This is a genomic window from Rhodococcus sp. NPDC059968 (assembly GCF_042738615.1).
Lineage (GTDB): Bacteria > Actinomycetota > Actinomycetes > Mycobacteriales > Mycobacteriaceae > Rhodococcus_F.
On the sequence record NZ_JBHWUE010000066.1, the window covers coordinates 1 to 54,661 of the forward strand.

The 54,661-nt window shown below is 66.3% G+C and carries 55 protein-coding genes and 3 pseudogenes; 34 read left to right on the top strand and 24 right to left on the bottom strand.

The window, feature by feature from the left end; all coding sequences use genetic code 11:
• Positions 1–156 precede the first annotated feature (156 nt).
• On the top strand, positions 157–552 hold the full coding sequence (locus tag ACFWAY_RS37050; RefSeq protein WP_378514035.1) for a hypothetical protein: 396 nt from the start codon (positions 157–159) through the stop codon (positions 550–552).
• 289 nt (positions 553–841) lie between these two features.
• Here the strand turns inward: ACFWAY_RS37050 and ACFWAY_RS37055 are convergent, their stop codons facing one another.
• Positions 842–1,138 carry a hypothetical protein gene (locus tag ACFWAY_RS37055; RefSeq protein WP_378514036.1) on the bottom strand — a complete coding sequence of 99 codons (297 nt, stop codon included), beginning with the start codon at positions 1,136–1,138 and terminating at the stop codon, positions 842–844.
• Positions 1,139–1,638: 500 nt separating this feature from the next.
• On the opposite strand from ACFWAY_RS37055, the gene ACFWAY_RS37060 reads away from it, so the two are divergent.
• From ACFWAY_RS37060 to ACFWAY_RS37070, 3 genes are all read left to right on the top strand, one after another.
• Complete coding sequence (locus ACFWAY_RS37060; RefSeq protein WP_378514037.1) at positions 1,639–2,253, top strand: hypothetical protein; 615 nt, start codon at positions 1,639–1,641, stop codon at positions 2,251–2,253.
• A 19-nt stretch (positions 2,254–2,272) separates the two neighbouring features.
• Positions 2,273–2,887: an RES family NAD+ phosphorylase gene (locus ACFWAY_RS37065; protein ID WP_378514038.1), complete on the top strand. Its 615-nt coding sequence runs from the start codon at positions 2,273–2,275 to the stop codon at positions 2,885–2,887.
• Positions 2,888–3,023: 136 nt separating this feature from the next.
• Complete coding sequence (locus tag ACFWAY_RS37070; RefSeq protein WP_378514039.1) at positions 3,024–3,587, top strand: hypothetical protein; 564 nt, start codon at positions 3,024–3,026, stop codon at positions 3,585–3,587.
• 134 nt (positions 3,588–3,721) lie between these two features.
• On the opposite strand, the gene ACFWAY_RS37075 is transcribed toward ACFWAY_RS37070, so the two are convergent.
• Both ACFWAY_RS37075 and ACFWAY_RS37080 read right to left on the bottom strand, forming a co-directional pair.
• The gene (locus ACFWAY_RS37075; RefSeq protein WP_378514083.1) at positions 3,722–4,069 is read right to left on the bottom strand and encodes an Lsr2 family protein; all 348 of its coding nucleotides are present in this window, start codon (positions 4,067–4,069) and stop codon (positions 3,722–3,724) included.
• A gap of 734 nt (positions 4,070–4,803) precedes the next feature.
• The gene (locus ACFWAY_RS37080; RefSeq protein WP_378514040.1) at positions 4,804–5,067 is read right to left on the bottom strand and encodes a hypothetical protein; all 264 of its coding nucleotides are present in this window, start codon (positions 5,065–5,067) and stop codon (positions 4,804–4,806) included.
• A gap of 525 nt (positions 5,068–5,592) precedes the next feature.
• Here ACFWAY_RS37080 and ACFWAY_RS37085 point away from each other — a divergent pair.
• Positions 5,593–6,201, top strand: a complete 609-nt coding sequence (locus ACFWAY_RS37085; protein WP_378514041.1) for a Clp protease N-terminal domain-containing protein — start codon at positions 5,593–5,595, stop codon at positions 6,199–6,201.
• Between the two features lie 198 nt (positions 6,202–6,399).
• Positions 6,400–7,047, top strand: coding sequence for a phosphate signaling complex protein PhoU (gene phoU / locus ACFWAY_RS37090; RefSeq protein WP_378514042.1), 648 nt, complete (start codon positions 6,400–6,402; stop codon positions 7,045–7,047).
• Positions 7,048–7,190: 143 nt separating this feature from the next.
• Here phoU and ACFWAY_RS37095 read toward each other — a convergent pair whose 3' ends face one another.
• A complete protein-coding gene (locus ACFWAY_RS37095; RefSeq protein WP_378514043.1) occupies positions 7,191–8,237 on the bottom strand; it encodes a YncE family protein in 1,047 nt (348 codons plus the stop codon).
• A gap of 124 nt (positions 8,238–8,361) precedes the next feature.
• Between ACFWAY_RS37095 and ACFWAY_RS37100 the strand changes: the two genes are divergently transcribed.
• The 7 genes from ACFWAY_RS37100 to ACFWAY_RS37130 all read left to right on the top strand — a co-directional run bounded on the left by ACFWAY_RS37100 (position 8,362) and on the right by ACFWAY_RS37130 (position 14,559).
• The gene (locus ACFWAY_RS37100) at positions 8,362–8,871 is read left to right on the top strand and encodes a Chromate resistance protein ChrB (RefSeq protein ID WP_378514044.1); all 510 of its coding nucleotides are present in this window, start codon (positions 8,362–8,364) and stop codon (positions 8,869–8,871) included.
• The gene (locus tag ACFWAY_RS37105) at positions 8,868–9,299 is read left to right on the top strand and encodes a chromate resistance protein ChrB domain-containing protein (RefSeq protein ID WP_378514045.1); all 432 of its coding nucleotides are present in this window, start codon (positions 8,868–8,870) and stop codon (positions 9,297–9,299) included. Before ACFWAY_RS37100 ends, ACFWAY_RS37105 begins: the two co-directional genes overlap by 4 nt.
• Before the next feature lie 58 nt (positions 9,300–9,357).
• Positions 9,358–10,758, top strand: a complete 1,401-nt coding sequence (gene chrA / locus ACFWAY_RS37110; protein ID WP_378514046.1) for a chromate efflux transporter — start codon at positions 9,358–9,360, stop codon at positions 10,756–10,758.
• A gap of 45 nt (positions 10,759–10,803) precedes the next feature.
• Positions 10,804–10,962: a hypothetical protein gene (locus ACFWAY_RS37115; RefSeq protein WP_378514047.1), complete on the top strand. Its 159-nt coding sequence runs from the start codon at positions 10,804–10,806 to the stop codon at positions 10,960–10,962.
• A 34-nt stretch (positions 10,963–10,996) separates the two neighbouring features.
• A complete protein-coding gene (locus tag ACFWAY_RS37120) occupies positions 10,997–11,260 on the top strand; it encodes a hypothetical protein (protein ID WP_378514048.1) in 264 nt (87 codons plus the stop codon).
• A 475-nt stretch (positions 11,261–11,735) separates the two neighbouring features.
• Complete coding sequence (locus tag ACFWAY_RS37125; protein WP_378514049.1) at positions 11,736–12,668, top strand: family 2A encapsulin nanocompartment shell protein; 933 nt, start codon at positions 11,736–11,738, stop codon at positions 12,666–12,668.
• Positions 12,640–14,559: a family 2A encapsulin nanocompartment cargo protein cysteine desulfurase gene (locus tag ACFWAY_RS37130; protein ID WP_378514050.1), complete on the top strand. Its 1,920-nt coding sequence runs from the start codon at positions 12,640–12,642 to the stop codon at positions 14,557–14,559. The genes ACFWAY_RS37125 and ACFWAY_RS37130 overlap by 29 nt, the downstream gene beginning before the upstream one ends.
• A 261-nt stretch (positions 14,560–14,820) precedes the next feature.
• Here the strand turns inward: ACFWAY_RS37130 and ACFWAY_RS37135 are convergent, their stop codons facing one another.
• Positions 14,821–15,024: a hypothetical protein gene (locus ACFWAY_RS37135; protein WP_378514051.1), complete on the bottom strand. Its 204-nt coding sequence runs from the start codon at positions 15,022–15,024 to the stop codon at positions 14,821–14,823.
• A gap of 46 nt (positions 15,025–15,070) precedes the next feature.
• Here ACFWAY_RS37135 and ACFWAY_RS37140 point away from each other — a divergent pair.
• Both ACFWAY_RS37140 and ACFWAY_RS37145 read left to right on the top strand, forming a co-directional pair.
• Positions 15,071–15,514 (top strand): annotated as a pseudogene (locus ACFWAY_RS37140) (DUF4395 domain-containing protein); the annotation flags it as partial.
• 87 nt (positions 15,515–15,601) lie between these two features.
• Positions 15,602–16,435, top strand: coding sequence for a sulfurtransferase (locus ACFWAY_RS37145; protein ID WP_378514084.1), 834 nt, complete (start codon positions 15,602–15,604; stop codon positions 16,433–16,435).
• Here the strand turns inward: ACFWAY_RS37145 and ACFWAY_RS37150 are convergent, their stop codons facing one another.
• The 4 genes from ACFWAY_RS37150 to ACFWAY_RS37165 form a co-directional block, all read right to left on the bottom strand.
• Positions 16,436–16,852 carry a hypothetical protein gene (locus tag ACFWAY_RS37150; RefSeq protein ID WP_378514052.1) on the bottom strand — a complete coding sequence of 139 codons (417 nt, stop codon included), beginning with the start codon at positions 16,850–16,852 and terminating at the stop codon, positions 16,436–16,438. It abuts the gene before it with no gap.
• Between the two features lie 88 nt (positions 16,853–16,940).
• Positions 16,941–17,309, bottom strand: a complete 369-nt coding sequence (locus ACFWAY_RS37155) for a hypothetical protein (RefSeq protein ID WP_378514053.1) — start codon at positions 17,307–17,309, stop codon at positions 16,941–16,943.
• A gap of 99 nt (positions 17,310–17,408) precedes the next feature.
• The gene (locus ACFWAY_RS37160; RefSeq protein WP_378514054.1) at positions 17,409–17,630 is read right to left on the bottom strand and encodes a hypothetical protein; all 222 of its coding nucleotides are present in this window, start codon (positions 17,628–17,630) and stop codon (positions 17,409–17,411) included.
• Between the two features lie 465 nt (positions 17,631–18,095).
• Complete coding sequence (locus tag ACFWAY_RS37165; RefSeq protein ID WP_378514055.1) at positions 18,096–18,926, bottom strand: ribbon-helix-helix protein, CopG family; 831 nt, start codon at positions 18,924–18,926, stop codon at positions 18,096–18,098.
• Between the two features lie 536 nt (positions 18,927–19,462).
• On the opposite strand from ACFWAY_RS37165, the gene ACFWAY_RS37170 reads away from it, so the two are divergent.
• Positions 19,463–19,621 carry a hypothetical protein gene (locus ACFWAY_RS37170; protein ID WP_378514088.1) on the top strand — a complete coding sequence of 53 codons (159 nt, stop codon included), beginning with the start codon at positions 19,463–19,465 and terminating at the stop codon, positions 19,619–19,621.
• 115 nt (positions 19,622–19,736) lie between these two features.
• Here the strand turns inward: ACFWAY_RS37170 and ACFWAY_RS37175 are convergent, their stop codons facing one another.
• Positions 19,737–20,063, bottom strand: a complete 327-nt coding sequence (locus ACFWAY_RS37175; protein WP_378514056.1) for a hypothetical protein — start codon at positions 20,061–20,063, stop codon at positions 19,737–19,739.
• A complete protein-coding gene (locus ACFWAY_RS37180) occupies positions 20,060–20,350 on the bottom strand; it encodes a hypothetical protein (RefSeq protein ID WP_378514057.1) in 291 nt (96 codons plus the stop codon). Before ACFWAY_RS37180 ends, ACFWAY_RS37175 begins: the two co-directional genes overlap by 4 nt.
• A 442-nt stretch (positions 20,351–20,792) precedes the next feature.
• Between ACFWAY_RS37180 and ACFWAY_RS37185 the strand changes: the two genes are divergently transcribed.
• Positions 20,793–21,476, top strand: coding sequence for a DUF3800 domain-containing protein (locus tag ACFWAY_RS37185; RefSeq protein WP_257226455.1), 684 nt, complete (start codon positions 20,793–20,795; stop codon positions 21,474–21,476).
• A gap of 657 nt (positions 21,477–22,133) precedes the next feature.
• Here the strand turns inward: ACFWAY_RS37185 and ACFWAY_RS37190 are convergent.
• The 4 genes from ACFWAY_RS37190 to ACFWAY_RS37205 form a co-directional block, all read right to left on the bottom strand.
• Complete coding sequence (locus tag ACFWAY_RS37190; protein WP_378514058.1) at positions 22,134–23,090, bottom strand: hypothetical protein; 957 nt, start codon at positions 23,088–23,090, stop codon at positions 22,134–22,136.
• Between the two features lie 456 nt (positions 23,091–23,546).
• Positions 23,547–24,731: an NADP-dependent malic enzyme gene (locus tag ACFWAY_RS37195; RefSeq protein WP_378514085.1), complete on the bottom strand. Its 1,185-nt coding sequence runs from the start codon at positions 24,729–24,731 to the stop codon at positions 23,547–23,549.
• Positions 24,732–24,923: 192 nt separating this feature from the next.
• Positions 24,924–25,193, bottom strand: coding sequence for a WhiB family transcriptional regulator (locus ACFWAY_RS37200; protein WP_378514086.1), 270 nt, complete (start codon positions 25,191–25,193; stop codon positions 24,924–24,926).
• Between the two features lie 330 nt (positions 25,194–25,523).
• A complete protein-coding gene (locus ACFWAY_RS37205; protein ID WP_378514059.1) occupies positions 25,524–26,624 on the bottom strand; it encodes an AraC family transcriptional regulator in 1,101 nt (366 codons plus the stop codon).
• Between the two features lie 159 nt (positions 26,625–26,783).
• On the opposite strand from ACFWAY_RS37205, the gene ACFWAY_RS37210 reads away from it, so the two are divergent.
• From ACFWAY_RS37210 to ACFWAY_RS37255, 10 genes are all read left to right on the top strand, one after another.
• Positions 26,784–28,007, top strand: a complete 1,224-nt coding sequence (locus ACFWAY_RS37210; protein ID WP_378514060.1) for an acyl-CoA dehydrogenase family protein — start codon at positions 26,784–26,786, stop codon at positions 28,005–28,007.
• Positions 28,008–28,069: 62 nt separating this feature from the next.
• Positions 28,070–28,525, top strand: coding sequence for a flavin reductase family protein (locus ACFWAY_RS37215; RefSeq protein WP_378514061.1), 456 nt, complete (start codon positions 28,070–28,072; stop codon positions 28,523–28,525).
• Positions 28,526–28,568: 43 nt separating this feature from the next.
• Positions 28,569–28,862, top strand: coding sequence for an antibiotic biosynthesis monooxygenase family protein (locus ACFWAY_RS37220; RefSeq protein WP_378514062.1), 294 nt, complete (start codon positions 28,569–28,571; stop codon positions 28,860–28,862).
• A complete protein-coding gene (locus ACFWAY_RS37225) occupies positions 28,859–29,758 on the top strand; it encodes a dioxygenase (RefSeq protein WP_378514063.1) in 900 nt (299 codons plus the stop codon). The genes ACFWAY_RS37220 and ACFWAY_RS37225 overlap by 4 nt, the downstream gene beginning before the upstream one ends.
• Positions 29,748–30,860, top strand: a complete 1,113-nt coding sequence (locus tag ACFWAY_RS37230) for a maleylacetate reductase (protein ID WP_378514064.1) — start codon at positions 29,748–29,750, stop codon at positions 30,858–30,860. Before ACFWAY_RS37225 ends, ACFWAY_RS37230 begins: the two co-directional genes overlap by 11 nt.
• Positions 30,857–31,189 (top strand): Dabb family protein, encoded by a 333-nt coding sequence (locus tag ACFWAY_RS37235; RefSeq protein ID WP_378514065.1) that lies wholly within the window; start codon positions 30,857–30,859, stop codon positions 31,187–31,189. Before ACFWAY_RS37230 ends, ACFWAY_RS37235 begins: the two co-directional genes overlap by 4 nt.
• A 53-nt stretch (positions 31,190–31,242) precedes the next feature.
• The gene (locus ACFWAY_RS37240; RefSeq protein ID WP_378514066.1) at positions 31,243–32,010 is read left to right on the top strand and encodes a 3,4-dihydroxy-2-butanone-4-phosphate synthase; all 768 of its coding nucleotides are present in this window, start codon (positions 31,243–31,245) and stop codon (positions 32,008–32,010) included.
• Entirely contained in the window at positions 32,003–32,959 is a 957-nt protein-coding gene (locus ACFWAY_RS37245; RefSeq protein ID WP_378514067.1) for an amidohydrolase family protein, read from the top strand. Before ACFWAY_RS37240 ends, ACFWAY_RS37245 begins: the two co-directional genes overlap by 8 nt.
• Before the next feature lie 577 nt (positions 32,960–33,536).
• Positions 33,537–34,916, top strand: coding sequence for an MFS transporter (locus ACFWAY_RS37250; protein ID WP_378514068.1), 1,380 nt, complete (start codon positions 33,537–33,539; stop codon positions 34,914–34,916).
• Positions 34,917–34,946: 30 nt separating this feature from the next.
• Positions 34,947–36,551 (top strand): sigma-54-dependent Fis family transcriptional regulator, encoded by a 1,605-nt coding sequence (locus tag ACFWAY_RS37255; RefSeq protein ID WP_378514069.1) that lies wholly within the window; start codon positions 34,947–34,949, stop codon positions 36,549–36,551.
• Between the two features lie 305 nt (positions 36,552–36,856).
• On the opposite strand, the gene ACFWAY_RS37260 is transcribed toward ACFWAY_RS37255, so the two are convergent.
• Together ACFWAY_RS37260 and ACFWAY_RS37265 are read right to left on the bottom strand one after the other, a co-directional pair.
• Positions 36,857–37,207 carry a response regulator transcription factor gene (locus ACFWAY_RS37260; protein ID WP_378514070.1) on the bottom strand — a complete coding sequence of 117 codons (351 nt, stop codon included), beginning with the start codon at positions 37,205–37,207 and terminating at the stop codon, positions 36,857–36,859.
• Between the two features lie 167 nt (positions 37,208–37,374).
• Positions 37,375–37,659: pseudogene (locus ACFWAY_RS37265) on the bottom strand (MFS transporter); the annotation flags it as partial.
• A gap of 302 nt (positions 37,660–37,961) precedes the next feature.
• Here ACFWAY_RS37265 and ACFWAY_RS37270 point away from each other — a divergent pair.
• The 6 genes and pseudogenes from ACFWAY_RS37270 to ACFWAY_RS37295 all read left to right on the top strand — a co-directional run bounded on the left by ACFWAY_RS37270 (position 37,962) and on the right by ACFWAY_RS37295 (position 45,403).
• A complete protein-coding gene (locus ACFWAY_RS37270; RefSeq protein WP_378514087.1) occupies positions 37,962–39,071 on the top strand; it encodes an NDMA-dependent alcohol dehydrogenase in 1,110 nt (369 codons plus the stop codon).
• A gap of 31 nt (positions 39,072–39,102) precedes the next feature.
• Entirely contained in the window at positions 39,103–40,551 is a 1,449-nt protein-coding gene (locus tag ACFWAY_RS37275; RefSeq protein ID WP_378514071.1) for an aldehyde dehydrogenase, read from the top strand.
• A gap of 82 nt (positions 40,552–40,633) precedes the next feature.
• On the top strand, positions 40,634–41,482 hold the full coding sequence (locus tag ACFWAY_RS37280; RefSeq protein ID WP_378514072.1) for an alpha/beta fold hydrolase: 849 nt from the start codon (positions 40,634–40,636) through the stop codon (positions 41,480–41,482).
• Positions 41,483–41,769: 287 nt separating this feature from the next.
• Positions 41,770–43,266 (top strand): annotated as a pseudogene (locus tag ACFWAY_RS37285) (Mu transposase C-terminal domain-containing protein).
• Positions 43,263–44,045 (top strand): AAA family ATPase, encoded by a 783-nt coding sequence (locus ACFWAY_RS37290; RefSeq protein ID WP_378514073.1) that lies wholly within the window; start codon positions 43,263–43,265, stop codon positions 44,043–44,045. Before ACFWAY_RS37285 ends, ACFWAY_RS37290 begins: the two are co-directional and overlap by 4 nt.
• On the top strand, positions 44,042–45,403 hold the full coding sequence (locus ACFWAY_RS37295; RefSeq protein ID WP_378514074.1) for a hypothetical protein: 1,362 nt from the start codon (positions 44,042–44,044) through the stop codon (positions 45,401–45,403). Before ACFWAY_RS37290 ends, ACFWAY_RS37295 begins: the two co-directional genes overlap by 4 nt.
• Before the next feature lie 19 nt (positions 45,404–45,422).
• Here ACFWAY_RS37295 and leuD read toward each other — a convergent pair whose 3' ends face one another.
• The 7 genes from leuD to ACFWAY_RS37330 all read right to left on the bottom strand — a co-directional run bounded on the left by leuD (position 45,423) and on the right by ACFWAY_RS37330 (position 53,203).
• Complete coding sequence (gene leuD, locus ACFWAY_RS37300) at positions 45,423–46,046, bottom strand: 3-isopropylmalate dehydratase small subunit (protein WP_378514075.1); 624 nt, start codon at positions 46,044–46,046, stop codon at positions 45,423–45,425.
• 96 nt (positions 46,047–46,142) lie between these two features.
• The gene (locus tag ACFWAY_RS37305; RefSeq protein ID WP_378514076.1) at positions 46,143–47,006 is read right to left on the bottom strand and encodes a dioxygenase; all 864 of its coding nucleotides are present in this window, start codon (positions 47,004–47,006) and stop codon (positions 46,143–46,145) included.
• Between the two features lie 38 nt (positions 47,007–47,044).
• Positions 47,045–47,869: a citryl-CoA lyase gene (locus ACFWAY_RS37310; RefSeq protein WP_378514077.1), complete on the bottom strand. Its 825-nt coding sequence runs from the start codon at positions 47,867–47,869 to the stop codon at positions 47,045–47,047.
• Complete coding sequence (locus ACFWAY_RS37315) at positions 47,866–49,062, bottom strand: CaiB/BaiF CoA transferase family protein (protein ID WP_378514078.1); 1,197 nt, start codon at positions 49,060–49,062, stop codon at positions 47,866–47,868. Before ACFWAY_RS37315 ends, ACFWAY_RS37310 begins: the two co-directional genes overlap by 4 nt.
• A gap of 47 nt (positions 49,063–49,109) precedes the next feature.
• Entirely contained in the window at positions 49,110–50,477 is a 1,368-nt protein-coding gene (locus tag ACFWAY_RS37320; RefSeq protein ID WP_378514079.1) for an amidohydrolase family protein, read from the bottom strand.
• Positions 50,474–51,604 (bottom strand): alpha/beta hydrolase family protein, encoded by a 1,131-nt coding sequence (locus ACFWAY_RS37325; RefSeq protein WP_378514080.1) that lies wholly within the window; start codon positions 51,602–51,604, stop codon positions 50,474–50,476. The genes ACFWAY_RS37320 and ACFWAY_RS37325 overlap by 4 nt, the downstream gene beginning before the upstream one ends.
• 3 nt (positions 51,605–51,607) lie before the next feature.
• Positions 51,608–53,203, bottom strand: a complete 1,596-nt coding sequence (locus ACFWAY_RS37330) for a bifunctional 3-(3-hydroxy-phenyl)propionate/3-hydroxycinnamic acid hydroxylase (RefSeq protein WP_378514081.1) — start codon at positions 53,201–53,203, stop codon at positions 51,608–51,610.
• Positions 53,204–53,602: 399 nt separating this feature from the next.
• On the opposite strand from ACFWAY_RS37330, the gene ACFWAY_RS37335 reads away from it, so the two are divergent.
• The gene (locus ACFWAY_RS37335) at positions 53,603–54,424 is read left to right on the top strand and encodes an IclR family transcriptional regulator C-terminal domain-containing protein (RefSeq protein WP_378514082.1); all 822 of its coding nucleotides are present in this window, start codon (positions 53,603–53,605) and stop codon (positions 54,422–54,424) included.
• The last annotated feature ends 237 nt before the right edge of the window (positions 54,425–54,661 follow it).

Here is a 54,661-nt window from a genome sequence, read left to right on the forward strand (position 1 = left end):
CATACCTCTATCGTGTTTTTTTTGGGGGGTTTTTTTTTTTTTAAAACTCCCCCCCCGCGGGGGGGGGGGGCCCCCCCCCCCCCGCCGCGATCAGTACCGAGGAAATCAAGGCCCGGATCGAGGCCATGTTCGCCGACGACCGCCCCCATCAGCAGCGTGAGGCGCGCTGACACCGTCCCCGCGGTCGATCGAACGGAGATCGTCGCCAATACTGCCCTGCTGCTGGTGCTCGCGGGAGTCGGCACCATCGCCGCCCCGCACATCCGTGTGGGGCGAACCGGCAACCGCGGTGCATCGTCGCACGGGGGCGCCGGTGATACGTCCAGATCTGCCGGTCGGAACACCCACCATGTTGTTCGGCCGATAATCGGGTACAAAGTGCTGGTGTCGGATCGGGGGCGCAACGCCGCGATATTCGGTGAGGTCATGGCGAAGTTCGAGGTGGAGCACGACGACCCCGACTCCATCCGCCGTACGCGCCCACGACGCCGAGGACTGCCGAACCCTGCTCTCCATCCTGGGAATCCTGCCCGGGCCCGACACCCCGGCTGATCCGTAGCATCTCGTACCCCCGGTGTGCGGTGCCGCGTCCGGCGGAGAACCGGCACCGTGCCACAGCCCGTCTCACGGGCTGCTCCCCGACCGACCTTCTGTGGCTTCCCCACGATCATCGTCGCCCTCGAGCAGGGACCCACGTCGGCCGCGCGATGTCGGCCCAGCGCGTTCACGGTGACCCCCCACCATGTCCTCGTCGACCGGATCGCCGTCGCGCGCCCGAGTCCGTCACCGCCGTGCGGCCGCGCCCGCGGCTGTACGGCTCGTGGTGCCGGTTAGTTCTCGGCTAGTTCGGGTCGGGGACGCGGTCGCGGCCGACGAGCTCGTTTTCGATGTCGGTGAGCCGGTCGAGGGCGAGGTCGCGGTCGGGGGCGCCGGTCGGGGTTTCGCCGGTGGCGATCGAGGTGAGCCAGTCGCCGTCGAGGGTGAGTGTGTAGACGGGCCGGTGTGCGGCGGCGGCCTCGATGATGGATGCCCTGGCGGCGTCGATGAGTTCGGTGACTGCGGTGCGGAGGTCGAGGGCGGCACCGGTCTGGGTGGTCGCGTCGTCTTCGGCGGCGATGGTGAGGGTCCAACTGATCATGGCGGTGCCGTCTCTCGGTGTGTGGTTGGGGTTGTGGTGTGAGTATGCCGGGGAGCTCGGACGTGTTGCCGGGACCGGGCTGGCGGGTCCTGTAGAGGATCCGGGCCCGCGGATTGTCAGCGGCAGGGCACCCCGGCCGTCGCTCGGCGGTTCATGCGGGCGTTGACCTGTTGAGATCGCCGAGACGTCGATCAGCGAGGCGCCGGCCCCAGTGTGTGGGACCCGCCCCAATACTCGATGTCCTCGTCGAAGCTGCTGTCCGATGATTCGTCTCTCACCGTGGCGCATCGTTTCCCCTGGTCGCATATCTGTCGCGCGGACCGCGGCAAGGCTCCGCAGCTGCGCACGAGCGCATGTGCCGGGAGCGGCCCGGGTGCGGGTCAGTTCGGCGGGCTATACACCCGGGCCACTCTTCGCGGCTCTGCCCTTGCGCAAATCTACGGTAGACTTCTATATAGAGGTGAGGTCGAGGGTACGTGCCCGGGTACCGAGGAGGGGACATGACGCCAAAGACCGCAGGCTCGAGCTCCGAGTCCGATCCGCAACCACAGCACAACAGCATGAGTGACCACGAGTTCATCGCCCGCATGCGAGCCGAGCTGCACAAAAGGCCGAGCATGCGGCTGGTCGCCGACAGGGTCACCCACATCATGCTGGCCGGACGAATCGATCGAGACGACCCGATCCTCGAGCTCATCGAATCGGACGACATCCTCGACGAGAAGACGGTGCTCAGTGACGCCGTCGAACACATCCTGTCGTTCCCGCACCTCTCCGCCAAAGAGGTCGCAAACACCTACGGCAAGAACTGGGCCAACCCCAGCGATGCGCTGCGCAAACTCAGCGCCAAAGGCGAGGTCATCGGCCTCAAGCGGGCCGGGAAGTTCCGGTATCCGCAGTTCCAGTTCTCCCCGTCCGACGAGGCGAATCAGGTAGTGCGGGAAGGCAACGTGGCTCTCGGTGCCCGGGACGATCCGTGGGGTGTCGCGTCGTGGTGGCTCTCGCCCAACCCGTCGACCGACGACCGCAAGTCCCCGGTCCAACTGCTCGGCGAGGGGTCCCTCGACTCCGTGCGCGCGTTGCTGCGAGCCGAGATCGCCGACGACCTTGCCTAACCGCCCACCCCCGGCATCGGTGACCGCGCACGTCGGGTCGCTCACCGCGGGAACCAAGCTCTGGCGCATCCACTCCGGCGACCCGAGCCGGGGCGCCCTGACCCTGAATCCGACCCCGGCGGGAGCGGGAGGCGGACGGTTCGACTCCTCCGACGGGTCGTACCACTACAGCTATTTCGGGGAGGACATCTCCACCTGCATAGCGGAGACCTACTGCCGGTCGCTGCCACCCGATGATCTCGTTCCGAGAATCCTGCGGAAGGCCAAGCTGGCCGGTCGAGTCCTGTCCCAGGTCACCGTGACCGACGATGTCCCGGTCGCACTGGTGCACGGCTCACATCTGGCGGCGATCGGTCAGGACACCTGGCTGACGAAATGCGGCCCCGTCGACTATCGGACCACCCGGGACTGGGCGGCAGCCATCCTGCACGGGACCGACGGGGTTCTCGGTATCAAATACCGGGCACGCAACGACGAGGACAAATTTTCCGTCGTCATGACGATCAAGCCCAATGCCGCTGTGGGACTGCATGATCTGATGGCCGTGTCTCGGGGACCGATCAAGCTCGATGACCGAGCCGGGTTGGAGCTGGTCAGATCCCATCTCTCGACGTACAACGCAACACTCATCTGAGCGTCTGCGTCGATCTCCCACTGCCTGTCACCGGTGTTGGGTGTGGGAGATAAACCCATGAAAAGCCAACCGTCCGTACAGTATTGTTCCCTGCCTATCAACGACGCCGTGACAGACCACCTAACAAAGGACATCCATGGGACGCTCGAAGAAAGCAACGCAGGACACGCAGGCCGCGAAGAAGAGGCGGAACAAGGCCAAACGACAGACCCGCGGCACAAACCCGATCGCGAACGCGAGTGTCCCCGACTCCAGGGCAATGGTCCTCAGCAACCCATTCGACGCGACCGCAGAGAGGGCGCTCATCGAACTGGCACCGGAGCTGACCGTCGACGGTTACCACAAACTCCGCGACACTGGCGACAACCCGAAGCCCGATGAGTACGACCTTGTCGATCCCACCCTCACGCGGATGCTCGAGGGTCGCCGCGAGTGGGAGAGCTACGAAGACGGGACGTGGGATCACGTTCCGAACCGGGAACACGTCGCGACGGCGTGGGGTGAGTTCGCCCAACCATTACACATCGCGGTCGGCTATACCGCCGCCGATGGACCCCGGTGGGAGGTCCACCATCCCGCCCCGGACGAGGATTTTCGCGCCCCCGCCGAGACCTACACCAGCCGAGACGCCCTCCTCGCCGAACTCGACCGACTCGAACACCTGGGCCACCAACCGATAGATACCCGATCAATTCCCTAAACCAGCAGGCAGCACGTCGGGGGTGTGTCGCCCTCGACCTTGTGGACGACACCTTCAGGGTTGTCGACGCAGACTTGTCCACCTGGGGTCCCATACGCCGTAGTCGGCATCACCCTCGGACGGGCGATGCGGCGTCAGTGGGCGTCGTGGAAGGCTTGGACGATCTCGGCACGGATCCGGCCCCGGGAGGGCATCTCGTAGCCCTGTTCCGTCGCCCACTCCCGGATCTTCTTGACCTCGCCCGTCCTCGGAGTCGATCCGATCGGGTCCGTTACCCGATTCGAGCGGTGCTTCCTGCCTCCGACCCTCCTGGAATGCGCAATGTAGTAGTCGAGAGCGTCGCGGAACTCCTTGGCGTGCTCAGCCTTGAGATCGATCTCGTACTCGACCCCATCAACCGCGTAGTGGATGCTCTCCCCCGCGTCGCCGAACACTGTCCCGTCGATATCGTCCACCAACTCCACCACAGCCCTACGCGCCACGGATTCCACTCCCACCGTCATCGATACGAACGAAACAACAGTCCTTGGGCCGGACAACGCATCACTGCTAGCTACGCTAGCTAGGATTGCATCGCACCAAAGAGCCGGCGCCGAGTCCCGTCGTCGCACAGCACCCTGCCATCGTTGTGCGAGCCGCCGCCGCAATCCTTCGAAAATCCTCATCAACGGCTCCAACCGGCGTTTCACCCGACGATCCCAACACACGCGACACCCCTCGTCGCTTTCGTCACCGTGATGCACTTCGAGCGCCGGTCGCCCCGTACCGCCCCTCCGATCACCCCGTCTGAAGACCGAACATGAAGCTGTAGAAGCACTCTCAGGCCTACGTGCGCGGCATCATCGGCATCCGCCGGGCCGGATACACGTAGGGCTGCCGCAACCCCCTGTGTCCACCGCCGCCTGTGCCCACCGCCACTCCCCCGCGCAGGGGTTCCGCTGGCGTAGTGGCGGCCCAGCCCCATCCAAGGCGCTCGGGCGTCCGACCAGCAGACGAATCGGACGACCCGGCACCGTCAGCAGTCGCCGGAACGTTCGGGCCCGGGGACTGCGGAAAAGCTCAGTGGGTTTCGCGAAGGGAAACGCGACCGTCGTCTGCTTCGGCGGCACGGCACCGTTCTTCGTCATCGGCAGCGTGGCGGTGACGTAACCCCAGCTTGGTTCGGTCCCCCGGGGGCACGGTCTCTGGCTGGTTCTTTCCGCCGGCCGGGGTCGGTCTACCCGGTGGATCCTGGCGTGCTCGGGTCGGCGGTGAGGTCGTCGGTGTCGGCGAAGACCAGGCGCCCGTCGTCGAGGGCGACAGCCCACCGGTGCACCGGCGCCCAGGCATGCCCGCGCTCCTCGGTGTCGGTCAGCTCGGCGTAGTCCTCGATGATCCGACCGGTCTGCGCCGGTTCGGACGGCCGGCGCACCAGCACCCGCGCGCCCGCGCCGAGTGGACCGGGTTCGGGTGTCGGACTGTGATCCTTCTTCTCGGGCATCGGTCTGCGCCTTCCGCTCGGCTACCCGTCTGGATCGTAAGCACCTCGCCGACGAAACCTCATGCGAGGCGCTGCCAAGGGGCTGAGCGATCGACAACGATCCGACCGGGCTCCGGTGAGTGCGCCTCGGCCAACGGCGGTTCCCATTGCTCACTCGGCGGGTTGCCGGAGTACCCTGCGGCCGCGGCGGGTTGCCGACGAGCACCAGCTCACCGCCATCCCCGGACTCGGCCGCACCGTCCGCGACACCCCTGAACCTGATCCACGACCCGCACCAGCACGGCAAGGAATCCGATTCCGCCCAAGGCTCTCCGGGCGAGATTCCCTCGCTGTGCCGGTCGGCTTTCGCTGTCGCAGAGGAGAATGGTCTGACCCTCGAGGAGTTGGATCAGAGCTTCGGATACCTCTTCTGCAGGCTCCGGCTTCTCCTCGGTGAGGGAGAGACGCCCGCCCGAGCCTGCACATGGTGTAAACAACGGGGAAATGAGGTAACCGCAGGCAGCGGCCGATCCGAGGGGAGCAACGGTGTTCGAGAGGTTTACCGACCAGGCGCGGCGCACCGTCGTCCTGGCCTCCGAAGCGGCCCGGGCCCACCACCACGACTATCTCGGAACCGAGCACCTCCTGCTGGGCCTCATCAGCGAACGTGACGGCGCAGCGGCGCGAGCGCTGGAATCGTTCGGCGTGTCGGCGGCCGTCATCGACAGCCGGCTCACCACCGGTCACGGAGAGCAAGCAGCCCGATCCGGGCACATCCCGTTCACCCGGCACGCCAAACGGATCCTCGAACAGAGCCTGCGTGAAACTTCTCTGCTCGGCCATGAGCGCATCGGCACCGAACAGATCCTCCTCGCTCTCATCGACGACCGCGAATCGACCGGCGCACGGTTGCTCGGCGAGGTTGTACCGGTGGACTTCGAGCAACTGCGGCAGCACATCCTCCGAGAAGTCACCGAGCACCGGCTCACCGCAGAGCTGGGGTTGGGGCCGACACATCTCACCAACCTCAGGTTGACCGACGCCGAACATGCGTTGTGCGTCGCCGCGGCCGCCGAGGCCGGCCAACCCCTCGACGCGTGGATGCGAGACCGGATCCTGGACGCGGCACGTGCCGGCGACTCGAGTACCGACTAGGGCCTGCGCCTCGGGCGGCACCGAGCGACCGGACGTCGCGGCGGGTCCCCGGCACGATTCTCGACAAGTTGGAGGTGGCGAGGTGCCTCCGCGTGGCCTGTTGCGAGGCTAACTGGAATCTCCGCGCTGGATTCTGCGTGCGCTCGTATGAGGCAGCCCGGCGTGCCGAATTCCGGCCGGGTGCACGATGATGATGGGATGCGGACGAAGCTTCACGAGCAACTCGACGACCTGACCGATCGGCTGGCGCTGATGTGTCACTTGGCCGGTGAGGCCATAGGAGTTGCCACAGATGCCCTCGTCCAGGCCGACCTGCCGCTGGCGGAACAGGTGTTCGACCTCAATGAGCAAATCGAGGGGGCGCGGGGTCCGTGCGAGGATCAGGCGATGGCGTTGCTGGCGCTGCAGGCCCCTGTCGCCGGGGACCTGCGCCAGGTCGTCACCGGTGTGCATCTGGTGTCGGATCTGAGCCGGATGGGCGGGCTTGCGCAACATGTGGCCGCGAGTGTGCGCCGCCGGCACCCGAACCACGTCACCTCCGGGGAGGCGGAAGAATTGCTGACCCGGATGGGCCGGGTTGCGACCGAGTTGGCCGGCCTCGCCGAACAGGTGCTGCGCGGGCGTGATCCCGAGCTGGCCGCCGAGCTCGGCAGGCGGGACGACGAGCTCGATGATCTGCACCGCCGACTGCTCACCCTGATCCAGGACCCCACCTGGGAGGGCACCATCCCGACCGCGGTCGACGTGACCTTGTTAGGACGCTTTTACGAACGTTTCGGCGACTACACCGTCGTGGTCGGGCGCCGGGTGATCTTCCTCGTGACCGGTGAACAGTTGACCCCGTAGGTCGCCGAGACAACCGTCGGTGTCACCCGGCCGTTCGTCCGCCCGGTCGCGCAGGCTCCACCGAGCTCGTCCTCTTGCTTCACCCCAGCCGCATGCACTGACCACATCTGCACTGGGCCGGGATCAGCAAGGACCGCAAGGCGTCAGGGTGTCGGTGCGTAGTCGAGGAGTGCAGGTTGGCCGCCGGTTCCGGTGGGCACCGGATAGAACGTGTGGTGGGTGCTCGGGTCGACGACGACCACGTGCGCTCCGTTCGCCAGGTGACCGGAGCCGACCCCGGTGAGGTGTCCGCCGTGTTGGTCGAACACGCTGACGGAGCCGGTCTCGGACGCAACATACAGGCGGTGGGCGCCTTGGTCGTAGGCGAGCACATCGGGTTGCTTGCCAACCGCATTAGTACCGGTGACCTGCCAGGTCACCAGGTCGACGGAGATCAGGGTGGCATTGTCCTCGCAGGCAACGAACGCCAGCCGCGCCGGCGGGTCGAGCGAGAGTCCGTGGCCGCTGTCGCATCCCGGCAACGGAACTCGCCGCGTGACGTCGAATGTCGCAGGATCGATGGCGGCGAGGTCATCGCGGCCCTGAACGGCGACCAGCATCTCGTCGGCGACGGGATCGTAGGCGACGTTACCGACGTCGCCGCCGAGATCGACTGTGCCGCGCACCTGTGCGGTGACCGCGTCGATGACGGTTTCCGATCCACCGGATTCGTTGGTGGTCCACACCGCCCCGCGCTTCGGGTCGTAGGCGATCCCGTCCGGATAGTCACCGGTCGGGGCCTGCACGATCACGGCGCCGGTGTCCTCGTCGAGGATGACCAGGCGGTTGTCTCCGGTGGCGGTGACGTAGACCCGGCGCAGCTCGGGAACGACGAGGACGCCATGCGCCTGGGACAGGTCCGGGATCGTCCGGACCACCTGCCGACTGTGGAGATCGACCTCGATGACCTCACTCGCCCCCAGGTGGGCAAGGAACAGCAAACCCCGCTCGGGGTCCAGACTTCCGTAGTCGAAACGAGAACCGTCCCCGGGAAGGGTGATCTCCCCTACCCGTTGCAGTGGAAGCGCCCCATCATCGGCCGTCGGTGCTCCGCGCGAACATGCCCCGACCAACACAAACCCCACCACCAGCGCGGGCGGCAGCCGCCGTGCTGGTCTGGCGCTGCGATCGGCACCTGTCATCGTTCCCATCCGTTTCCTCGGGACGATCCAAAACCACCGTAACCGTGGTTACAGCGAGCCGTCCAGGGCGGCTCCGCGGACCGCGACGGTCGCAGGTGGACAGGAATGATGCAACCGTGGTTACATCACTCTTGTGGAACCGACACCGACACCCGATGAGCGCCCCGACGAGTGGGTGATGCTGGTATATCGCATCCCCCGCGAGCCCTCGACGCCGCGAATCGCGGTGTGGCGCAAGCTCCGCAAGTACGGCGTCTTCCAGCTCGCCGACGGCGTGGTCGTGTTGCCGGCGTCACCGCGCACCCGTGAGCAGTTCGAGTGGGTGGCCGAGGAAGTCGTCGAGGCGGGCGGCCAGGCGGAGGTGTGGACCGCCGCCCCCACCACCAAGGACCAGCGGGACCGGATGCGGGCGAAGTTGTCGGCGGACCGGGGCGCCGAATACGACGAGATCACCGATGCCGCCGAGGCCACGCGGTTGCTGCCCGACCCCGCCGGGCGGGCCAAGAAGCTCACCCAGCTGCGCCGCCGCCTCCGGGAGATCGACAAGCGCACCTTCTTCCCGACCGCGCAGCGCGACGGGGTGGAGGCGGCACTCACGGAGTTAGCCGCCGGCCACACCGTGGAAGCGCAGGTGCCGCGATGAAGTGGGCGACCCGCGCCGGGATCCACATCGACCGCGCCGCCTGTGCGTGGCTGATCCGCCGCAACATCGACCCGGACGCGCAGTTCCTGTGGGTCACCGACCCCGCCGCCGTCCCCACCGATGCGACCGCATTCGACATGCGCGGCGTCGAACTCTCGCACCATCACGGTGATTGCAGCTTCGAGACAATCCTGCGCCGCTACGAGCTCACCGACCCGGTGCTCTGGGTGCTCGCCGAAATCGTCCACGAGGCCGACATCGACGACGGAAAATTCGACGCCCCCGAGGCCCCCGGCCTGGATTCGGTGCTGCGTGGGCTGTCCCTGACCGGTACCGACGACGACACTCTCGCCGTGGCCACCCGCATCTTCGACGGATTGTACGAGTTTCATCGCCAACGTGTCCTGTCCGGCCGCGAACCGTCCTGACCCCGGGTGCGGCCCGAACTTCCTGCCCCGACCCGACTTTCATATTTCGGAGACCGACGTGAGCAGTAACGAACCCACCACCCACGCCACACCGACCAGCTCCTCCCGGCGCGACCTGATCCCACTGCGCGAGGCGACCTGGGCGTGGTTCCTGATCTCCCTACAGACCTTCGGCGGCCCGGCCGGGCAGATCGCCGTCATGCAACGCACCCTCGTCGACGAAAAACGCTGGATCGGGCAGAAACGGTTCCTGCACGCCCTGAACTACTGCATGCTGCTGCCCGGCCCCGAGGCCCAGCAGCTCGCCATCTACACCGGCTGGCTCCTCAACGGCACCATCGGCGGACTGATCGCCGGGGTGCTGTTCGTCCTGCCCGGCATGATCGCGATGCTCGGCCTGGCCGCGATCTACGTCGCCTTCGGCGCCACCACCATCGTGCTGGCCATTTTCGCCGGCATCGCCCCCGCTGTGCTGGCCGTGGTGGTACAGGCCGTCACCCGGGTCTCCAAGCGGGCGTTGACCCGGCCCGCGCACGTGGTGATCGCGGTCTGCGCGTTCCTTGCGTTGGCGTTGTTCGCGGTGCCGTTCCCGATCGTCATCGCCGTGGCCGGGTTCGCCGGCTGGCTCATCGGCCGCCGCACCGGCGGTGCCGACCGCAGCAGTACAACCGAGAGGGACACCGACGAGACGCCGCCGCTGATCGCCGACGACGCCCTGCACGCCGACTCCCCCAGCCTGCGACGGGCGATCCTCGTCCTCGGTGTCGGCGTCATCGCCTGGGCGATCCCCATGGTCGCGGTCGTCCTGTTCACCGGCCGGCACAGCGTGTTCACCGAACAGGGAGTGTTCTTCTCCGGCACCGCACTGGTCACCTTCGGCGGCGCCTACGCGGTCCTGGCCTACGTTGCCCAGCAGGCGGTGGAAACCTACGGCTGGCTCGCCCCCGGGGAAATGGTCCGCGGCCTCGGCCTGGCCGAAACCACCCCCGGCCCGCTGATCATGGTGGTGCAGTTCGTGGCGTTCCTCGGCGCCTACCGCAACCCCGGCGACCTCGACCCCTGGGTCGCGGCCACCATCGGCGCCCTGCTCACCACGTGGGTGACATTCGTGCCGTGCTTCGTGTTCATCTTCCTCGGCGCCCCCTACGTCGAACGGCTCCGCAACAACACCCACCTGACATCTGCGCTGAACGGGATCACCGCCGCCGTGGTCGGGGTGATCGCGAACTTGGCCCTGTATTTCGCCGTCCACACCCTTTTCACCGACGCCTCCCTGCTGCACTGGGGGCCGATCCACCTGCTGGTACCGGATGTGAGCACGATCCGCCCGGTCGTCGCGGTCATCGCGGTCCTCGCCGGGGTGATGATCTACCGGCTGCGCTGGTCGGTGCTGCGCACCCTCGGGGTGTGCGCACTCCTCGGCCTCGCCGCCGGCCTGGTCGGACTCCCGGTCACCTGACCCGAAGCACACCCATATCGCCACTCTGGAAAGGATGCGATGCGAATGACCTCACTTGCTGCCGGCACCGCGCTGCTCGCCACCGCCGAAATCGGCGATGAGGGTCAGCTGCCGGTCTGGCTCACCCTGGCGATCATCGCGGTGATGGTGATCGCCGCACTTGCGTTGGCGCGCAACAACAATAGTCACAAACGAGGACACTGAACTGGGTAAACTTCAGTGCAAGTGAGGTGCAGTGATGCGGACAGCGGCGAAGCTCCAAACCGAGGATCTGCGGTGGGCATGGGTCGCGATCGCGACCGCCGTCGGTGTCCTCGGCGTGCAGGTTCTGCCCCCGATCTACCTTCTCCTCTTCCTCGCTGCGCTGCTCGGGTTCACCGGATTGCGCATGTTCGGTACCGACAACCACCGCACCACGGGTGCGACACTCGCGTCCATCAGCGTCGGCTTGTTGATTCCGGTCGGAACGGCACTGGTCCTGCAGGGCGTCAACTCCCTGTGACACGAGACATCAGGAGGCCGGTCCGATCGGAACTCCGACAAGCGGCGTGCGTCCCGGCCAGCGCACGAGTGCTGAAGCCAGGGACCGTCGGCACCCGGGAGGTCGTCCCGGGTGCGGTTGTGGCGAGCCACCGCCATCGTCTTCGAAATACGACGCGAGCAGCCCGACCAGGCCGGTCCCGGCCGGTGTTCGACACCCCACGCCCGCAGTCGGAGGATGCCGGTGCCTCACGGACAGGGGTCCGGGCGTGTCACACACCTGCAGAGGTCCACACCCCACGCGAGTGAACCACCGGCGGCGGTCAGCACCTGGCACCCCCGGAAGGGACCCGGCCGCATGCCTCGCGTGTCCGGTTGAACGGCCCGGCTGCAATCGGCCTGCGGCAGGGAAAAGTGTCGATTCCCCCAGGTAAAGGGCCTAGGATTGGGCACTGTCGGGCGGCTGTCCGGCGCTTACGCTCGGGCAGGAGTGGCCGATGACGAATGCAAAACCGCAGCCGATGGCGTTGGGTGATGATGCCGCGCGCACTCTGGCGAATGCGACGAAGTCCGTTCCGCAGATGGAGTCGATCACCCCACGGTGGTTGGTGCACTGCCTGAGCTGGATCCCGGTGGAAGCCGGTATCTACCGGTTGAACAGGGTGGTGCATCCGGAGTCGGTCGATATCAAGTGTGACAACTTCGACGAGTCCCCGCTGCCGGAGACGTTTGTCGATTACGAGAAGGAGCCGCGGGAGTATCGGCTCAAGGCCGTTCACACCATTTTGGACGTGCACACCAGGGTGTCCGATCTCTACTCGAGCCCGCACGACCAGATCGCGCAGCAGCTGCGGCTCACGATCGAGGCGATCAAGGAGCATCAAGAGGGTGAGCTGATCAACAGCCCGGATTATGGGTTGATCGCGAACACGGCGAACAAGCAGAAACTCTCCACGGTCGGTGGGCCCCCGACGCCGGACGATCTGGACAATATGATCGCCAGGGCGTGGAAGGAGCCGGCCTTCTTCCTGACCCATCCCGAGGGGATTGCCGCGTTCGGCAGGGAATGCACGCGCCGCGGTGTACCGCCGCCGACCGTGAGCATGTTCGGTTCCCAGTTCGTGACATGGCGGGGCATCCCGATCATCCCTTCGGACAAGGTCAAGGTCGAGGGCGGTAAGACGAAGTTCCTGCTGATCCGAACCGGCGAGTCCCGCCAGGGCGTGGTCGGTCTGTACCAGCCGGGCCTGGCCGGCGAGCAGGGGATGGGCCTGTCGGTGAAGTTCATGGGAATCGACCGCAGCGCGATCGCGTCGTATCTCGTCTCGCTGTACTGCTCGCTCGCGATCCTGACCGACGACGCGATCGCCTTGCTCGAGGACGCGGAGGTGGACAAGTTCCATGACTACGCCCCCTCATACCGGAAGTGAGCCGGACGACCAGCCAGGTTTCGGCGGATGGGACCTTCCCGACGAAGCGACGTTGAACAGGCTGGCCGGCGAGTACTTCTCGCGCCTACCGGGGTCGGGTGCCGCCGTGTCACCGGTAGCTGCCGCGACAGACGGCGCGAGTCAGCCAGGTCAGGTGCCGGGCGCGTCGCTGGACACGGTCACCGTTCCCCAGGGGTTCGAGGACCAGGTTCCCGCCGGGTCCGTACCGGCCGCAGGTCCGCCGCCTTGGGCGCCGTCGAATGTCACCACGACGTCTCCGTCGTCTGGTGCCGCTCCATCGCACGGCGCCGATATCGCCGTGGCGAAGGAAGGCGATGTCGCCTCGCCGGCTGGTGCGATTGCCGAGCCCTCCGCGGTGTCGAGCGCAGCCCCCACGTCGGCGTTCTACTTCCTCGACCCACCGACCGGTTATCGGCCCGGGTCGGGCGGGGTCGACACGACTTCTGGGTATGCCGTCCCCCGGTCGGCGCAGGAGATTCCCTCGGTGTCCGCCCGGGACCTCGGGTCGATGCCCTCCCTCCCGTCTTCGGCGGCAGCAGTGCCGAGCCTCTATTTTCTCGACCGAAGCACGAGAGTGTCGGACAGTGCGCCGCCGATCGGGCGGGTCCAGCCGCATGAGCCCGCCACTGCGGATGCGCATCCCGGATTCGACGTCAACGCGATCCGGCGCGACTTCCCGATCCTGGGCGAGCGGGTGAACGGTTATCCGTTGGTGTGGTTCGACAATGCCGCCACGACGCAGAAACCGCAGGTGGTGATCGACCGGATCAGTTATTTCTACGAACACGAGAACTCCAATATTCACCGCGCCGCACACGAATTGGCTGCCCGATCGACCGATGCCTACGAGCAGGCACGGCAGACGGTGGCGCGGTTTATCGGTGCCTCTTCGGCGGAGGAGATCATCTTCGTCCGCGGCGCCACCGAGGCGATCAACCTGGTGGCGCAGACGTGGGGACGTAAGAACATTCGCGAGGGCGACGAGATCGTGATCGCGCATCTCGAGCATCACGCGAACATCGTCCCGTGGCAGATGCTGGCGTCGGAGACGGGCGCGGTGATCCGGGTGATCCCGGTGGACGACTCGGGGCAGTTGATGATGGGGGAGTACACCAGGCTGCTGTCGGACCGTACGAAGCTCGTGGCCGTGGCCCAGGTGTCGAATGCGCTGGGCACGATCACCCCGGTGCGCGAGATCGCGGAAGAAGCGCACCGTGCGGGTGCGATCGTCTTGGTCGACGGTGCGCAGTCGGTGCCGCACACCAGGGTCGACATGCAGTCGCTGGATCCGGATTTCTTCGTCTTCTCCGGGCACAAGATCTTCGGCCCGACGGGGATCGGCGTGTTGTACGGCAAATCCGATGTACTGGCGGATACCCCGCCGTGGCACGGCGGGGGGAACATGATCACCGACGTGACCCTCGAGCGGTCCACCTATCAGCTGCCACCAGGGAGGTTCGAGGCCGGTACCGGAAGTATCGCCGACGGAGTGGGGTTGGGTGCTGCCATCGAGTACGTGGAGCGGATCGGGATCGAGAACATCAACCGTTACGAGCATGTCCTGCTCGAATACGCCACCGCAGAACTGAAGAACGTTCCGGGGTTGCGGCTGATCGGTACCGCGGCGGAAAAGGCGAGCGTGATCTCGTTCGTGCTCGCCGGGTACGAGCCGCTCGAGGTGGGTAAGGCGCTCAACTCGAAAGGTATCGCGGTGCGCGCGGGACATCACTGCGCGCAACCGATCATGCGGAGGTTTGGTGTCGAGGGCACGGTGCGGCCGTCGTTGTCGTTCTACAACACATGCGAGGAGGTGGACCGGATGGTCGCCGTCCTCCACCAACTGGCCGCCGATGCCGGTCGGCGACACTGATCCGCCTCCACCACCGTCGGCCATAGACGGCCTGGAAGTAGCGGCGTGGAATTTGGGTCGGCAGGTCCAGGCCCGGAGATTTCTTGGCCGAGTGCAGGGCATGGGCGGGGTCGAGTTCGATCTCGCGGGGCGGGTTTCGGCGTCTGGGCCAGATCGCCCACGACCATTGCCGATCACTCGCCGTACCGCGGCGCACGGTCGGCGCAGTCGGCGGCGAATCTCTGACCGAGCGCGCCCGTACCCATGGGACGACGATCCAGTTCAGCGTGCCGAGGAGCGGGTAAGCTTCGGCACGTGCAGACCCGCCGTGAGCTGCTGCTCACCCGTCGCCGCATAGTCGATCTGTGCCGCGTCGGTGGTTGTTGTTGCCTCTGTCGCTGATCGCCCATCGGCGTGGCCTTCGAATCGTTGCGAAGCAAATAGCTGACTACATCCCGTTTCGGTGATCGACTCGATCGCGGTCATTCGCATTCCTGCCATCCCCTGCCAAATCCTGTGAAGGAGCGTGGCGATGTCCACATCCTCAACCCAACCCGCCACGACGTCGGCCGGCGATCAGGTCGATGTCCGCGGCCCCAGGTTCGCTGCCTGGATCACCACTGCGGTGCTTGTCGCGGTTCTGGTCGCGACCGCGTTCTCGACCGTCGTTGCCGGTGTCATCCTCGCCGTGCAAACTCTCGTGTTCGCAGTCGCTGCGCTGGTCGGGCCCAAGCGCAGCCCGTACGGCCGCATCTACGCGAAGCTGGTAGCGCCGCGCAACGGGCCTCCGCCCGAGCGGGAGCCGATCCCGCCGCTTCGGTTCGCCCAACTGGTCGGCTTCCTCTTCGCCGCCGCCGGTCTGATCGGGTTCGCGCTAGGCGCCCCGGTCGTCGGGGCGATCTTCACCGGCTTCGCGTTGTTCGCAGCGTTCCTGAATGCTGCTTTCGGTATCTGCCTCGGTTGCCAGATCTACCCGCTGGTCGCTCGATTCAGGTCGGCGACGCCGCCGGCGAACAGTTCTCCTCACCGCAGTCCCGTGCCCGTTCCCGACGAAAGGAAAATCATGGCTCGCGCCGACGTCCTGGTCTCCACCGACTGGGCCGAGACGAACCTGAACGCCCCCAAGATCGTCTTCGTCGAGGTCGACGAAGACACCACCGCCTACGACGGCGGCCACATCGAGGGCGCCGTCAAACTCGACTGGAAGAAGGATCTGCAGGACGGGGTACGCCGCGACTTCGTCGGTCGCGAACGGTTCTCCGAGCTCTTGTCGTCCCGGGGAATCGCCAATGACGACGAGGTCGTGCTGTACGGCGGCAACAACAACTGGTTCGCGGCCTACGCCTACTGGTATTTCAAATTGTACGGCCACGCCGACGTCAAATTGATCGACGGTGGACGCAAGAAATGGGAACTCGAAAGGCGCCCGCTGTCCACGGAGGTCGTGCGCCGAGACCGCACTTCTTACGAAGCCGCCGAGCCTGATCTGTCGATTCGCGCGTTCCGCGACGAGGCCCTCGACTCCATCGGTGTCAAGAATCTGGTCGACGTCCGATCGCCCGACGAGTTCTCCGGCAAGATCCTCGCACCGGCTCATCTGCCGCAGGAGCAGAGCCAGCGTCCGGGCCACATCCCGGGCGCGGTCAATGTGCCGTGGAGCAAGGCCGCGAACGAGGACGGCACCTTCAAATCCGACGAAGAGCTCACCGAGATCTACCGCGAGGCCGGCCTGGACGGGTCGAAGGACACCATCGCCTACTGCCGCATCGGTGAGCGTTCCAGCCACACCTGGTTCGTGCTGACGGAACTGCTCGGCCACGACAACGTCAAGAACTATGACGGGAGTTGGACCGAATACGGCTCGCTCGTCGGCGTACCGATCGAACTGGGAGGGTAATCAGGCTGGTATTGGTCGCTGGCTGTGCTGGACACCTGAAAGCCGCGTCCCGTTCCGCATCCGGTTGCGAGGGTGGTCATCAACTCGTCGGGCGGCAAGGTCGGTTCTCCTCCGCTGCTGTTGAAGGGACTCGTCCGCCAACTCACGACGGCGAGGCCGGCAAACGCCGACACAACACAGCCACTCTCTGGGGAAGGTGCGGCATTGGCCGTCGCGGACACGGATGGTGCCGTCTGCGTAGCGGACGGCCTTGATCGCTTGGAGTACGCCGTGTTCGCGGATCGATTCGGTGAGCTCGGCGAGCATGGCCGGGTCGACGGTGTCGCGGGTGTTGGGTTCGATCTCGGCCTCGGCCGGGTTCAGGTAAACCAGTTCCGCGTGTGCGGCGGTAGCGATTTCGGTGGTGTTTGCGGTCATGGTGCTCTCTCTCCTAGGGTGAGAGGAGAACACCGGGCAGGGAACAGCTGTCCGGTGTTTCCCTTTTCTCCGTGGGACTTTGGCGGTGTCAGGCGGTCCTGAGCATCTGCGTCGGCGAGGCTGCGAACAGGTCGTTGTTGATCTGCGCGACCAGCTCGCGGGCGACCAGCTCGAGGATCGGTCGCGGGTCGGTCTCCCATCCGGCGAGGATGACGGCCCGACCCCGGATCGGGATGTCGGTGCCTGCCCCGTAGCGGGCAACGATCGCGCGGGCCGCGTCGTTCTCGGGCTGGCGGGGGTCGAAGCGGTGGTTGGCTCCGGCGAGCAGGCAGGCGATACCGGGTCGGCCGTTGCCGCCGATCGGGTAGGCGGCGAGGCGGTAGTCGTGGACGGCGTCCAGGGCCGCGCCGCGCCCGTCGACGATCCGGCGGCTGGTCCAGAAGTCGTCCACTCGCATGTCGTGACCTGCAAGATTCCGTCGGTGTCGACGGTGATGCCGGAGATGGTGTCGGTGCTGCGGGTCATGGGGGTTCTCCTTCGGTGATGGGGGTTGGGGTCAGGCGGTGAGGCCGAAATCGGCCGGGTTCACCGGCCGGTGTGCGGCGAGGATGCGCGGGTCGTCCCGGTCCAGGTCGAAGACCATGCCGAGGAGGACGGTGCGGGTGTCGGTGTCGGTGTCGGTGTCGGTGTCGGTGTCGGTGTCGGTGTCGGTGTCGGTGTCGAGGTCGAGGTCGTCGAAATCCGGATCACCGGGGACGGCGAGTTCGGCGTAGATCACGCGCGCGACGTTCGAACGGGTCGAAGACGGAAATCGAGAATGATGGTGTTGCTCAACGGAACCTCCCGTGCTCGGATCAGGCCACCTGCTGCGCCCTGATCGTTCTTTTTGCCCTGCTGGCAAGGGAGAGTCGGATCGGCGGTATCAGGACGGGGTGCAACCCCTGGGCCGAAGAAAGTTTTCGCGGGGAGCCTGCGAGTCGCGAAAACTTGTTCGGAGCCGCAGGCCGGCGCAGCCGCCAGGGGTTGTTCCCCGGCCACCCGTCGATCAGGATCGGAAGGCCAGCAGGTCAAAAGAGCGATGTTCTTCTTCCAGGGCGGAGCGCAGCGCAGCGCAGCTCGATTCAGGGGACACCGCAGGTGGCCTGGTGACCGCCGGAGGCGGGTACATCGGGAAGCCGGACACGCCGCGACAAGCCGACCAGTAGGGATCAGTTTCGTGTGAGGCGAGAGAGGTCCAGGGTGATCAGTCGGGCTGTGTGGGGCGTCGCGCCTGGCGGCGGGCGTGCCGGGCCATCAGGTGTGCCTTGTGCTTCTCGCTGCGGATGATCTCGTCGTTCACGGCGTGCTCGATCAGTCCGGGCTGGTCGAGCACACGCCGGGCGGCCAGGCGGACGAGCTCGGTGCGATCGGACTCGACCCGGGCGGCCAGTTCATCGAGCTTGTCGCGCAACGGGTCGTCGAAGTGCACCTTGATCGTGGCGGGATAGCTCTCGGGCCGCAGATCACGCAGTGGGGCGATGGTTTCCAGGTCGGCGGCGAGGTCACCAGGCTCGTCGAGGAGGCGCCGTAGCGCGACCCGAAGAAGTGCGGTGTTGAGCTTGTCGCCGTATCGGCCGGCGAGATACCAGATCCGCTGCCTGCTGGACGGGGTGACCATCACGTCGACCCGGTCGGACAGTCCGGTCCGCTCGGCTTCCCGGAGCATCGGGTGCTTGTAGCGGCCGGGCGCTTCCTGGAACCGGTGCAGCGCGACCCGCATGAGTGCGCTGACCGTGGTGTCGTGTTCGGCGGCCAGGTCCGCGAACTGCTGCATGGTCTCGGGTTCGAGCTTGATTTTGACCATGACCAGCGGAATCGTCCGAAGGACTTCCGAGAGCCGACGGTGTTCCGCAAGAGCCGGACCGACGCTTTGTGGTTTGGTGACAAGTCGTCGGCAGGCCACGCGGATCAGCGCCCCGAATCGGCGCGGGCCGATGGCCTCGGCCATCTCGTCGAGTCTGCGTTTGGTCTCGGAGTCGAAGCGAAGTCCGATCGGATCGCCCACCGGGATCCGGCCTGGCCTCGTATGCGTCATCCCTCGATCTTCTCGTCCGACCCTGCGCATGGTTGTGCCCCGGCATCGGGGGGTGACGCCGGGGCACAGGGGGATGTTCTGAAACAAGATTTGGGGGGATGCTCCAGAACGAACTCGAGTCTACGGATCGTCACCGACAGGCGATCGCGCGGCCACAAATCGAAGTCAGACGGATTTGGGAGGAGTGAACCACCGATCCGCCTGTGGTTGCGCCCCGTCGCAGGGCGGGGTTCGCACTGTCTGCCCGCAAGTCCGGCAGTAATGGGAACGATGCCCGCTCATGCCGGTTGCTACGGCGGCATCACACCCGCAGACCTCCCAGCCGACAAGGCAATTTCCGCCGACCAACAGATGGTTGTTGGGGCATCGAACCGGAGCCTCCTCGGTGAACTTCACCACCCGATTCTATTCGCACATGCGTTCGACTCGAGGTACTGTGGGCAGTGCCCCGGTTCGGAGGGAAGCCGACCGGGGCATACACTCTTCACCACCGTTGACCTGCGTTTTCGGTGGTTTAGGCACGGAGGAATTGGCTCGTGATGATCGGCGAAACGGTGATGTTACATCCGCAGGGGATCTCGAAGTTCAAGATCATCTCCATCGAGGACGGTGATGCCCTCATCGAGTCTTTGGTGGACAGCCCGGGCACCTATCCGTTCCGGGTCCAGCTGAAGTTCCTCGTACCCGCGACCTGATCTACTGTGCCCGCGGTATGACGCCGCAGCGGGCTCTCCACGTGACAGATGCAGAACGGCCCCTGTGGAACTCTCCAGGGGCCGTTCTGGTGTCTCTACGGTTGTGCCCGCCTATCTACATGAGGGCGTGCCGGTCCCGGTCATGGATGATCTGGTCGGCCAGCCGGTAGACCGCGAATTCGTCGGGGATGCCGACCTTGGTGGCGGCATCTCGGGCCGCGATGAACGCCCGGACCTGCTCGTCCCCCGATGCGCGGTCCCGGTTCAGGAACGCCTGGCGTGCGTCTGCGAGGTCCTCGAGCACCCACCACTGGAAACGGTCGAGACCGGCGGCGATCTCGGCGATCCGCGCCCGCTCCAACTGGCGGGTGCGCCAGCGGTCCGCCAGGTCGGAACCCCCGAGCAGGAAACCGAAAACGACGGCGCAGACCGCGGTGATCACTGCGCGTCCCGTCGCGCGGCCGCAGACCTTCCCGGCTCCCGGATGACGGACTTTGCCTGCTCTCGGGTGACGGAGACCAGGGCGACGGTCGCCGTGATCGCGGCCACGAGGATCAGTAGCAGCGGCAGCGAGAACTCGGACGTGAACACCGCAGAGGCGGCCGTGGCCACGAAGGCGAGCACCGCGAGGGCCCAGAGGGCCCGGGCCGCCGCTGCCTGGTCCTTGAGGTGGGCGGCCGAACCGCCGACGACCAGCAGGGCGCCGATCCACAGGGTCCAGGTGGTCATGGCGGTGCGGGTCCTCCCAACGGTCGGCGGGCGTGAAGTCTCGTGACAGGGTGTCATGCCACGCTCCAGCGCATCCCGAGCCCTTCCCTGCGCGGCACCGACCCGGGTGACGAAGGCCCCAGGGCTGGTAGGCGCGGGCAGCCTTCTCCTGCGCGGCGTTATTGGTCATCGCGGCGGTCCCATCACTACTCACGGGCGACGTCCCGCATTCGCCACCACAGTGGGTGAATCGGCTGTCGTATTTCCGGGGAACCTGACCCTCGAATGCCATCGGAATGGATGATGCGGCATCCACGGTGGCTCGGGTCAGCCGTTCGACAACCGGCTCTGACCACGAAGACAACAGCGCCTGATGACACCCAATAGCGGGAACGCGCTCCCGGTAACACGGGATCGGAACGAGTGAGCCATCATCAGGGCCATGCCAGCGCGCCTCGATCGCATGATCTACGTCGATGACTCGGGTCATCCGCAATCCGGACTAGCAGTGTACGGATGGATCGAGTTCAGCCCGGACCGTTGGCGATCGGTTCTTCGTAGCTGGTTGGACACCCGCAAACTCCTCTGGCGCGAGTTCGGCATCCCGATCACCACCGAGCTGCACACCACCGATTACGCGAACGGGCGTGGCCGCATCTCCAAACGTATCCCCGAGCGGCACATCCACGACGGCCGCGAATACTGGAAAGACTTCGGCCGCGAAGTCGCACACCAGTGCTTGGAGACCCTGCGGTGCACCGAGGGATTGACCCTCGGCGCGGTCTACCGATGGGGGAAACCCGATGACCTTGCACGAACCAAGAGGGAGCTGTATGCCGACCTCGTCAGCCGTGTCGAGTGTGAGCTGGCCGCAACCGATTCGCTGGGTCTGATCTTCATGGATGGCGATGGCAGCGACAGCTCGTACCGGACAACCCACCGGGGTCTTGCCTTGGCAGAACGCCGCGTCATCGAGGATGCCATCCACATCGACTCCTCGGGATCGCAACTGGTCCAAATGGCGGATCTCGTTGCGTGGTCAGCCAACGTTGCGGTGGACCACCATCCGAAGAATGAGTTTGCTGCTCAGTGGTACAGCGACTACTTGTCGGAGCGCGATCCCAAGCGGCGACCACAGGAAATGTAGACCCTAGAAACAGCTAGACCCCCTGCTCCACAGGTGTGGGGGGGTCTGCAACAGCTAGATTACGCTGCTGATCCACATGGAGCAAACTGGCGTGACGGCCTGTAGGCGATTCCCGACGCTCCTAGTGACCACCGGTTCCGGGCTGATGCGCTGGCCGGTTCCACTGCCCGCCCCTCGGACGCACCTGATGTAAGCACACGGACCGTGGCGGGGCGGTGCGTCTCACAGAAATCCTCAAAAGCACTGGTGCACACCCACTTCAACAAACTACTTGACGCCACGGAAGCTGACTGAATCCAAGACCGCCAGCAGCCTCACCCGGCCGAATCTGCCCGCCAGGTCCGGGCTCATGAGCGGCTCCGCAGCCGTGAGCCCAGCTGGAAGGCCCCGTCGAGGACGTCGTAGACCTCGTTCAACATCCGTTGCGAGAGCTGCGTGAAGCAACGCACGCTCACGAAAGTTGTTCATCCTTCATCGTGCCGAGCTCCCGCGTGCTGAATTGCTCTGACTGGTCCTCGAGCACCCCACCACTCGAAGCGAAGGTGACACTGTCCGCGATCCCGAGCCCCATGCGAGCTCGCTCCGACCGGTACCTGCGTCACCGGTCCGCCAGGGCCGATCCCGGTAGCCGGCGTTGGTTCAGGTGCCGGCGTTGGTTCAGGTGCCGGCGCCACGGCCACCCGGTTGCCGCCGTAGTTCCTCGATTGTCTGCTCCGCGGCGCGCAGTGCGGTGGTCAGTGCGTCGACACGGTCGGCGGCCGATTGCCGGACCTCGGCCAGTTGTGCGGCGTGATCGGCGCGAACCTGGTCGCGGTCCGTACGTGCCTCGGTGCGTTGGTCGGCGAGTTCCCCGCGAAGGCGGTCCACATTCTCGCGGCTTTCCTGTACGGCGGCTTGCGCTGTGGCGGTCTGCGTTTCGGCTCGGGTCTGGGCGAGCTGAGCCTCGGCCTCGGCGGCCGCGATCCTCTCCTCGGCGTCGGCCTGGATGCGCTCGAGTTCCGCGCGTGCCTCACGTTCACGGTTCGCCACGTCCTCCACGGCGGCAGCGGTCTCGGTCTGGGTCCGCGCCAGTTCCGCGTATGCGTCCTCTGCGGCGGCGTCGGCCTCCTCCCGTGCCTGCTGATGTTCACGCGCCCGGGTCTCGGCGTCACGGCGGCGACGTTCCTCCTCGCCCCGCAACCGTTCCGCTTCGGCTACTTTCGCAAGCGCCTCGACGTGGGCCTGATCGACCTCGGCGGCGACGGCCTCGACATCGGTCACCGAGGCGATCGTCTCGGTCATGGTCTCGAGGAAACCGCGGAGCTCCGCGAGACGACGGGGCAGCTCCTCAAGCTGTACACCGAGGGTGGCCCGTGCCATCGACACCGGCGCCGTCACCCCACCGTCATCCCCGGTGACTGACGGCTCGGCCTGCCCCGCGCCGACGGTCGCGAGCCGTCGGCGCTCCTTCCACGCGTTGCCCTTGTTGTGCACCGGGCCACCGGGATCGGCCTGTCCGCAGTACTTGGACGGCCTTCCCGCCTTCGGATCGTCCAGGCTGGGTCGACTGCACCCGCCGGGGAACTCGCACCGTCCCCGGCGATCGCCCGGGCCGTCGATGTCGTTGGTCGTCACCGCACCCACTCTACTCGTTTAGTCGCTTTCGTATCTATAGTTCCGTTTAGTTGTATCTTAAAGAGACGTAACTAAAGACACTTAACTGAACTACCTCCCGATGAGATCGTGGGTGGTCGTTCTCGGTCGATCTGGCGCGTTTCTCACATAGGTGGTGCGGCGTTGGCGCAGTTTCTCGCCTGGGTGGGCGCATGATCGGGTGTGTAGTTGGCGTACAGAAAGTGCCGCTGAGATTGATCTTGCTGGAGTCCGTCTACTTCGTCGGGGCCTCGATCTGACGGGGCACGGCGCCGGCGCGTAGTTCGCGGAGGTCCGGGATGTGGTTGTAGAGGGTGCCGGGGGAGACGCCCAGCAGCTTGGCAATCGAGGTGATCGAGCGGCCGGGGTCGGGCAGCAGGTCGCGGGCGGCGCGGATGATTGGACAAATCCAGAGAAGAGCGATCGCTGCGAAGTTCGCTACATGGTCTCCAACTCTCTGGCGACCTTCGCGACTGCCTCCGCGACAGCGGGGGCGACGCGAGGATCGAGCGGGCTGGGAACGATCTTGTCTACAGCCAGCTCGTCACCGACGACCGAGAGGATTGCCTCGGCGGCGGCGAGCTTCATACCTTCGGTGATCCGGCGGGCACCGGCATCGAGCGCACCACGGAACACCCCGGGGAAGGCCAGCACATTGTTGATCTGGTTCGGGAAATCACTGCGCCCGGTCGCCACGATCGCCGCATGCTTACGGGCGACGTCCGGGTGGATTTCCGGGTCCGGGTTCGACAACGCGAACACGATCGAATTCTCCGCCATCGTCGCGATCAACTCCTCCGGCACCGTGCCCGCGGACACCCCGAGGAACACATCCGCCCCGTCGAGCGCTTCGACGATGCCGCCGCGGCGGCCGGCCGGGTTGGTGCGCGCGGCCAGATCCACCTTGACCTCGTTCAGATCCTGGCGATCCTTGGAGACGATGCCCTTGGAGTCGAGGACCGTCACGTCGGCGATACCCGCGGCGAGCAGGATGTTCGCGCAGGCGACACCGGCGGCGCCGGCACCGGAGATGACCACCCGCAGCGCGGACAGCTCCCGGTCCTGCACCTTGACCGCACCCTTGAGGGCGGCCAGGACCACGATGGCCGTGCCGTGCTGGTCGTCGTGCATGACCGGGCAGTCCAACGCCTCGATGACCCGCTTCTCGATCTCGAAGCAGCGCGGCGCGGAGATGTCCTCCAAATTGACCGCACCGAAACTCGGGCGCAGCCGGATCAGGGTCTCGACGATCTCGTCGGGGTCCTTGGTGTCGAGGACCAGCGGGATCGAGTTCAGGCCCGCGAAGCTCTTGAACAGGGCGGACTTGCCCTCCATCACGGGAAGCGAGGCGCGGGGGCCGATGTCCCCGAGACCGAGCACCGCGGAACCGTCGGAGACGACGACCACGAGGCGGCTGGTCCAGGTATACCGGTCGGCGAGGGTCTCGTCGGCGGCGATGGCGCGGGACACCCGCGCGACACCGGGGGTGTAGGCGATGGACAGGGCGCGCTGGGTATCGAGGGCGGTCGTGGTCTCGACCGAGAGCTTCCCCCCGATGTGGCCGGCGAAGATCTCCTCGTCGGTCAGCTCGACCTGTTTAAGAGCCTCTGTTGTGATCACCACGTAGTCCTTCTGTTGTCGCGCGAAACCACGCGGAACCAATGATTTGCCGATCCGGAAATGGGTCTTCGGCGGCGGTTCGGTGGGAAATCGGACCGCCATCCCTACCGCTCCGCAGACGAGTCGAGAGCGCGTCAACTAGGACTAGGCGAGCGGTGAGCCCTCCGCCGTAAGAGGGTATGGGCCACGTACCGATCAGACGCTCACGTTAAAGGTCCGATCAGATTCAGAGGGTCTGTGCTGCAGTGCATTCAAACACGTCGACATTCGACGGTCAGTCTCCGAGGTACCACCCCAGACACCATTTTCACCAACCTCGATCGCGTGGTTGCGGCATTCGTGCTGGACGGGACACTGATGGCAGATCTGCTTAGCGGCGTGCTCTCTGCGGGCCCTCGCGCCGCGACCTTCGCCGTCGTAGGAGAAGAAGAACTCGGTATCCATCGATCGACAGCGGGCTTGCATTTGCCACGCCCACGTCTCGGTGATCGGTGAAAGTACTGCTAGGCCTTGCCGTCGTTCCACCGGACCAACTCCGTTGCTCACATAAGATTATTGGGGACGTTCCTGGTGTCGAATCGCGGTCGATGGAAATGTTTGTTGCACAGGCGCGGAGTTCCACTCCCCATTCGCGTTACGCCAGGTCGCGATTGCCAAGTATCCAGATCCCATTCGACCGTAGGCGGCACCGAGAACGAGGGAAATCCGTTCCGCGAAGTGACTTGTCCGTCATGCGAAATCGCCGAGGTGAGTTCGTTTACGATGAGTTGGCCTACATGGCCGGGGTTGATGCAACTATCTGATCGATCGAAACGAGTTGATGTCGGTGGCGTTTGCGGTCCGGGCTGGGGCGGACGACCTCAGCGCCGCTCTCAACGTCTGGGAGGGCGTCTCCCCGAACTTGCGCTCGTAATGGTTGGCGAACCGGCCCAGGTGGTTGAATCCCCAGCTGAACGCCACGTCACTGACCTTGGTGGTGTCATCACCTTGCTGAAGGTCCGTGCGCACTCCCTCGAGACGTATGTGCCGGATGTAGGTGGTCGGGGACATCCCGAACTGCTCCTGGAAGAGGTTCTGCAGCTGGCGTGCTCCGACGCCGGCGATGACGGCGAGGTCACCGATGGTGTATTGAGAACCGGGGAACGACTCGATGTGATTGAGGACCTTCTGTACCGCTCGCGGATTACTTGCCTCCGTGGGCGCGTAGAGCTGTGAGGTCATCGAGTGTGGCTGCTGGACGAGCAGGCCCGAGATCAGTGCCCTCTCGAGGTATTCGATCTGCGGCATCAGCCCCGGGTTGGGTGTGCTGGTCGGATCGTCGAGCGTATCGAGGAGGAGTTTCAGCGTCGAGAGCCAAAGTGTTCCGGCTAGGCTGGTCAAATCCATCTCGAGGTCGAAGCGGATGTGCTTGTCGACCGGCCGGCCGAGTATGTGCGCCAATTCGCCTTCGAGAGCGGCTCGGTCGAGCTTGATGCAGATCTGGGTGGCGTCGGCCTGCCAGAGCGGAAGAATGGTGTGCTGGTTCGGTGTGAAGACCGCCGCGCGCCGGGGTGTTGCGATGGTGTGTTGATCGCCGCACCACGAGACAACCTCGCCGACTAACGGGACGTTGACGTGGTAGGTGCCCAGGTCACCGGGATCAACGCTCGCCTCGTTCCCGAAGCGGGCGCGGCCGATGGTGAGGTGGTTCAGCCGCACCGCGGACAGCTCCGCGGGGGCTGCCCGCACTCGGGCACCGACCAGGTTGACCTCGGCAGGGTAGAAGACGCTGTTCAGGTTGTCCCGGAATTCTTCAATGTCTTCGGTGACACAGCGCAGGGCCGGTTTGGCCCGCGGTGACACCGGGAACTGAGCGCTCGATTCCTCGCCGCCACGGCTTCGCGCGTTGCCTGTCATCGTCAACCTCTTGCGTCGTTGTGCATGTTCTCGGCCATCCCGTTTCCGGTAGCGGACATCCGATCACGTAAAGCGGATTTCGCGGCTCGTCAGTCATTACTACCGTCGACTCATAGTGGCGCCGGTCACATATATGCATCAGTGTAGAGGAGACCCATCATGACTCAGACGCTCGAGTCCACGACCCCCCAGATCACCGACGTCGATGCGTCGCGGCCGAACTGGGATGTCGTCGCCAAGGCGACCGCGCTCATTCCGATGATCCGGGAGTACGCCGAGCAGGGGTCCGCCGAGCGCCGTGCCGCGCCTGAGGTGATTGCCGCACTTGAGGCCGAGGGCCTGTTCAAGCTGTTCGTTCCACGCCGCTACGGCGGTTACGAGGAGAACCTGCGGACCGCGATGGAGACCATCGCCGAGGTCGCGAAGGGGGACGGTTCCACCGCGTGGGCGGTGGCCCTGTTGAATGTGTGCACCTGGTTCGGGACCACGTTCTCCCAGCAGGCGCAGGACGAGGTGTTCGGCGCAAACCCCGATGCCAAGTGCTGCGGCATCTTCACTCCCGGCAGCAAGGCGCAGCGGGTCGAGGGCGGCTACATGGTCAGTGGCCAGTGGCCGTATTCGTCTGGATCGTTCGCCGCGGACTGGGCCACCCTGGGTATCGCACTCGATGTCGAGGAGGGCGAGGATCCGCGGGCGCTCGCGCTCATCCCGAAGGAGGCGTGGACGATCAAGCCGACCTGGTTCGTGGCCGGGATGAAGGGCTCGGGCAGCGACACCATCGTCGTGGAGGACCACTTCGTCCCCGATCACCGGATTCAGCGTTTCGTCGCGATGCGGGAGGCGGAGTTCGCCACCCCGCATCAGAACACCGAGCGGAACTCGAATATGGCGTTCATCCCGGTTGCAGCTTTGATCCTGGTGGGTGCCCAGCTCGGGTTGGCCCGGCACGCGATGGAGCTGACCTTGGAGAAGCTGCCGAACAAGATGGTGGCCTACACCAAATACAAGGCGGCGAAGAACTCGCCGACGCATCAGCTCGGCGTGGCAGCGGCCGCGACGAAGTTCAATCTCGCCGAACTGCTCATGCAGCAGGCCACCGCCGATATCGACAACGCGGCCGCTCGTGGCGAGCTCCCCGACCTGATCACCCGCGGGCGGATCCGCAACAACACCGGCATCATCGCGGAACTGGTCAAGGAGGGAATCGATATTCTGATGACCACCAACGGGGCCGGTTCGTTCGCCGATGCCAACGTCCTCAACCGGATCTGGCGCGACGCGGAGATCGCCGGGAGGCACGCCTACGTCACTCCCGAGGTCGGCAAAGAGGTGTACGGGCGCTTGCTCATCGGCGCCGACGACGCGCTCACGATGGATGTGTAGCCATGAACCGACACGCTGCTCGAACCGCCACAAAGGTCGATCCGACGACGTTTCGTCGGTCCATGCGGCACGTACCCACCCCGGTGGCCATCGTGGCCACGACCGCCGGCGGCCGACCGGTCGGTCTGACGGTCGGATCGTTCGCCTCGGTGTCACTCGAACCCGCGCTCGTCACCTTTTTCGTCGACCAGCAGTCGACCACGTGGCCACTGATGGAGGACTCGGACACCTTTACCATCAACATTCTCGGTCACAGCAAGGCCGACCGGTGCCGGTCCTTCTCCAGCAAGGGCATCGACCGCTTCGCCGGCGTCGACTGGACCGCCTCCGAGGACGGCGACCCCATCCTGGCCGAAGCCTCGGTGGTTCTCGAATGTTCCAAGCATTCCGCCCGTGCGCTCGGTGACCATGTTCAGGTCGTCGGCCAGGTGCAGAAGCTGCATGTTCTGAGTGAAGACCTGCCGTTGGTGTACCACCAGGGCTCCTTCCTCAACCTCGACCACCTCGTTAGCGCCTGAGCGCACCCCTGGGTCTTCATCCCATGATCACTACGGAGCAGCCATGATCTACGAACACGCCCACATCACGATCGATGCCGACAAGCGCACCGAGTTCGAGGACGCCTTTGCCCGGGCGAAGAAATATCTCCTCGACGCCAACGGCGGCAAGACGGTCGAGATCGTGCGCAGCGTCGATGACCCCGGCCTCTATCTTCTGCGGGTGGGTTGGGACTCGGTCGAAGACCACACCGAGGTGTTCGCTACCTCGATCAACGGGAAGCTGCTCGCGGAGGCGATCGGGGGCTTCTTCACCGAGACCCCCTCCGTCGCCCACTTCGAGGACGCTCCGGTATGACGGTGCCCCGAACCGCCGACATCGACGCCCGGAGTCTCACCGATGAGGTCATCCGGTCGTTCGATGGCACACCCGATGTGCGCACCAAGACCATCCTGAGCGCCCTGGTGCGGCACCTGCACGAATTCGTCCGGGAGATCGAACCCTCGCTTCCCGAGTGGGAAGCGGCGATCGAATTCCTCACCGCTGTCGGGCACAAGTGCGACCCGGTCCGGCAGGAGTTCGTCCTGCTCTCCGACGTCCTCGGCGTCTCGATGCTCGTCGAGACCATCAACGATCAGCATGCGCCGGGGGCCACCGACAGCACGGTGCTCGGTCCTTTCCACATGACCGTCTCACCCACCCGGGAACTCGGCGAGACGATCGACGAGGTCGGAAGCCCGCATCACCTGTTGGTCACGGGCACCGTGCGCGGCACGGACGGACGGGTTCTCCCGCACGCCACGGTGGATGTGTGGCAATGCAACGAGGAGGGCTTCTACGACGTCCAGCAGCCGGGGACCCAGCCGGCCGGCAACGGGCGCGGTCTGTTCACCACCGATGAGCAGGGGCGGTTCTGGTTCCGCACCGTGCCGCCGAGCCACTACCCGATTCCGACCGATGGTCCGGTGGGCGCGTTGCTGAACGCGACCGACCGGCATCCGTACCGGCCCGCGCACATCCACTTCATCGCCCAATCCGACCGGTACCGACCGTTGACGACGCATATCTTCCTGCCCGGTAGCCCCTACCTCGATTCGGACGCCGTGTTCGCGGTCAAGCAGTCCCTCGTCGGGGACCTGGGCACCGTCGACACCGACCAGGCACGGCAGTACGGTGTCGACGTCGGGTCAGCCATGGCGACAGTCGATTTGATTCTCGCCCCCGATCAGGCCGGGGCCACTGATGCCCACTGACCCGTTTACCTACACCGCTCTGCCGATGCGCGTGGCGTTCGGACAAGGTCTCGGTCCGCTTCGCGACCAGGTACGGCAGCTGGGGATCAGCCGGGTCGTGGTGATCTGCACTCCCGACCGGGCTCCGTTGGCGCACAGGGTCGCACAGACCGTGGGCGCGGCGGTCGTCGATGTGATGGCGGAAGCGGTGATGCATGTTCCGGCCGGCGTCGTCGAGATGTGTGAGCAGCACAGTCGAAAGCTCGGGTGCGACGGGTATCTCGCGGTCGGAGGTGGATCGGCGATCGGGTTGGCCAAGGCATTGGCACTGAGGACCGGTGCGCCGATCATCGCCGTGCCCACCACCTATGCCGGCTCGGAGATGACCCCGGTCTGGGGTATCACCGAGAATCGGGTCAAGCGCACCGGTCGGGATCAGGCGGTCCTTCCCCGCGCGGTTGTCTACGACCCGGCCCTGACGACCGACCTTCCGGTCTCGGTCTCGGTTACCAGTGGGATGAATGCGATCGCCCACGCGGTGGAAGGCCTGTATGCCCCCGATCGGTCCCCGATCGTGTCGATGATGGCACGGGAAGGAGCCCGGGCACTGGCCGCCGCACTGCCACGCCTGGTCGACCGCCCCGGCGACCTCGGAGCCAGGGGGGACGCGCTCTACGGAGCCTGGCTTTGCGGAGCGGTGTTGGGTGCTACCACTATGTCGTTGCACCACAAGCTGTGTCACGTCCTCGGCGGCAGCTTCAATCTGCCGCACGCGCAAACCCACGCCATCGTGCTCCCCCACGTGTTGGCCTTCAATGCCCCCTTCGCCCCCGACATGGTCACCGCCCTGACCGGTGTCTTCGGTGACGGCGATCCGTGGACAGCGCTGTGGCACCTCCAGCAGTCCTTACCGATGCCCCTCTCCCTGGCCGACATCGGATTCGAGAAGAGCGACATCGCCGAGGTGACACGCCAAGTGACCGCCAACCCCTATCACAATCCTCGACCCATCAACGAGATTGATGTCGACATCCTTCTCGAGCGGGCATGGGCAGGTCGGCAACCACATCCGTCGACCACAGCCACCGCACTCAACACAGTCCTCAGCAAGGAGCCCTCGTGAACGATTTCCCGCCCGCCACCGCTTCCTCGGAGACCGTCCTCCACAGCGTGCACATCACCTGGAATGAGGACGTGGACGGCGATCACGGCAGCCGCGTTGCCGAAGCGCTGAACAAGTACGCAACCACCGTCCCCGGACTGCTGTTCTACCGCGCCGGAACCGATCTCGCGCTTCGGGAGAACACCGCCGATTTCGGGATCGTCGCGCTCTTCGACAACAGGACCAACTACCAGGCGTACGCCGTCGACGAGGGGCACCAGGCCATCATCTCCGAGCTCATCGCACCTGCGGCGCGTACCCGGACCTCGACCCAGATCCCGTTCAGCTGATCCAGCACCCGCTGAGGCGACCATCTTTTCCTACCTTCCCTGTTCGGAGCATCATGACCATTAACATCGACGCACCCATCCACGCCGCGGGTCCCCGAGTGCACCGAACCGCCGCATCGACACCGGTGGAGCAGGCGCTGGCGCTGGGAGAGACGGTCGTCCTCTGGGACGGGGACCGGGCGCGACTGGGTTATGCCGCACAGTCCGCGAGCACCGCGCAGACGGCCTTCGCCATCCGGTATTCATCGGGGTTTCTGCAGCTCGCACTCCCCTCCCCGGTCTGTGACCGCCTGCTCATCCCTGTGACACCCTCGCTGCCCTCACGCCCGTCGATCGAGGGTTATCGGCAATGCATCGGCATCGACGCCGCGCAGGGGGTGACCACCGGGATCTCGGCGGCCGACCGGGCGCGAACAGCGCGTGTGCTGGCCGATGCGCGGACCGTTTCCGAGGATCTGGTTCGGCCCGGTCACCTCGTCGTCACCGCGGTCGACCCCGGATACAGTGGTGAGCGGGCCGTCCCCCGGCTTGCCCTGCAGCTGGCTGCCACCGGCCAGGGCGGCCTGGTCTTCGCCGATCTGGTCAGTGAACAGCATCCCGCCGCGATGGCCGACGAGCAGGAAGCGACGAGTTTCGCTCTCGCTCAACGATTGCCGCTGTATGCCGGCGCGACGTCGACCGGAGTCCCCTCCGACGTCCCGCGCTGGACACGCCCCACCGTGTTCGCCAGCACCGCCGGCTCCACCCGTCCGAACGGTGGGCACCGAACGCTCACTCCGAGCAGTAGATCGCTCCAGAAAGGTCGTAATTCGCATGTCTGACCGCATCGACGTCCACAATCACATCATCCCTCCCCGCTACCGTGCCCGCCTCGACGAGCTGGGATTGACCGCGGGTGGGTTACCGTCCCCGGACTGGAGTGAAGATCTCGCGTTGGCGGCTATGGATCGCCATCAGATCGCGACCGCGATCGTGTCCGTCTCCACTCCCGGTGTCCACTTCGGTGACGATATGCGGGCACGGCATCTCGCCCGGGAAGTCAACGAGTTCGCCGCCGAACTCACCGAGCGCCACCCCGGGCGCTTCGGCTTCTTCGCCACTCTCACGCTTCCCGACGTGGAGGGCAGCATCGCCGAGGCCGCCTACGCGCTCGATGAACTCGGTGCCGACGGTGTCATCTTGCTGGCGAACATCGGCGGCACCTATCTGGGTGATCCTGCCTTCGAGCCGCTGCTGACCGAACTCGATCGCCGAGGCACGACCGTGTTCGTCCATCCGTCGAAGCTCCCGGGGCCATCGGCAGAAGGAATTCCGCCGTACATCGCCGACTTCCTGCTCGATACCACTCGCACGGCTGTGAGCCTCGTTCGCAGCGGGGCCCTCGGTCGTCACCCCAACCTCGACTTCATCCTCTCCCACGGCGGTGGTTTCGTCCCCTTCGCGGCTTACCGGCTGGCGATGACGTCGACCTTCGACGCGGATCGGACAGTGGACGAGTTCCTCGGCGACTTCCGTCGCTTCCACGTCGATATCGCCCAGGCCTCGAGCCCGACTGCTCTGCCCACCGTCCTCGAGTTCTTCGGCTCCGACCACGTGCTGTTCGGAAGCGACTGGCCCCATGCGTCCGACAAGGGCGTGGCCTATTTCCGAACGCTCTACGACGAGCTCGGCCTCGATTCCGCACTGCGCGCCGGGATCGACCACAAGAACGCCAGCCGGCTGCTCCGCAGGAACGCGACGACCGCGCACCCGGCTACCGCCCTGTCCTGAGACCCTTGATCGGGTTTGTGCAATCCGCTGTCCCCGACCTGGCTCCGGTGGCCGGCCGGGAGTTCCGGGAACACGTGCGCGTGCATCTGGGATTCGACAGCGAAGGGGTGCGCACCGAGCTCGACAAACTCTCGCACGCAACTGCGATCCTCGCGCACACCTGTACGTGTGCGGGCCCGGCGGGTTCATGACCACGACCCTGAACTGCTTCCAGAACGTCGGTTTCGACGATCTCGTGCGAACAAGGCATCTGCGGCACCGGTGTGAGTGAAGTGCTCGCGGGCTCGCCCGATCACCGCGACGACTACCTCACCAGACGAGGAGAAAGCTGCCGACTCCCAAATATGTGTCTGCGTCTCACGCAGTAACTCTGATGTGCTCGTGCTCGACCTGTCGACCGACCGTAATAGCGATCGGACTCCTCGTGATCGACCTTTCGTGGCGATCACAACTCGACTGAACTCCCCGGCGTCCACACCGGAGCGCTCCTACAGGAGAAGCGCCGGCAAGCAGCCGTCCCCACCACCCCTGATTTACCCAGGATCTTCCCCCTCCCTCACAGCAACGGAGTCCAGGAATGACACACCCCTCACCCGACACCTGGGAGAGCGCAGGCCATCGCCGTAGCGTTCTCTGGGTCGTCTCGCTGGCCACCCTCGTCATGATGTTCGACGGGTACGATCTGGTCGTCTACGGCACCGTGCTGCCGATCCTCGTCGACGATCCCAGCCAGCTCGGCCCGCTTTCTGCCGGCCACGCCGGTGTCCTCGGCTCCTACGCACTGATCGGTGTCATGATCGGGGCGCTTCTGGCAGGGGCTGTCGGTGACTTCGTCGGCCGGCGTCGGATGATGCTGATCAACATCGCCTGGTTCTCGATCGGCATGGGGCTCGCAGCATTGGCGACCGATCTCACCATGTTCGGTCTCATGCGTCTGTTCACCGGCATCGGTATCGGCGGCCTGGTCGCCACGGCAATAGCCACCGTCGGCGATTTCGCGCCGGCCGGGAAACGCAACCTCTACAACGCCATCGTCTGCAGCGGCGTCCCCATCGGCGGTGTACTCGCCTCCCTCCTGGCGATCGTGCTGCGCGACGCGATCGGCTGGCGCGGAATGTTCTGGATCGGTGCACTGCCGCTCATCACCCTCCTTCCCCTGGCCCTGGTCAAACTCCCCGAATCCCCCCGATGGCTCCTCGCCCGCGGCCGAACCGCACGCGCCGCCGAAGTCTCGGCGCGCACCGGAATCCCACTGCCCACCGCCGACGACACCACCACCGACACCGATACCGGCAAAGTCGGATTCGCCGCATTAGCCACCCACCAATACCGCTGGGGCACCCTACTTTTGGGAATGATGAGTTTCGTCGCACTGTTATTGTCGTATGGGCTGAATACGTGGCTGCCGAAGATCATGGAGAACGCCGGATTCGACGCCAAGGGCTCGCTGTCCTTCCTGCTCGTCCTCAACGGTGGTGCCGTCGTCGGCGGCCTGCTCGCGTCGAAAGTCGCCGACTCCACAGGTCCCCAGCGCGTCATCACGACCACCTTCTTCCTGGCGGCGCTGGCAATGGTGCTGCTCACCCTCGGCGCTCCGCTGCCAGTGCTGCTGATCGCCGTTGCCGTCGCCGGTGTCGGCACCATCGGTACTCAGGTGCTCATCTACGGGTTCGTCTCCGGCTACTACTCGACCGCCGCACGCGGGGCGGGAGTCGCCTGGTGCGCCGGGTTCGGTCGCCTCGGCGGCATCCTCGGTCCGGTGATCGGTGGTGTCCTGCTCGCCGGAGGGGTCAGCAGTCAGAGCGCCTTCTATGTGTTCGCGGTTCTGGCGATGATCGGAGGAATCGTCACCTTCTTTGTGCGCAACCCCAGCCACAGCCGAACCAGCCCATCAGCGTCGGGCCTTTCCGGCGGGGGCGGTGTCGCCCCGTCCACAGCATCACACTCGTTGCAGTAATCACCAGGTTTTGGAAGGGAATGTCGGGACATGACCGAACTCGACAATTCGTCACGCCCGCTCATCGCACAGTCCTGGCAGCGCGTGGCGATGAGCGGGCTGTTCCCCGGTGCGTCCGTCGACGCCGCCGCGATCGAGGAGGTCGACCGTCGCAGCCGGCTCATGGTCGCGGCGACGCCGGTGCTCGACGAGATGGCCGGGGAACTCGAGGGCACGGGCTTCGCCGTCCTTCTCGCCGATCGCAACGCCCGGCTCGTCGACCTTCGCTACGGCGAACGACAGCTGCAACCGAAGCTCGAGAAGGTCGGCACGGTGGCCGGCCGCCGCTTCCTCGAGGAGACCACGGGGACGAATTCGATCGCGACCGCGTTCGAACTCCGTCGCGGGCTCGCCGTGCGCGGGGAGGAACACTACATCGAGGCTCTGAAGAAGTTCAGTTGCTACGGTCAGCCCGTCGTCAACCCGGTGACCCGGCGGGTCGAGGGCGTCCTCGACATCACCTGTCTCAGCGAGGACGACAGCCCGCTGTTGGCGCCGTTCGTGATTCGGGCGGCCCGCCAGATCGGGGAGCGGCTCCTCGAGGAATCACGGCAGGCCGAGCTACGGATCTTCCGCAGCTTCCAGGACGCGACGGTCCGGGCCCGGACCCGGCCGGTGATCGCCATCGGCGACGACATTCTGCTCGCGAACACCGCCGCCGTGCAGATCCTGGAACCGGCGGACCATGCGCTCCTGCGAGCATTGGCCGTCGAGGCACCGTTGGACCGGGAGATCACGCATGACGTGCAGCTGTCGGCGGGACGGCTCCTCACGGCGTCGGTTCTGCGGATCCCCGGTAGCGGCGCGGCGCTGTTCACGTTCGGCGCCGAGCCGACCGCCCGAGCGACGACGCTGCCGCCTGGTCCCTCCGCGCCGATCGGGTCGGTGCTGATCACCGGTGAGCCGGGTACCGGTCGCACGACGACGGCCCGGGCAGCCGCCGCGGACGAGACGAGTGCCTGGTTCGACGCAGCCCAGGTTGCCGAGTGCGGTAGCCGGAGGTGGTCGGAGCAGGTGCGGAGCCGGCTCGCAGAGCCGGGCTGTGTCGTCCTCGAGGCGGTAGATCTCCTTCCGTCGTCGCTTGCTCGGCGTACGGCCGAGGATCTCCGCGCCGCGCGTGCCCGGGTGATCGTGACCAGTGCACCGCTCGACGATCTGCCGCCCGAGCATGCGGCCCTCGTCTCCCACTGCGCCAAGCGGATCGAACTCGCGCCGCTGCGGCATCGTCGGCCCGAGATTCCCGCCCTCGTGAACAAGATGCTCGCCGATCTCGGCGCGGCGACGCAGGTGCGTTTCACACCGGCCGCGCTGGAAGCCCTGGCCGGACAGCAGTGGACCGGAAATCTGCGCGAACTGCACACTGCCGTCAGGGCGGCCGCCGCCGTCCGCAGCGTAGGGGACATCACGGTCGGTGACCTCCCCGAGCAGTGGCGGGGCCGGATGACCCGGCCGCTGACCGCGCTGGAACAGGCCGAGCGCGACGCCATCGTCAAGGCACTCAAGGACGTCGGAGGGAACAAGAAGGCGGCCGCGCTCCAGTTGGGGATCAGCCGCACCACGCTGTACCGTGCCATCCGGTTGTACGGAATCATTTGATTTCACTCCCCCGGTGAGCCTGACAGAGAAGGCGGACCCGACCTCTCGACCTGCCGTGACCCAGGGATGACGTGCGGCCGTGACGCGTGCACCGTCGTAGGCGTTGTAGGCGTCGTAGGCGTCGTATTGCGGCGAACCCGGCACCCGTAGGGCACTACGCTCACACCGGAATCGTCAGGCTTACACCTCGGTATCGTGTTCCCTCACGTGGCCGTGCTTCGATCACTCCTCCGGACACTCTCGGCGAGGGCAGATCCCACCAGCAGCAACTCGCAGCCCTCCCGGAGTGATTGGCCTGCCTCGTTCTAGCCCTCACGAGTCGAGGTGTCTGTGGTCGCGCTCCAGTGGGCGACGGTGGCCGCTGCTGCGGAGCGGTTCTTGACCCGCAGTTTCCGCAGAATGCTGCGAACGTGGAATCTGACGGTGTTCTCCGAGATGAAGAGTTCTTCGGCGATGTTCCTGTTGGACAACCCGGTTCCGAGTGCCTGTGCTACCTCGAGCTCGCGGGGGCTCAGCCCGGTTACCCTCGCGAGCCATTCGGAATCTGTCTGAGCTACTCGTGCCCGAACCAGTTCGATGGCTTCGTCGAGAAGGACGAGGCACCGCTGCCAATCTCGGTTCCCGTCGGGACTTCGCGCGATCAGTGTGCTGACCACGGACAGTCTGCTCAGAGCGGGATCATCCCCGATCGATTGGTTCCGGCCATGAAGCGGGTACGCCGGCGACACCTGTTGAGGCGCTGTGTCCGGTTCCCGCGAGCGACCCGCCGCTTTCGGACGCTGTCGCACCGGCACGCCACGGACCGCGTGCATCTCCCCTGTGCTCACCGAGCGAGGCTTTCATTCTCGGTGACGGAACGATAGATGCCTTCGACCGAGTTCGGCACGAACAACGTCAGGAGGGCACCGATGATGACGATCGCACCGAAAGCGTAAAAGGCGGTGGCGGCACTCATTCCAGCGCTGATCAGCATTCCCCCAATCAGTGGTCCGCCGATACCGCCGAGGCGACCGAACCCGGCGCACCAGGCGACTCCCGCCCAGCGTGCGGCGGTCGAGTAGTAGCCGGAGGCGAACCCGTAGATGAGCACCTGAGTACCGATGGTGCCGTGAACCACCAGGTCGTATCCCGTGAAGATCACCGCGAACAGCGTGAGCGCGGCAACCCAGATGCCCGCTCGACGGTGCCGGGAGCTCACCCAGCTTTGGGTAAGAACGGATGTCATACGCGCCTTTCACTGCGGGATGTCGACTCGCACGGACACCGGATCCGACGGGCACAGCCAGAATTCCATGGGATCACCCCGCGACCGTGTCCAGAATCGGTACACGCACGGCCTCGCCAGGCCTGTGATGCTTCTCGGAACGGACGACGGTGTGTGACGTCCGACACTTCGAGAAGGAGATCATGGTGAAGACTCAAGCGGCGATCTTGTGGGAGCGCGGGGGTTCGTGGACCGTCGAGGAGATCGAGCTGGATCCGCCGAAGCACGGTGAAGTGCTCGTCGAGATGGGTGGCAGCGGGTTGTGTCACTCGGACGAACACGTGCTCACCGGCGACCTGCCGTGGCCGCTGCCGATGATCGGCGGACACGAGGGGGCTGGCACCGTCGTCGAGGTCGGCCCGGGCGTCGAGGGACTGGCTGCGGGCGACCGGGTCATCTTTGGGTTCATTCCCGCCTGTGGACGCTGCGCGGCGTGCTCGGCCGGCATGCAGAACCTCTGCGAACTCGGTCAGTATCTCGGTGACGGCACCCAGATCTCCGACCACACCGCGCGACATCACGCCCGCGGGCAGGACTTGGGTCTGATGTGCCTGCTGGGGACGTTCGCCCAGCACACCGTGGTGAGCGAGGCCAACTGCATCAAGATCGACGACGACATCCCTCTCGACAAGGCGTGCCTGCTCGGCTGCGGCGTCGTCACCGGCTGGGGTTCGGCGGTGTTCGCTGGCGGCGTGCAGCCCGGTGACACATCCGTCGTCGTCGGTGTCGGTGGCATCGGCATCAACGCGGTGCAGGGCGCGGCGCTGAGCGGGTCGCAGTACGTGGTCGCCGTCGACCCGGTGGAGTTCAAGAGGACCAAGGCCCTCGAGTTCGGTGCGACGCATGCGGTCGCCACCAGTGAGGAGGCGCAGGCCCTGGTCACCGATCTCACGTACGGGCGCGGCGCGAACGTGGTGGTCAACACGACCGGGGTCGGCGAGGGCGACCAGATCGGGGCGAGCCTGGCGATGACCGCCAAGCGCGGCACCGTGGTGGTGACCAACCTGCATCGCGCCACGGAGGAGACCGTGACGCTCAGCGCCCTCGACCTGGTGCTGATGGAGAAGCGCGTCGTCGGTTCACTGTTCGGTTCCGCGAACCCGCGCCTGCACATTCCCAAGCTGCTCGGTCTCTACCGCAGCGGCCACCTCAAGCTCGACGAACTGGCCACCCGCAGTTACAAACTCGACGAGATCAACACCGGCTACCAGGACATGCGCGACGGTCGAAACCTCCGCGGCGTCATCACCTTCTGACCTTTCTCAACGACACCCCAGGGGAAATTCCATGGACGTGCACTACGACTCTCTCTTCATCGGCGGCGACTGGGTTGCACCCTCGTCGAGTAAGCGGATCACCGCTGTCTCGGCGAGCACGGAGCAGCCGATCGGTTCGGTACCGGAGGCGCAGGAAGCCGACGTCGACGCCGCGGTTGCCGCCGCCCGCCGTGCGTTCGACGACCCGTCCGGGTGGGCGCAGTGGGCTCCGGCCGACCGCGCCGCCGCCATGGAACGGCTCGCCGATGCGCTCGAGCGCCGCGCCGAGGCCGTCGTGCAGTGCGTGAGCGCGCAGAACGGCATGCCGGTTGCCGTGGCCCGGCAGCTGGAGGGCGCGTTCCCGGTGGTCCTGCTGCGCTACTACGCCGGGCTGGCCCGGGAGTCGGCGTTCGAGGAGACCCGCCCCGGACTGCTCGGGGGCAACACCCTCGTCCTGCGTGAACCGATCGGTGTGGTCGGGGCGATCGTGCCGTGGAACTTCCCGCAGACCCTCGCCGCGTTCAAGTACGCGCCCGCGCTGGCGGCCGGGTGCACGCTGGTGATCAAGCCGTCCCCGGAAACCGTCCTCGACGCCTTCGTGTTCGCCGAGGCCGTGGTCGAGGCCGGGATCCCGGCCGGTGTGGTCAACATCGTGCCCGGTGGCCGCGAAGTGGGCGCTCACCTGGTCGCGCACCCGGGTGTGGACAAGATCAGCTTCACCGGTTCCACCGCGGCCGGCCGGTCCATCGGCGAGGTGTGCGGCAGGTTGCTGCGGCCGGTCACGCTGGAGTTGGGCGGCAAGTCTGCGGCCATCGTCCTCGACGACGCCGGCCTCGATCTGCAGACGGTGGCCGAGAAACTCTTCACCGCAACGCTTCTCAACAACGGGCAGACCTGCTTCCTCGGTACCCGGGTGCTCGCACCCCGGTCGCGGTATTCCGAGATCGTGGATCTGTTCACCGATTTCGCCGGCGCACTGAAGGTCGGTGACGCCCTCGATGACACCACTCAGATCGGTCCGATGGCCACCGCGGCGCAGCGCGAGCGCGTCGAGCGGTACATCGCCAAGGGTCGCGGTGACGGCGCCCGCGTCACCATCGGCGGCGGCAGGCCCGCCGACCGGGACACGGGGTGGTTCGTCGAACCGACGATCTTCGCCGACGTCGACAACAACCACACCATCGCCCAGGAAGAGATCTTCGGCCCAGTGCTGTCGGTGATTCCCTACGCCGACGACGACGAGGCCGTCCGCATCGCGAACGACTCCGACTACGGGCTCGGCGGAACGGTGTGGACCAACGACCCCGACCGCGGCCTCGCGGTGGCGAAGCGGGTGCAGACCGGCACCATCGGCATCAACACCTATCTGCCCGAGCCCACCGCCCCCTTCGGGGGCGTCAAGGCCAGCGGCGTCGGCCGCGAACTCGGCCCCGAAGCCCTCGCCAACTACCAGCAACTGAAGTCCGTGTACCTCGGTTAACCCCCAATTCTCGCCCAGAAGCGAATACTCGATTTATCACCACCGCCCCAACTGCGGCGGATCACCGAAGAAGGTCATCACAATGCTCAACGGAACAGTGCACGTGGACGGCGCGGACCTGTATTACGAAGTGCGCGGGCAGGGTCCAGCCCTGCTCATGATCAGCGGTGCGGGCGGGGACGCCGGCTTCTACTCGGAAGCAGCCGGCCTCCTGGAGAACTCGTTCACCGTCATCAGTTACGACCGGCGAGGCAATTCGCGCAGCACTGGACGCACAGATGCCCAGACCACGATGCGCGAACAAGCTCAGGACACCAAAGCCCTCATCGACGAACTAGCCGATGGCCGTGCACTCGTCTTCGGAAACAGCGGCGGCGCCATCATCGGTCTGGAACTAACCGCCGCCTTCCCCACCGCCGTGCGGGGGCTTATCGCGCACGAGCCGCCCCTCGTCGGTCTCCTGCCCGACGACGACCCCGACCGCGGCTTCTTCGACGAGGTACTCGCAGTCGCCGAAGACGACGGCGTCATGGCCGCCGGCGCGCGCTTCGTGCAGTCCGTGCGTGGAGAGGGCACATACCCCTGGCCCACCGACGTACACGAACGGTTCCTCGGAAACATCACCCACCTGTTCACCAACGAGTTCGCCGCGTTCGGTGACTACACACCCGACTGGGACGCACTGGCCTCCTGCGGTGTGCCGATCGTGATGGCGGCGGGCAGCGAAGACCGGGGCTGCAACTACTTCACCCCCTCGATCGTCATTGCCGAACGGTTGAACCTGCCTTGGGCGGAGTTCCCCGGATACCACCTGCCATTCATGGAGCGACCCCGCGAGTTCGCCGCCGCATTGCGAGCCGTCGCAACCCAACTGGTCAGTACGGCCGACAGCATTGCACCGGCCTGGCGTAACTCCGCAGCCCTCACGTAAGCAAGCCCTCACCGGCAGGTCGGCTGCCGAGCTGGCCGACCTGCCACGGCACTCGATCACAAGTTTCAGCACGACGGATGTCGTTCACCAGCGGTGACAGACGCGGCGGCTCATCTGTCGGATCCCTCAACCGTCTGGGCAGTAGCTGCGAGTCGTAACTGAAATGTCAGTAGTGGTTCGTCACGGCGATGTCAGTAGTCCAGTTCTCGGTCGGGTTGTCCTGATCGACTGGGTGCGTGGTGCTCGATGAGGGTGTGCGTGCGCTTCGTGGCGCTGCAGCTGACCGGTTGGCTCAGCTCGATCGGCAGGGCGAGTTGTCTAGCGAGCATGTTGTGTTGACCGCGTCAGCGCTGGGTGTGGCGGAGCGGACGGTGTGGCGGTGGGTGGCGGCCCGGCGCGCGGCGGCGGTCGAGGTGGGGGAGCGCGACCGCTTCCGGATCGACGATGAGTTGCGGGTGCGGTTGGGGTATTGGCGCGGCAACGCTTCGGCACTACATCGAGAACTCGTGCAGCAGGAAAACGCCGGTGGTCCAACGGCGCCGAGCTTGTCCACGCTGCACCGCGCGATACGAGAGGACGTCACGCCCGGTGATTTGGCGGGCCTGCGCGGAGGTGAACGTGATCGACGGAAGTTCGATGTCTTTCTTCAGCGGCCGGCTTCGTTCCGGAACGCAGCGTGGGAGGCCGATCATGTCGAGGCGCCGGTGCAGGTCGAGGTCGATGGTCGGCTGGTGAAGCCTTGGGTGACGTGGTTCGTGGATGCCTGTCACGATGTGATTCTCGGGACCGCGGTCACTCCGCGCCACCCGAACCGGGAAAGCGTTCTGGCCGCACTGCGGGCGGCCGTGCTGAGGCGTCCACCGTACGGTCCCGCGGGGGGTCTACCCGCCCAGGTGCGACTCGACCGAGGCAAGGACTTCCTTTCTCGGACCGTGACCGAGGCTCTCGGCGTCTTCGCAGTGCGGATGGTTCCTCTGCCCGGATACACCCCACATCTGAAGGGCACGGTGGAGACGATCAACGGTGCTGTGGAGCGGATACTGTTCGCGGGCCTTCCCCGGTACACCCATCGCCAGGAGGAAATCAACGGCGCACCAGTGGATCCCGAGCAGCCGGCATTGACGTTCGAGGCCTTCGTCGCCGAGGTGCTGGCCTGGGTGGACTGGTGGAACTGCGAGCATACGATCGCCGAGTTGGACTAGCGGACCCCTCTGCAGTCGTGGGAGGCCGACCCGACACCGATCACGGAGATCGACGACGCCACGCTGTGGATGTTCACCCTCGAAGACCACCGTCAACAGCGCAAGATCACAAACAAGGGCATCGCGTTCGGCCGTGGCCGCTTCTACGTTGCCGATTGGATGACGGGCTTGGTCGGCACCAGCGTTCGATTGCGATATATGCCCCACCACGACCAGGAGATCGAGGTGTTCGACTGCCGCACCAACGCTCATCTGGGTACCGCGGAGCTGGCCGACCAGGCGTCCGCGCACACTATTGCCGCGGTGCGCCGCACCCGAGCCCGCAAAGCCCGTCAGTTGCGGGCCGATCTGGCGGCCGCGGAGCGGGCTCGGCGCGTGCGGTACGCAGCCACGACGGTCCCGGCGCCGGCACAGCGACTCGAGGCGCTGACTGTCGAGGAAGCGACAGCCGAACTCGCCGACGTCCACGACTCCGACCTTCTCCGGTGGGCCCGGCCAGGCCTGCTCCCCCTCAGCTCACCACCACTGGGATGGGTGCGACCCAGAGACACCGCCGCCGGTGACGAGCCGAAGTCGTCATGACAGGCACCCCGGCGACGCCTGTGGACGCCGATGAGTCGCCCGACCACTTCCTCGGACTGTCCGGTGCACATATCGTGGCGACCGATACCCTGCTCGCCACCCGCGACAACCTCGCCGACGTGATCGACACCAAAGCCATGATGTGTGTGCATGGCGACGCCGGCCTCGGCAAGACACTCTCGGTGAACGCGTCCCTACGGGACCTCGTTCCGGAGGCAGTATGTCGAGTGCAATTCCGTGCGCGTCCGACCCCGCGGGACATCCGCCACACGCTCTTCGACGCCCTCGCGGTCAGCGGGCCGCCGCCGGCGAAACCAATCGAGTTCGATCGGATCCTCAAGGACGTTCTGTCCGAGAAATTTCGGGTGCTGGTCTGTGACGAGGCCCAGTGGATGTCGAGGGAGTGCTTCGAATACTGGCGACACCTATGGGACGACCTGCACACCGACATCGCGATCGTGTTCGTCGGCGGCGGAGACTGCTACCAAGTGCTGCGCCGCGAGCCGATGCTCAGTTCGCGGATCTTCGTCTGGCAAGAATTTCGGCGGATGAGCTCCGAGCAGGTCCTGCGCGTGATTCCCGCTTTCCACCCGATTTGGGAGACGGCGACGCCGGAGGTGATCACGTTCGCCGACACACACGCCGGACACGGCAACTTCCGATCCTGGGCGAAGATCACCGCACACACCCAACGCGCACTACACCGACTCGACCGTGTTGAGGTCGACCAGGAGGTGCTCGGTTGGGTGTTCTCGAAACTGTCCGGCCGCAGTCGATGACTGCACATCCGCCGGCGCCCACAGCCCCCCGCGGCGAGCGGGCAGCGTCGATCACCGTGCTGGAGGATCCGTGGGACGACGTCATGGTGACGCGCGCCCTGCTCGCGGCCCACTGCCCGGCCGGTGGGGTCGTTACCGTGCACCCCACCCCGGCGACCAGGAGCGAGAAATCCTTGGCCGCAGATCTGTTCGTCGCGTTGGGGCACTCACCGGCGCGACTGGCCGCGTACCGGCTCGACAGCGCTGCGCGCGCGTGGCGGGCGGTAACAGCGTGGATGGCTGCAGAACAGATCGCGCACCTGGTGGTGCTGCGCGCTCACCGCCTCACTGCAGCACAACGGCAGCGGCTCCTCACACTTCACCATGCCACCGGTGTGCATCTGGTACTGGTCTGGCATGCCCACACGGTCGGCGTACGCGACGTCATCGGGTATCCGGTGCGGATCACCGGTGACCATGCCGCCGTCGTCGCTGCGATGGCAACACCCGGGACGGCGGCGGTTCCCTCGACGGGCACGGTGATCTCGCCGTTGCCGATCGTGCTCGGCGCGGACGCCGGCGACTTCCGGGCCGCGGCACGTCGGGAACACTCGTCAGAGGACTTCGCGCGCATCGATGCCGTGTACAACTCGGGCATGCGAGCCGGTTGCCGGTGGGCAGCCCACTGTTCGCTCGGCGAGCGCGCCCACACCGAACAAGCTGCTGATGCCGCTTCTGGGGAAGGCCTGTCGCAGGCGGCGACGCCGGGCACGGACCGTGTCGCTCTGCTGCGATTCCTCGGCGCGCTGGCGGCCGAGAGTCCATCCCGTGGCCACACGGTGGCGCGGTTGCGCGGTGCCCAACGCGGTCTGCACATGCACGGAATCCGCGTCGGACTACCTCCGAATCTGGCTTTCAGTGTCGGACCCGGACTGACCACCGTGCCGGTTACCGAGCAGACCACCGACCGTATTCGCTCGGTGATCCCCAGCCCAACACATGCCGCCGCGCTCGCGGCGCTGCTGTGCACCGGCAGTCCCGCACCACACCTTGCATCCATTCCAGTTAGTGCCCTGACCAGCGATGCTAGCGCGCTTGTGCTGAGCGGTGCGGTCGGGCGCCGCCACTATCGTCGTCCGACTGTGCATCCGATCCCTGTCGCGGCGCGTCCACTGTTCGTGGCGGCGCGAACGTACGTTCAACTGCACGAGACCGACGCCGACGACCTGCTGCTGTCCGGAGGTATCGGCACCACCGGCCAACACCTGCGCACCTCAGCGCGCATGTGCGAGGTCCAGGCTCCAGCGCTATATCCCTGGTCGGACGGCTGGCTCAGCCGCGTCGAGGCTCAGGCCCTTTCGCGACCCCCTCAGGTGTAGGTTCCACCGAGACCGACAGTCAGGTTGGGCGAGTGCCTTCGGTGGCCTCGTGGCCTGCTGACGTGGTGGGTTTCCATCGCGGTCGGGAACGCTCGTAGGCGTCGATCACGGCCGCGTGGCGGAGGGTGAGGTCGATGTCGCCGAGGCCTTCGAGTAGGCGCCAGCGGGTGTAGTCGTCGATGTCGAACGGAATGGTGTGGGTTCCGGTGGTGATGGTGCATGTTCGCAGGTCGACGGTGAGGGGCCGGGCCGGTTCGGCCTCGACGCTTTTCCACAGGCGTTCGATGTCGGGTTGGGGGACTTCGGCGCAGAGCAGACCGGCTTTGCCGGCGTTGGTGCGGAAGATGTCGGCGAATCGGGCGGAGAGCACGGCCCGGAATCCGTAGTCCCACAGTGCCCAGACTGCATGTTCGCGGGAGGATCCGGTGCCGAAGTCGGGTCCGGCGATCAGGATGCGGCCCCGATTGAACGGGGCGGTGTTGAGGACGAAGTCGGGCTTGGTGCGCCACTGGGCGAACAGTCCGTCGTCGTAGCCGGTGCGGGTGATGCGTTTCATGAACTTCGACGGGATGATCTGGTCGGTGTCGACGTTGCTGCGCCGCAGCGGCACTGCGATCGCGGTGCAGGTGTGAAACGGCTCCATGGAGGGGCCTTTCCAGGGTGACGGGACAGGGGGGTTGCCGGCCGGGCCCAGGCGCTCCGCGGGGAGAGGCCCGGCCGGCAAGTGCGGGGGACGCCGCTAGCTGGCGGGTTGGAGGGCGAAGTCGAAGTTTGCGATGAGGAACGGCTCCTCCATGACCTGCCCGTCCGGGGCCGGGCCGGGGGCGTGCTCGATGAACGGCACGATCAGCGCGTCCTTGACGCCGAAGACGACATCGCTGTCGAGGTAGTCGGTGTCCTTCTGGAACAGGTGGGTGATCAGTTTCTTGTATCCGGGCTGCTCGAACATGAAGTGCACGTGCGCGGGCCGGTACTCACTGATCTCGGTCCGCTCGATGAGTGTGCCGACCGGGCCGTCCATCGGGATGGTGTAGCCGAGCGGGGCGATGGTGCGCACGCAGTAGGTGCCGTCCTCGCGGGCCTGGTACTTCGCCCGCAGGCGGGCTTCGTCGATCTCGGGCATCTGCGCTTCGTAGGTGCCCGAGGCGTCGGCCTGCCAGACATCGAGGACGGCGCCGGGGATCGGGGTGCCGGAGGTGCCGGTGACCTTGCCGGTGATGAACAGCGGGGTGCCCGCGATGCCCTCGGACATGTCGAAGCCGAACGGGGCCGGCGGGGATCCGTCGATGTGGAACGGTCCGAGGACCGTGGCCGGGGTGGCCTGTTCGGCGAAGCGGTTGTTCATCTGCACCACCAGCATGCTCAGCCCGACCACGTCCGAGGCCAGGATGAACTCCTGGCGTTTGTCGTTGCTGATCTGCCCGGTGGCGGTGAGCCATTCGATGGCCGCCATCCACTCGTCGGAGGTCAGCTCCACTTCGCGGGCGTAGTCGTGGATGTGTCGCACCAACGCCGTCATCAGCTCGGCCACCCGCGGGGACCGGGCGGTGGACCACCGTTTGATGGCGAGGTCGGTGATGTTGTCCTCGTTGACGAAGGCCATCGTCGTCTCCTTGAATGTCAGTTTCGTGAATAGGGTGGTCAGTGGGCCGGATCGGCGGTGGTGTCGGGGTCGACGTAGACCGCGTTGCGGTCGACGCTCATGTAGATGTCGTGGGCGATCGGGTTGCGGCGTTCTTCGGCGATCTGGCCGAGCAACCCGGCGCACCGGGCCAGCAGGGCGAAGCCGCGGAGCAGTTCGACCGGCAGACCCAAATCCGCCAGGGCGGCCCCGCACACCCCGGCACCGTTGAGCGGCAGAGCGCGTCCGACGCCGCGTTCACTCATCCGGCCGATCGCCTCGAACAGTCGCAGGTGCGGGCCGCGTAGCCCTTCCTCGGTGGCGATGCCGATCAGCACGGGGGTGCGGGGGTCGCCGTCCTTGTGGTTGGGATGGCCCAGGCCGGGAACGTGTTTGCCGAGCTTCTTCTGGCGGGCGATGGCATCGAGCGCCATCTGGTCCCACTCCTCCTCGGTTGCCGGCAGCGGTCCTTCGTGGGCGTTCAGGGCGGTGTGCAGGAACTGTCCGCAGTCCTCGGTGACGCCGAGGAAGCGGGAGCCGCCGCCGAGCAGACCGGCGGCGATCGCCCCTTGCAGGGAATCGGGGGCGCTGAGGTAGGTCACCCGGGCGGCGATGGCGGTGGGGGTGAACCCGTGGTCGGCGAGGGCGACGAGGACGGATTCGAAGACCCGCAGTTCCCCGGGGCTGGGTCGGCGCATCGCGACCAGCCAGAAGGCGAGTTCCCCGAAGCCGACCTTGCCCATGAGATCGCCGGCCAGGTCGTGGCCGAGGAGGTTGATTTCGGTGGCGGTGGAGGTGCCCAGGGAGGTGGGGTACCGGGGTGTGGTGGGGTCGGTGGTGGTCATTTCTCTCCGTACGCTGCGGCTGCCGTGGCGGCCAGCCAGGAGCAGATCTCGTCGGTGTCTTGGCCGAGGGTGGGTGGGGCCAGGTCGTAGCGGGGTTCGATTCCCGAGAACGAGATCGGGTTGCGCACCCCGGGCACACTCTGCCCGGCCGGGCCGACCTGCACGATCGGTGCCAGGCCGAGCTTCTCGGCGTACTGCACGCCCTGGGCGATGGTGTTGATCGGCCCGTTGGGGACGCCGACCTCGTTGAGTTTGGCGAACCAGTGCTCCGCCGATTGGGTTTTCAGCCGTTCGACGAGCAACGGGCGCAGTTCCTCCCGCCGCTCGGTGCGGTCGGCGTTGCGGGCGAACCGTTCGTCGTCGGCCAGTTCGGGAACGCCGAGGACCTCGACGAGCTTGCGGAACTGGCCGTCGTTGCCGGCGGTGACGATCAGATCGTTGTCCGCGGTCGGCAGCGGCTCGTAGGGGAACAGGCTCGGGTGGGCGTTGCCCATCCGGTTCGGGGTGACCCCACCGGCGACGTAGGCGGAGGTCTGGTTGACCAGCCCGCTCATCGCCGACGCGAGCAGGCTCGTCTCGATGTTCTGGCCCTTGCCGGTCATCGACCGGTGCCGCAGGGCGGCAAGGATTCCGATCGTCGAATGCAGACCGGCCATCACGTCGAAGACGCTGATCCCGGCGCGGTAGGCGGGCCCGTCCGGGTCGCCGGTCAGGCTCATCAACCCCGACATCGCCTGCACGATCAGGTCGTACCCGGGTAGGGATGCGCCCTCGGCGGAGCCGAATCCGCTGATCGAGCAGTAGATCACCGTCTCGTTGCGTTCCTTGACCGAGTCGTAGTCGAGGTCGAACCGCTTGAGGCCCCCGGGCTTGAAGTTCTCGACCACGATGTCGGCGCGGGCAGAGAGGGCGTGGGCGACGGCGAGGTCGTCGGGGTCCTTGAAGTCGAGGACGATCGACTTCTTGTTCCGGTTGATCGCCGAGTAGTAGGTGGAGACCCCGTCGGGGCGGACCGGGGGCACCCAGGATCGGGTGTCGTCCCCGCCGGGGCTTTCGACCTTGATCACCTCGGCGCCCATGTCGGCGAGCAGCATGGTGGCGTAGGGGCCGGCGAGGACCCGGGAGAAGTCGGCGATGACGATGCCGTCGAGGGGCCGCGGCGGCCGCGGACCGGTCGTGGATTGCGAGCTCACGTGACATTTCCTTTCGAGTGACCCCGGCGGGGTCCGGTGGGAGCGGGTCAGCCCTCGACGAGGTCGAAGGCGAACAGCCGGTCCCGGGAGGCCTCGGCGCGCCGGCGGATGCCGCCGAGGTCGAGGCCGACGAGCCGCCCCTGGTACTTGCGGACCTGCCCGGCCACCAGGACGGTGTCGATGTTGCCGGGGTGCCCGGCACCGACGATGCTCGCGGCAACGTCGTTGGCGGGCAGCAGGTTGGCGTCGTCGAGCCGGAGCACTATCAGGTCGGCGTCCTTGCCAACGGTGATGCTGCCGGTCTTGTGGTCCAGGCCCGAGGCGCGGGCGCCTTCGATGGTGGCCATCGCCAGCAGGTCGGCGGGGGTGAAGGCGGGCAGGGTGTCGTAGGTGGCGGGGTCGATGCTGATGCCCACGTTCTGCGCCGACAAGGCGGCGCGCATGACGTTGAACATGTCCCCGGCGACCGAGGCCTCGGTATCGATGCTCAGGCTGGGCCGAATCCCGTTGGCCAGCAGGCGTCCGGTGGCGGGGGCACCGAGACCGGGCAGGACCGCCTCGACCGCCGCGGAGACCGAGGCGTGGCCGCCGGAATCGGCGAGCATCTTCAGTTCCTCGTCATCGCTCGTGCAGCAGTGGATGAACAGCAGGTCCTCCCCGAGCAGTCCGGCATCGCCCAGGGACCCGATGCCGCGGAACTGCGGCCCCCACGGCCCGTTGCCGACGTGCATGCTCGACCGGATGCCCAGTTCGCGGGCCATCGCGAGGTCTTGGGTGGTGACCTCGAGGGTGGACAGCTCGGGTCCGCGGAGCATGGCCTGGAGGGTGACCAGGGCGTCGTCGTCCGCCAGCACCTCCGATCGCACCCGCCGGATATCCTCGGGGTGGGTGGCCTCGCCGCGCAGCATCCACTTGTTCGAGTCGATCGACGGCCACCCGAAGGCGAAGACGCCGCGGATGCCGGAGTCCCGCAGCGCGGTGATCGCGGAGTCGGTGTGTTCGGGGCTGTTCTGGATGTGCGATTCGTCGCGCAGGGTGGTGATGCCGGCGTCGAGGGCACCGAGCGCACCGACGAGGTTGCCGATGTAGACGTCCTCGGGGGCGAACTGCGGGCCCCAGGTCACCTGGATGTGCTGACGGTATTTCGGGAAGTCCCAGCCGGTGCCGACCTGACGGATCGCGCCCTGCCAGGTGTGCCGGTGGGTGTCGACGAAACCGGGCAGCACGGCGCGGTCGGTGCCGTCGATAACGGTGGCGCCGGTGGCATCGAGCGAGGAGCCGACCTCGACGATCTTGCCGTCGTCGATGAGGACGTCGCCGATGAAGTCGCCGAGCTCGTCGTCCTGGGTGAGCAGGTGCGCGCCCTGGATCAGGATGCGGCCCTGCGGAACCTCGGTGGTCTTCGCGCTGGTCATCGGGGGTCTCCTTCGTCGTTGAGCCGGTCGGCGAACCAGTCGGCGATGCGGGTGTGCTTGTCGTGGGAGTGGTTGTAGATGCAGTGATCGCCGTCCGGGAACTCACTCCAGGTCTTGTCGGTCGATCCGGCACCGTCGTAGAGGGCGCGGGCGCTGTCGATCAGGAACACCTGATCGGGGGTGCCGTGCATGACATGCAGCGGGCAGGTCAGTGCCGACAGCGCCGATTCGGTCAGCACGAAGGTCTCCATCACCGACCGGGCCTCGTCCGGATCGGAAATGCCCAGCAGGGCCTGCACCTTGGTGATGAACCGGCGGTAGCGGTCGAGGATCTCCGCCGGCCGGACGGTGCCGCCGTTGACGGCGCACGCCGCGATCCGGGGGTCGGTGGCGGCGACCAGGGCGGCGAGGAATCCGCCCATGCTGTTGCCCCAGATACCGACCCGGTCCGCCAACCGCTCGTCGGCCTGCAGGTGATCGACCATCGCGGAGAACGCCTTCTCCACTCCTTGGGTCAGGTGCAGGCCCTGCAGCACCCGGGTTTCGCCCTGGCCGGGGCCGTCGACGAGGAGCACCGCCACCCCGCGGGCGAGCAGATACGTTGCCCCGACGTGGTATTCCTCGCGCCACCCGTCGAACCCGCCCATCACGATGACCACCGGCGGTCTGCTCACCCCGGCCGGGCGGAGCAACCAGCCGCGCAGTTCGGCGTCCTGGTACGCGATTCCGACGTGCTCGACCGGCGGATCGGCGAGAGCGCCTGCGGCCCCGTAATACTCGATCAGCTTGTGGTACATCGGTTTCTTGCGGGGATCGGTGTCCGGCAGCGGGACCTGCCCGACCCGGTAACAGGCGCTGGCGCGTAAATAGTCGGCGCGGGCGGTGAGCAGGTGCCCGGCCGCCGCCGCGTCCGCAGCGCCTGCGGCGATCCGCGCGCCGACCCGGGCGCCGGCGTCGGCCCAGGGCACCCCGGAGTCGGCGAGGCCGTACAGCTCGGTCACGTCGGCGTAGTCCATGCCGTTGCCGATCAGCCGCTGCAGCGGCATGGCCCGCTTGTGGGCGTCGACCTCCGCCTGCCACGGCGCGGTGTCGGCGGCGGCGGTGGTGTCGTGTTCGGTATTCGTCATCGCCTAGACCGTGGCGGGCTGGGCGTCGGGCTGCGGAACCGGTGCGGGGGCGGGGAAGCGGCCGGCGAAGCCGTCGGCCAGCGAGTCGAGCAGTAGGCCGGCATCGGCCGGGTCGGCCACACTGCCGAACAGCCAGAAATCGGGTCGGACCAGGACGGTGGTACGGCCCAGTTCGGTCAGCCAGGTGCTGTAGGTGCCGTCCACGTCGATCACCGGGGCGCCGGAGCCGAGGGCGCCGACGTGGGCGGTGACGATGCCGATCCGGTCGACGAAGTCGCGCTGCCGGTCGGTCAACGACGTCAGGGCGGCGGCGTCGGTGGTCAGTAGCACCCAGCCCTTGCCGACGAGGTCGTCGAACAGGCCGGTCGATCCGTCGACCTGCACCATCCCCTGGTAGCCGACCGTGCCGGCGGTCGGGTCGTCGGGGCGGACGAAGGAGGTGGGGCCGGGGATCTGCGGGAACGGCGGGATCAGCGACGGATCCGCCAGTGCCGCCTTCATGCCCTGATCGCGCATCTCGGCGATCGCGGGATCGGTGACGACGCAGGGCAGACCGATCTCACGGGAGAGGTTCATCCATGCCACGAAGATGGGTTTGCGGTCGGCGGTGTAGCTGTCGAGGATCTGCGGGGACGCCTGCCCCTTGAGCACCAGGTCGAATCGCCAGGCCAGCGACGAGGCGTCGCGGATGCCGTTGCACATGCCCTCGCCGGCGAACGGCCACAACACATGGGCGGCATCGCCCGCGAGGAAGACCCGCCGGTCTTGCCAGTGTTCGGCGACGACCTCGCGGAACCGGTAGACCGGGCGGCGCAGGATCTCCACGTCGTCGGGTCCCACCCACGGGGACAGCAACTCCCAGACGCGTTCTTCGGTGAAGTCTTCCGGCTTCTCACCGGGCAGCAGGGTCCATTCCCAGCGGTGATGCTGGGCACCGAGCTGGAACAGGCAGCCCGGTCGGGCCGGATCGGCGAACTGGCCGTTGTCGAACTCGAAGTTCAACTTGTGCTTCTCTTTACAGTCGACCACGAGCTGTTCGTAGTCGCAGTTGCCGACCCAGCTCTTGATGCCGAGGGCTTCGCGGATGGAGCTGTTCGCCCCGTCCGCGGCCACCAGGTATTTGGCGCGCACCTGCGTGCGTTCGCCGGTCTTGCGGCTCTCGAGGGTGACGGTGACACCCTCCTCGTCCTGCTCGAAGCCCACCGCCCTGGTGGCCATGGTGACGTCGACGTTGCCGGTTTCGCTGACGGCGCCGTTCATCGCGAGCTCGAGGTAGTTCTGGTAGAAGATCCAGTGCCCACGGTGCCCGTGCGGGCCGGTCGTGCTCCAGTCCAGGCGCAGCAGCAGGTCGCCGTCGAACGCCTTTGTGCGCATGTCATACATCTCCCACGGCACCGCGTCGGACTTGAACTCCTCGACGATCCCGATCTTCTGCAGCGTGCGCACGATCTCGTCGTCCATGTGGCCGGCCCGGGACAGCCCGTAGAGGGTTTCGTGGGCTTCGAATGCCGCAACCGAGTGCCCGGCCTGGCCGAGCTGGGTGCTCATCATCTGCCCTACAGGTCCGAAACCGATGACGACGACGTCGTAGGTTTTCATCGCTGGTGATCCTTTCGAGGTTCTTCGTTGTCCGCCCGACCGCAGGCGGGGTGTGGGTGCTCGTGCAGGGCGCGGGTCAGCGAATGCCCTTCCCCGGGTTCGTCTTGGAGAACTCAGCCGCCTCACCGTCATCGGTGCGTTCGCGGCGTCGCGCTGCACATCTTCAGTTTTGATTCACCCGAACGATCTCTCAACGGCAAAAGTGCTGTTCAAAAGATTATTGTCCGTCTAGCGGACAGTGGTCCGTTGGTGTAAGTTCAAGAATGCCCCGCTCGAAACGATGTGTCAAGCGTCATAGAGTCCGTCGACTGTGAGAGCAGACGCCGATGCGGCATCGTCGAGCGGGGTCGGCTCGAGCTAATACTGGAGATCGAACGACACACACCGAAGGGGGCCGCAATGGCCGAACGAGGGACCGGGCCTGATTTCATCGAGGCCCTGGCCAGGGGTCTGCACGTGCTGAAAATCTTCTCCCCCGACCGGCCGGTGATGTCCCTGAGTGAGGTGGCCAAGGAAACCGACCTCGCCCGCCCCACCGCACGGCGCATCCTGCTCACCCTCGAAGAGCTCGGCTACGTGCGCTCCGGGCACAGCGGCTACACCCTCACTCCCCGCGTTCTCGAACTCGGAATGGCCTACATCGGCGCCCTGAACCTGTGGGACATGGCCCGGCCGCACCTCGAGGAACTTGTCTCACATACCGGCGAATCGTCCTCGATGGCCCAACTCGACGGCTCCGACATCGTCTACGTCGCCCGCGTGGCCGTACCGAAACTCATCGCCCTGCGCGTCGACATCGGTACCCGGTTCCCCGCCCTGGTCACCTCGCAGGGAAGGGTCCTCCTCGCCGCGCTCAGCCCGGAATCCGCACGCGCCGTACTCGATGAGCCCAGCCGCTCCGGCCTATCGACGCGCGACTACACGCCGTCGCAGATCGACGATCTGCTCGCCGAGACCAGAGAACGCGGCTGGGCACTCGCCGACCAGGACCTCGCCCCCGGCGTCCGCTCGATCGCCGTGCCGGTCCGCGACGGCCACGGAGTAGTCCGCGCAGCCATGAACGTCACCGTGCACGCCGCCGAAACATCCGTCGAGACCCTCACCGACAAATACCTCCCGCTCCTTCTCGACGCCGCCGCCGCAACCACCACCGACTGGGCGGAATGGCAGCGTCGACCCATCGAAGCCGCGCCACGAAACTCGGAACGAAAAGTCGTCTAGCCAGTCCGCGTGGGTCGTCAGAGGGCGCTGGGCGAGATCGAGGGCCCCGTTCCTTCCAGGTCCTGTTGACATCCGATGCTGGACCGCTGACTCTGAGTGAGGTGTCCGCTTCTCTCACAGTTCAGCCTCGAATTACTGACATCTAGCCAAATTGTCCCTGGTGGGACGCCCGTTCCGGGCTGAAAATGGTGTGGTGGTCGCCCGTCGACGCCGTCCCCCTATGGTTCTTCGAGGCCG

Excerpts from the sequence above, each read along its gene's own strand:
- ACFWAY_RS37055 (WP_378514036.1), bottom strand. The coding sequence starts at position 1,138 with ATGATCAGTTGGACCCTCACCATCGCCGCCGAAGACGACGCGACCACC.
- ACFWAY_RS37060 (WP_378514037.1), top strand. The coding sequence starts at position 1,639 with ATGACGCCAAAGACCGCAGGCTCGAGCTCCGAGTCCGATCCGCAACCA.
- ACFWAY_RS37070 (WP_378514039.1), top strand. The coding sequence starts at position 3,024 with ATGGGACGCTCGAAGAAAGCAACGCAGGACACGCAGGCCGCGAAGAAG.
- ACFWAY_RS37080 (WP_378514040.1), bottom strand. The coding sequence starts at position 5,067 with ATGCCCGAGAAGAAGGATCACAGTCCGACACCCGAACCCGGTCCACTC.
- phoU (WP_378514042.1), top strand. The coding sequence starts at position 6,400 with ATGCGGACGAAGCTTCACGAGCAACTCGACGACCTGACCGATCGGCTG.
- ACFWAY_RS37095 (WP_378514043.1), bottom strand. The coding sequence starts at position 8,237 with ATGGGAACGATGACAGGTGCCGATCGCAGCGCCAGACCAGCACGGCGG.
- ACFWAY_RS37105 (WP_378514045.1), top strand. The coding sequence starts at position 8,868 with ATGAAGTGGGCGACCCGCGCCGGGATCCACATCGACCGCGCCGCCTGT.
- ACFWAY_RS37115 (WP_378514047.1), top strand. The coding sequence starts at position 10,804 with ATGACCTCACTTGCTGCCGGCACCGCGCTGCTCGCCACCGCCGAAATC.
- ACFWAY_RS37120 (WP_378514048.1), top strand. The coding sequence starts at position 10,997 with ATGCGGACAGCGGCGAAGCTCCAAACCGAGGATCTGCGGTGGGCATGG.
- ACFWAY_RS37125 (WP_378514049.1), top strand. The coding sequence starts at position 11,736 with ATGACGAATGCAAAACCGCAGCCGATGGCGTTGGGTGATGATGCCGCG.
- ACFWAY_RS37130 (WP_378514050.1), top strand. The coding sequence starts at position 12,640 with ATGACTACGCCCCCTCATACCGGAAGTGAGCCGGACGACCAGCCAGGT.
- ACFWAY_RS37135 (WP_378514051.1), bottom strand. The coding sequence starts at position 15,024 with ATGACCGCGATCGAGTCGATCACCGAAACGGGATGTAGTCAGCTATTT.
- ACFWAY_RS37145 (WP_378514084.1), top strand. The coding sequence starts at position 15,602 with ATGGCTCGCGCCGACGTCCTGGTCTCCACCGACTGGGCCGAGACGAAC.
- ACFWAY_RS37150 (WP_378514052.1), bottom strand. The coding sequence starts at position 16,852 with ATGACCGCAAACACCACCGAAATCGCTACCGCCGCACACGCGGAACTG.
- ACFWAY_RS37155 (WP_378514053.1), bottom strand. The coding sequence starts at position 17,309 with ATGCGAGTGGACGACTTCTGGACCAGCCGCCGGATCGTCGACGGGCGC.
- ACFWAY_RS37165 (WP_378514055.1), bottom strand. The coding sequence starts at position 18,926 with ATGACGCATACGAGGCCAGGCCGGATCCCGGTGGGCGATCCGATCGGA.
- ACFWAY_RS37180 (WP_378514057.1), bottom strand. The coding sequence starts at position 20,350 with ATGACCACCTGGACCCTGTGGATCGGCGCCCTGCTGGTCGTCGGCGGT.
- ACFWAY_RS37185 (WP_257226455.1), top strand. The coding sequence starts at position 20,793 with ATGATCTACGTCGATGACTCGGGTCATCCGCAATCCGGACTAGCAGTG.
- ACFWAY_RS37200 (WP_378514086.1), bottom strand. The coding sequence starts at position 25,193 with ATGCAAGCCCGCTGTCGATCGATGGATACCGAGTTCTTCTTCTCCTAC.
- ACFWAY_RS37205 (WP_378514059.1), bottom strand. The coding sequence starts at position 26,624 with ATGACAGGCAACGCGCGAAGCCGTGGCGGCGAGGAATCGAGCGCTCAG.
- ACFWAY_RS37210 (WP_378514060.1), top strand. The coding sequence starts at position 26,784 with ATGACTCAGACGCTCGAGTCCACGACCCCCCAGATCACCGACGTCGAT.
- ACFWAY_RS37215 (WP_378514061.1), top strand. The coding sequence starts at position 28,070 with ATGCGGCACGTACCCACCCCGGTGGCCATCGTGGCCACGACCGCCGGC.
- ACFWAY_RS37220 (WP_378514062.1), top strand. The coding sequence starts at position 28,569 with ATGATCTACGAACACGCCCACATCACGATCGATGCCGACAAGCGCACC.
- ACFWAY_RS37225 (WP_378514063.1), top strand. The coding sequence starts at position 28,859 with ATGACGGTGCCCCGAACCGCCGACATCGACGCCCGGAGTCTCACCGAT.
- ACFWAY_RS37230 (WP_378514064.1), top strand. The coding sequence starts at position 29,748 with ATGCCCACTGACCCGTTTACCTACACCGCTCTGCCGATGCGCGTGGCG.
- ACFWAY_RS37240 (WP_378514066.1), top strand. The coding sequence starts at position 31,243 with ATGACCATTAACATCGACGCACCCATCCACGCCGCGGGTCCCCGAGTG.
- ACFWAY_RS37245 (WP_378514067.1), top strand. The coding sequence starts at position 32,003 with ATGTCTGACCGCATCGACGTCCACAATCACATCATCCCTCCCCGCTAC.
- ACFWAY_RS37250 (WP_378514068.1), top strand. The coding sequence starts at position 33,537 with ATGACACACCCCTCACCCGACACCTGGGAGAGCGCAGGCCATCGCCGT.
- ACFWAY_RS37255 (WP_378514069.1), top strand. The coding sequence starts at position 34,947 with ATGACCGAACTCGACAATTCGTCACGCCCGCTCATCGCACAGTCCTGG.
- ACFWAY_RS37275 (WP_378514071.1), top strand. The coding sequence starts at position 39,103 with ATGGACGTGCACTACGACTCTCTCTTCATCGGCGGCGACTGGGTTGCA.
- ACFWAY_RS37280 (WP_378514072.1), top strand. The coding sequence starts at position 40,634 with ATGCTCAACGGAACAGTGCACGTGGACGGCGCGGACCTGTATTACGAA.
- ACFWAY_RS37290 (WP_378514073.1), top strand. The coding sequence starts at position 43,263 with ATGACAGGCACCCCGGCGACGCCTGTGGACGCCGATGAGTCGCCCGAC.
- ACFWAY_RS37295 (WP_378514074.1), top strand. The coding sequence starts at position 44,042 with ATGACTGCACATCCGCCGGCGCCCACAGCCCCCCGCGGCGAGCGGGCA.
- leuD (WP_378514075.1), bottom strand. The coding sequence starts at position 46,046 with ATGGAGCCGTTTCACACCTGCACCGCGATCGCAGTGCCGCTGCGGCGC.
- ACFWAY_RS37305 (WP_378514076.1), bottom strand. The coding sequence starts at position 47,006 with ATGGCCTTCGTCAACGAGGACAACATCACCGACCTCGCCATCAAACGG.
- ACFWAY_RS37310 (WP_378514077.1), bottom strand. The coding sequence starts at position 47,869 with ATGACCACCACCGACCCCACCACACCCCGGTACCCCACCTCCCTGGGC.
- ACFWAY_RS37320 (WP_378514079.1), bottom strand. The coding sequence starts at position 50,477 with ATGACCAGCGCGAAGACCACCGAGGTTCCGCAGGGCCGCATCCTGATC.
- ACFWAY_RS37325 (WP_378514080.1), bottom strand. The coding sequence starts at position 51,604 with ATGACGAATACCGAACACGACACCACCGCCGCCGCCGACACCGCGCCG.
- ACFWAY_RS37330 (WP_378514081.1), bottom strand. The coding sequence starts at position 53,203 with ATGAAAACCTACGACGTCGTCGTCATCGGTTTCGGACCTGTAGGGCAG.
- ACFWAY_RS37335 (WP_378514082.1), top strand. The coding sequence starts at position 53,603 with ATGGCCGAACGAGGGACCGGGCCTGATTTCATCGAGGCCCTGGCCAGG.